General features: G+C 66.6%; 52 protein-coding genes (2 of these 52 only partly in view). 33 read left to right on the top strand and 19 right to left on the bottom strand.

Annotated features, from left to right (window positions below; genetic code table 11):
• The 7 genes from QRM95_RS20830 to ppsA all read left to right on the top strand — a co-directional run.
• Nucleotides 1-385, top strand: partial view of a DUF969 domain-containing protein gene (locus QRM95_RS20830; RefSeq protein WP_018762092.1) — the 3' portion only. It extends 329 nt beyond the left edge of the window; 385 of the gene's 714 nt are visible here — the last part of the coding sequence; the start codon falls outside the window, past its left edge; it ends in the stop codon at nucleotides 383-385.
• Nucleotides 382-1,353, top strand: coding sequence for a DUF979 domain-containing protein (locus QRM95_RS20825; RefSeq protein WP_285249319.1), 972 nt, complete (start codon nucleotides 382-384; stop codon nucleotides 1,351-1,353). Before QRM95_RS20830 ends, QRM95_RS20825 begins: the two co-directional genes overlap by 4 nt.
• Nucleotides 1,354-1,386: 33 nt before the next feature.
• A complete protein-coding gene (locus QRM95_RS20820; RefSeq protein ID WP_285249318.1) occupies nucleotides 1,387-2,484 on the top strand; it encodes a DUF2891 family protein in 1,098 nt (365 codons plus the stop codon).
• 197 nt (nucleotides 2,485-2,681) lie between these two features.
• A complete protein-coding gene (locus QRM95_RS20815; RefSeq protein WP_285249317.1) occupies nucleotides 2,682-2,984 on the top strand; it encodes a hypothetical protein in 303 nt (100 codons plus the stop codon).
• A gap of 165 nt (nucleotides 2,985-3,149) precedes the next feature.
• Nucleotides 3,150-3,959: a slipin family protein gene (locus QRM95_RS20810; protein WP_285249316.1), complete on the top strand. Its 810-nt coding sequence runs from the start codon at nucleotides 3,150-3,152 to the stop codon at nucleotides 3,957-3,959.
• Nucleotides 3,960-4,053: 94 nt separating this feature from the next.
• The gene (locus QRM95_RS20805) at nucleotides 4,054-4,872 is read left to right on the top strand and encodes a pyruvate, water dikinase regulatory protein (RefSeq protein ID WP_285249315.1); all 819 of its coding nucleotides are present in this window, start codon (nucleotides 4,054-4,056) and stop codon (nucleotides 4,870-4,872) included.
• A gap of 142 nt (nucleotides 4,873-5,014) precedes the next feature.
• On the top strand, nucleotides 5,015-7,435 hold the full coding sequence (gene ppsA / locus QRM95_RS20800) for a phosphoenolpyruvate synthase (protein ID WP_285249314.1): 2,421 nt from the start codon (nucleotides 5,015-5,017) through the stop codon (nucleotides 7,433-7,435).
• Between the two features lie 40 nt (nucleotides 7,436-7,475).
• On the opposite strand, the gene QRM95_RS20795 is transcribed toward ppsA, so the two are convergent.
• Nucleotides 7,476-7,982, bottom strand: a complete 507-nt coding sequence (locus QRM95_RS20795; RefSeq protein WP_285249313.1) for a DinB family protein — start codon at nucleotides 7,980-7,982, stop codon at nucleotides 7,476-7,478.
• A gap of 34 nt (nucleotides 7,983-8,016) precedes the next feature.
• The gene (locus tag QRM95_RS20790; protein ID WP_285249328.1) at nucleotides 8,017-9,693 is read right to left on the bottom strand and encodes an FAD-binding dehydrogenase; all 1,677 of its coding nucleotides are present in this window, start codon (nucleotides 9,691-9,693) and stop codon (nucleotides 8,017-8,019) included.
• 124 nt (nucleotides 9,694-9,817) lie between these two features.
• Between QRM95_RS20790 and QRM95_RS20785 the strand changes: the two genes are divergently transcribed.
• Nucleotides 9,818-10,714, top strand: coding sequence for a diacylglycerol/lipid kinase family protein (locus tag QRM95_RS20785; protein WP_285249312.1), 897 nt, complete (start codon nucleotides 9,818-9,820; stop codon nucleotides 10,712-10,714).
• A gap of 66 nt (nucleotides 10,715-10,780) precedes the next feature.
• Here the strand turns inward: QRM95_RS20785 and QRM95_RS20780 are convergent, their stop codons facing one another.
• The 5 genes from QRM95_RS20780 to QRM95_RS20760 all read right to left on the bottom strand — a co-directional run bounded on the left by QRM95_RS20780 (nucleotide 10,781) and on the right by QRM95_RS20760 (nucleotide 14,894).
• Nucleotides 10,781-11,038: a hypothetical protein gene (locus tag QRM95_RS20780; protein WP_285249311.1), complete on the bottom strand. Its 258-nt coding sequence runs from the start codon at nucleotides 11,036-11,038 to the stop codon at nucleotides 10,781-10,783.
• A gap of 98 nt (nucleotides 11,039-11,136) precedes the next feature.
• Nucleotides 11,137-11,361 (bottom strand): hypothetical protein, encoded by a 225-nt coding sequence (locus QRM95_RS20775; protein WP_285249310.1) that lies wholly within the window; start codon nucleotides 11,359-11,361, stop codon nucleotides 11,137-11,139.
• Nucleotides 11,362-11,830: 469 nt separating this feature from the next.
• Entirely contained in the window at nucleotides 11,831-12,352 is a 522-nt protein-coding gene (locus QRM95_RS20770) for a hypothetical protein (RefSeq protein ID WP_285249309.1), read from the bottom strand.
• Between the two features lie 143 nt (nucleotides 12,353-12,495).
• Nucleotides 12,496-13,626, bottom strand: a complete 1,131-nt coding sequence (locus QRM95_RS20765; protein ID WP_285249327.1) for an alkaline phosphatase family protein — start codon at nucleotides 13,624-13,626, stop codon at nucleotides 12,496-12,498.
• Between the two features lie 2 nt (nucleotides 13,627-13,628).
• Entirely contained in the window at nucleotides 13,629-14,894 is a 1,266-nt protein-coding gene (locus QRM95_RS20760) for an alkaline phosphatase family protein (RefSeq protein WP_285249308.1), read from the bottom strand.
• Between the two features lie 337 nt (nucleotides 14,895-15,231).
• On the opposite strand from QRM95_RS20760, the gene QRM95_RS20755 reads away from it, so the two are divergent.
• A complete protein-coding gene (locus tag QRM95_RS20755; protein WP_285249307.1) occupies nucleotides 15,232-16,617 on the top strand; it encodes an OFA family MFS transporter in 1,386 nt (461 codons plus the stop codon).
• 1 nt (nucleotide 16,618) lies between these two features.
• Nucleotides 16,619-16,762, top strand: coding sequence for an MFS transporter small subunit (locus QRM95_RS20750; RefSeq protein WP_285249306.1), 144 nt, complete (start codon nucleotides 16,619-16,621; stop codon nucleotides 16,760-16,762).
• Nucleotides 16,763-16,897: 135 nt separating this feature from the next.
• Here QRM95_RS20750 and QRM95_RS20745 read toward each other — a convergent pair whose 3' ends face one another.
• A complete protein-coding gene (locus QRM95_RS20745) occupies nucleotides 16,898-17,329 on the bottom strand; it encodes a DUF2177 family protein (RefSeq protein ID WP_285249305.1) in 432 nt (143 codons plus the stop codon).
• 225 nt (nucleotides 17,330-17,554) lie between these two features.
• On the opposite strand from QRM95_RS20745, the gene QRM95_RS20740 reads away from it, so the two are divergent.
• From QRM95_RS20740 to QRM95_RS20720, 5 genes are all read left to right on the top strand, one after another.
• Nucleotides 17,555-18,424: a DUF1295 domain-containing protein gene (locus tag QRM95_RS20740; RefSeq protein ID WP_285249304.1), complete on the top strand. Its 870-nt coding sequence runs from the start codon at nucleotides 17,555-17,557 to the stop codon at nucleotides 18,422-18,424.
• A 276-nt stretch (nucleotides 18,425-18,700) separates the two neighbouring features.
• Entirely contained in the window at nucleotides 18,701-20,761 is a 2,061-nt protein-coding gene (locus tag QRM95_RS20735) for a phosphocholine-specific phospholipase C (RefSeq protein WP_285249303.1), read from the top strand.
• A 25-nt stretch (nucleotides 20,762-20,786) separates the two neighbouring features.
• Nucleotides 20,787-21,986, top strand: a complete 1,200-nt coding sequence (locus QRM95_RS20730) for an alkaline phosphatase family protein (protein WP_285249302.1) — start codon at nucleotides 20,787-20,789, stop codon at nucleotides 21,984-21,986.
• A gap of 25 nt (nucleotides 21,987-22,011) precedes the next feature.
• Nucleotides 22,012-22,599 carry a hypothetical protein gene (locus QRM95_RS20725; RefSeq protein ID WP_285249301.1) on the top strand — a complete coding sequence of 196 codons (588 nt, stop codon included), beginning with the start codon at nucleotides 22,012-22,014 and terminating at the stop codon, nucleotides 22,597-22,599.
• A gap of 66 nt (nucleotides 22,600-22,665) precedes the next feature.
• A complete protein-coding gene (locus tag QRM95_RS20720) occupies nucleotides 22,666-23,682 on the top strand; it encodes a squalene cyclase (protein ID WP_285249300.1) in 1,017 nt (338 codons plus the stop codon).
• 27 nt (nucleotides 23,683-23,709) lie between these two features.
• Here the strand turns inward: QRM95_RS20720 and QRM95_RS20715 are convergent, their stop codons facing one another.
• Nucleotides 23,710-24,441, bottom strand: a complete 732-nt coding sequence (locus QRM95_RS20715) for a YoaK family protein (RefSeq protein WP_285249299.1) — start codon at nucleotides 24,439-24,441, stop codon at nucleotides 23,710-23,712.
• A 249-nt stretch (nucleotides 24,442-24,690) separates the two neighbouring features.
• Here QRM95_RS20715 and QRM95_RS20710 point away from each other — a divergent pair, with 249 nt between their 5' ends.
• Entirely contained in the window at nucleotides 24,691-26,739 is a 2,049-nt protein-coding gene (locus tag QRM95_RS20710; RefSeq protein ID WP_285249298.1) for a glycoside hydrolase family 28 protein, read from the top strand.
• A gap of 109 nt (nucleotides 26,740-26,848) precedes the next feature.
• Complete coding sequence (locus tag QRM95_RS20705) at nucleotides 26,849-27,115, top strand: hypothetical protein (RefSeq protein WP_285249297.1); 267 nt, start codon at nucleotides 26,849-26,851, stop codon at nucleotides 27,113-27,115.
• Here the strand turns inward: QRM95_RS20705 and QRM95_RS20700 are convergent, their stop codons facing one another.
• Nucleotides 27,116-28,342: an amidohydrolase gene (locus tag QRM95_RS20700; RefSeq protein WP_285249296.1), complete on the bottom strand. Its 1,227-nt coding sequence runs from the start codon at nucleotides 28,340-28,342 to the stop codon at nucleotides 27,116-27,118. It lies immediately after the preceding gene.
• A gap of 248 nt (nucleotides 28,343-28,590) precedes the next feature.
• On the opposite strand from QRM95_RS20700, the gene QRM95_RS20695 reads away from it, so the two are divergent.
• The 9 genes from QRM95_RS20695 (at nucleotide 28,591) to QRM95_RS20655 (ending at nucleotide 39,094) form a co-directional block, all read left to right on the top strand.
• Nucleotides 28,591-29,814, top strand: coding sequence for a virginiamycin B lyase family protein (locus tag QRM95_RS20695; protein WP_285249295.1), 1,224 nt, complete (start codon nucleotides 28,591-28,593; stop codon nucleotides 29,812-29,814).
• 606 nt (nucleotides 29,815-30,420) lie between these two features.
• Entirely contained in the window at nucleotides 30,421-31,482 is a 1,062-nt protein-coding gene (locus QRM95_RS20690) for a LacI family DNA-binding transcriptional regulator (protein ID WP_285249294.1), read from the top strand.
• A gap of 324 nt (nucleotides 31,483-31,806) precedes the next feature.
• The gene (gene argH, locus QRM95_RS20685) at nucleotides 31,807-33,249 is read left to right on the top strand and encodes an argininosuccinate lyase (RefSeq protein WP_285249293.1); all 1,443 of its coding nucleotides are present in this window, start codon (nucleotides 31,807-31,809) and stop codon (nucleotides 33,247-33,249) included.
• A 66-nt stretch (nucleotides 33,250-33,315) separates the two neighbouring features.
• Entirely contained in the window at nucleotides 33,316-34,233 is a 918-nt protein-coding gene (locus QRM95_RS20680; protein WP_109863622.1) for an amino acid ABC transporter permease, read from the top strand.
• A complete protein-coding gene (locus tag QRM95_RS20675) occupies nucleotides 34,230-34,997 on the top strand; it encodes an amino acid ABC transporter ATP-binding protein (protein ID WP_018762062.1) in 768 nt (255 codons plus the stop codon). The genes QRM95_RS20680 and QRM95_RS20675 overlap by 4 nt, the downstream gene beginning before the upstream one ends.
• 29 nt (nucleotides 34,998-35,026) lie before the next feature.
• Nucleotides 35,027-35,899 carry an ABC transporter substrate-binding protein gene (locus QRM95_RS20670; RefSeq protein WP_285249292.1) on the top strand — a complete coding sequence of 291 codons (873 nt, stop codon included), beginning with the start codon at nucleotides 35,027-35,029 and terminating at the stop codon, nucleotides 35,897-35,899.
• Entirely contained in the window at nucleotides 35,896-36,756 is an 861-nt protein-coding gene (locus tag QRM95_RS20665) for a polysaccharide deacetylase family protein (RefSeq protein ID WP_285249291.1), read from the top strand. Before QRM95_RS20670 ends, QRM95_RS20665 begins: the two co-directional genes overlap by 4 nt.
• On the top strand, nucleotides 36,753-37,661 hold the full coding sequence (locus QRM95_RS20660) for a polysaccharide deacetylase family protein (protein WP_285249290.1): 909 nt from the start codon (nucleotides 36,753-36,755) through the stop codon (nucleotides 37,659-37,661). The genes QRM95_RS20665 and QRM95_RS20660 overlap by 4 nt, the downstream gene beginning before the upstream one ends.
• Nucleotides 37,658-39,094, top strand: coding sequence for an MmgE/PrpD family protein (locus QRM95_RS20655; protein ID WP_285249289.1), 1,437 nt, complete (start codon nucleotides 37,658-37,660; stop codon nucleotides 39,092-39,094). Before QRM95_RS20660 ends, QRM95_RS20655 begins: the two co-directional genes overlap by 4 nt.
• Here QRM95_RS20655 and QRM95_RS20650 read toward each other — a convergent pair.
• Both QRM95_RS20650 and QRM95_RS20645 read right to left on the bottom strand, forming a co-directional pair.
• Nucleotides 39,087-39,569 carry a MarR family winged helix-turn-helix transcriptional regulator gene (locus tag QRM95_RS20650; RefSeq protein WP_285249288.1) on the bottom strand — a complete coding sequence of 161 codons (483 nt, stop codon included), beginning with the start codon at nucleotides 39,567-39,569 and terminating at the stop codon, nucleotides 39,087-39,089. The two genes, QRM95_RS20655 and QRM95_RS20650, sit on opposite strands and share 8 nt — an antisense overlap.
• Nucleotides 39,569-39,985, bottom strand: coding sequence for an SRPBCC family protein (locus QRM95_RS20645; RefSeq protein ID WP_285249287.1), 417 nt, complete (start codon nucleotides 39,983-39,985; stop codon nucleotides 39,569-39,571). Before QRM95_RS20645 ends, QRM95_RS20650 begins: the two co-directional genes overlap by 1 nt.
• Nucleotides 39,986-40,289: 304 nt before the next feature.
• Here QRM95_RS20645 and QRM95_RS20640 point away from each other — a divergent pair, with 304 nt between their 5' ends.
• Nucleotides 40,290-41,417 (top strand): methyltransferase, encoded by a 1,128-nt coding sequence (locus QRM95_RS20640; RefSeq protein WP_502934990.1) that lies wholly within the window; start codon nucleotides 40,290-40,292, stop codon nucleotides 41,415-41,417.
• 54 nt (nucleotides 41,418-41,471) lie between these two features.
• Here the strand turns inward: QRM95_RS20640 and QRM95_RS20635 are convergent, their stop codons facing one another.
• The 6 genes from QRM95_RS20635 to QRM95_RS20610 all read right to left on the bottom strand — a co-directional run bounded on the left by QRM95_RS20635 (nucleotide 41,472) and on the right by QRM95_RS20610 (nucleotide 48,492).
• Nucleotides 41,472-43,013, bottom strand: a complete 1,542-nt coding sequence (locus QRM95_RS20635; protein WP_285249325.1) for an HD domain-containing phosphohydrolase — start codon at nucleotides 43,011-43,013, stop codon at nucleotides 41,472-41,474.
• 60 nt (nucleotides 43,014-43,073) lie between these two features.
• Nucleotides 43,074-43,829: a hypothetical protein gene (locus QRM95_RS20630; RefSeq protein WP_285249286.1), complete on the bottom strand. Its 756-nt coding sequence runs from the start codon at nucleotides 43,827-43,829 to the stop codon at nucleotides 43,074-43,076.
• An 83-nt stretch (nucleotides 43,830-43,912) separates the two neighbouring features.
• Entirely contained in the window at nucleotides 43,913-44,662 is a 750-nt protein-coding gene (locus QRM95_RS20625) for an SDR family oxidoreductase (protein WP_285249285.1), read from the bottom strand.
• 277 nt (nucleotides 44,663-44,939) lie between these two features.
• Nucleotides 44,940-45,560: a DUF4190 domain-containing protein gene (locus tag QRM95_RS20620; RefSeq protein ID WP_285249284.1), complete on the bottom strand. Its 621-nt coding sequence runs from the start codon at nucleotides 45,558-45,560 to the stop codon at nucleotides 44,940-44,942.
• A gap of 653 nt (nucleotides 45,561-46,213) precedes the next feature.
• The gene (locus QRM95_RS20615; RefSeq protein WP_285249283.1) at nucleotides 46,214-47,872 is read right to left on the bottom strand and encodes a thiamine pyrophosphate-binding protein; all 1,659 of its coding nucleotides are present in this window, start codon (nucleotides 47,870-47,872) and stop codon (nucleotides 46,214-46,216) included.
• Nucleotides 47,873-47,988: 116 nt separating this feature from the next.
• The gene (locus QRM95_RS20610; RefSeq protein ID WP_285249282.1) at nucleotides 47,989-48,492 is read right to left on the bottom strand and encodes an Lrp/AsnC family transcriptional regulator; all 504 of its coding nucleotides are present in this window, start codon (nucleotides 48,490-48,492) and stop codon (nucleotides 47,989-47,991) included.
• Between the two features lie 93 nt (nucleotides 48,493-48,585).
• Here QRM95_RS20610 and hisC point away from each other — a divergent pair, with 93 nt between their 5' ends.
• Both hisC and QRM95_RS20600 read left to right on the top strand, forming a co-directional pair.
• Nucleotides 48,586-49,683: a histidinol-phosphate transaminase gene (gene hisC, locus QRM95_RS20605; RefSeq protein WP_285249281.1), complete on the top strand. Its 1,098-nt coding sequence runs from the start codon at nucleotides 48,586-48,588 to the stop codon at nucleotides 49,681-49,683.
• Nucleotides 49,684-49,725: 42 nt separating this feature from the next.
• Nucleotides 49,726-51,138, top strand: coding sequence for an amino acid permease (locus QRM95_RS20600; protein ID WP_285249280.1), 1,413 nt, complete (start codon nucleotides 49,726-49,728; stop codon nucleotides 51,136-51,138).
• A 405-nt stretch (nucleotides 51,139-51,543) separates the two neighbouring features.
• Here the strand turns inward: QRM95_RS20600 and QRM95_RS20595 are convergent, their stop codons facing one another.
• A complete protein-coding gene (locus tag QRM95_RS20595; protein WP_285249279.1) occupies nucleotides 51,544-53,337 on the bottom strand; it encodes an ATP-dependent nuclease in 1,794 nt (597 codons plus the stop codon).
• A 439-nt stretch (nucleotides 53,338-53,776) separates the two neighbouring features.
• Between QRM95_RS20595 and QRM95_RS20590 the strand changes: the two genes are divergently transcribed.
• The 4 genes in view from QRM95_RS20590 to QRM95_RS20575 are tightly spaced (at most 51 nt apart) and all read left to right on the top strand, a layout consistent with a single transcriptional unit that may run on beyond the window.
• Entirely contained in the window at nucleotides 53,777-54,661 is an 885-nt protein-coding gene (locus tag QRM95_RS20590; protein WP_285249278.1) for a hypothetical protein, read from the top strand.
• Between the two features lie 51 nt (nucleotides 54,662-54,712).
• Nucleotides 54,713-55,129, top strand: a complete 417-nt coding sequence (locus QRM95_RS20585; protein WP_285249277.1) for a helicase-related protein — start codon at nucleotides 54,713-54,715, stop codon at nucleotides 55,127-55,129.
• The gene (locus tag QRM95_RS20580) at nucleotides 55,123-55,542 is read left to right on the top strand and encodes a hypothetical protein (protein WP_285249276.1); all 420 of its coding nucleotides are present in this window, start codon (nucleotides 55,123-55,125) and stop codon (nucleotides 55,540-55,542) included. Before QRM95_RS20585 ends, QRM95_RS20580 begins: the two co-directional genes overlap by 7 nt.
• A gap of 36 nt (nucleotides 55,543-55,578) precedes the next feature.
• Nucleotides 55,579-56,167, top strand: partial view of a DUF3427 domain-containing protein gene (locus QRM95_RS20575; protein ID WP_285249275.1) — the 5' portion only. Its footprint extends 80 nt past the window's final position; the window shows 589 of its 669 coding nt (coding positions 1-589); the start codon lies at nucleotides 55,579-55,581; its stop codon lies beyond the right edge, outside the window.

Here is a 56,167-nt window from a genome sequence, read left to right as displayed (position 1 = left end):
CAGCATCGGCGGCCACGCACAGACCGTCCGCCCGCTGGTGTTCCCCATGGCGGAGGGTGCAGCGCTGCGCCGCTACGGCCACGTGCCGGAAAAGATCAGCGAGAAGATCAAGGGGCACGCCGCCGGCGCCGACAACGTTGGTGTGTTCTTCGGCGAGGACGTGTTCGTGGCGGTCGGCTCCATCCTGCTGATCACCACGTTCGTGGACACCACCTACCACCTGCACCTGGAACCGCTCCAGCTGGCGCTCTGGGCCATCCCCACCGCCATCGCCGCCTTCCTTATCCACGGCTTCAGGCTGCTGCGCCTGGACAAGCAACTGGACAAGGAATACCGCGAGTTTGAGCTCACCGCCCAAAAGGAAACCGCAGGAGAAGCCAAATGATCAACGTTGAAGCCGTTTACTGGCTGGTCGGCATTCTGTTCGTCGCATGGGCGTCGCTGATCGCCGCCGACACCAACCACCCCCGCCGCTGGGGCAGCTCGGCCTTCTGGGGCCTGCTGGGCCTGTGCTTCTTCTACAGCACCTGGGTCCAGGCCGGAACCGCACCCGCCTGGATCCTGGGCGTCGCCGTCCTGGTCCTGGTGGTACTGGCATCCACCGGCCTGCTGGGCCACGGCAAGCACCGCACCTCCACCGGGCCCGAGCGCGAGGCGTACGCCAAACGCTTCGGCAACAAGCTCTTTATCCCCGCCCTGACGCTGCCCCTGGTCACCGTGATCCTGGTGCTCGCTGCTCCTGTGCTGGTGATCGGCGGCACCCCGCTGCTGGATCCCAAGAACACCACGCTGGTGGCGCTGGCCATCGGCGCCGTAGCCGCCGTCGTCGTCGCCCTTGTGATCCTTAGGCCCAAGAACCCTGCCACGCCCCTCTTCGAAAGCCGCCGGATCCTCGAATCCATCGGCTGGGCTGCGCTGCTGCCGCAGATGCTCACCACGCTGGGCATCCTCTTCACCAAGGCCGGGGTCGGTACCGCTGTGGGAACCCTGGCGTCCGGGCTGCTGCCCAAGGGCTCACTGATCGCGGGCGTGCTGGTGTACTGCATCGGCATGTTCCTCTTCACCGTGCTGATGGGCAACGGCTTCGCGGCCTTCCCGATCATGACCGCCGCCATCGGCTGGCCCGTCCTGGTGCAGACCTTCCACGGTGACCCCGCCATCATCTTCGCGATCGGCATGCTCGCCGGCTTCTGCGGCACCCTCTGCACGCCCATGGCAGCCAACTTCAACCTGGTGCCGTCCGCGCTGCTGGAGATGAAGAACAAGTACGGCGTCATCACGGCCCAGGTGGGCACGGCCATCCCGCTGCTGGCAGTCAACATCGTGCTGATGTACTTCCTGGCCTTCCACTAAACCTTCGCTCATCCCGGCTTTCAAAGGAGCATGATGGACAACGACCTCCGCGTACAGGCGGCCCCGGACTACGCCGCCGTGGTGTTGGGCAACCTGTCGGAGCCATACCCGCACTCGGCGCACCACACCCAGGCGTCCGCCGACGACCGTCCCACGCCGGAGCAGATCCACCCCGCGTTCTACACCTCCTTCGACTGGCACTCCTGCGTCCACATGCACTGGCTGGGGGCCAGCCTGCTGGGGGCCGCCGCCGGGTCGCCTTTGTCCGGGGCTGCTCAGGAGGGGGCGTCCGACGGCGGGACAGCGGCCTGGGTGGACAGCCCGACTGCCGCGTCGCTGCGGGAAGCCCTGGGCGCCAACCTGACCCCGGCCAAGCTGGCGGTGGAACGCGACTACCTGCTGGCCAACCCGTCCTGGGAACGTCCGTATGGCTGGGCGTGGCTCATGCGGCTTGCGGCCACCTGTTCCGCGTCCTCCGATGCACAGATCCGCGAATGGGGCTCCGCCCTGGAGCCGCTGGTGGATGCGGTGGCGGAGCTCAGCGTCGCGTGGATGGCCAAGGCGCAATACCCCGTCCGGCACGGGCTGCACACCAACGCGGCCTTCGGGGTGGGCTACATGCTGGACGCTTTCCGATCCTTGGGCCGCGAGGACGCCGCGAAGGCGTGCGAGGAGGCGGCCCGCGGCTGGTTCGCGAACGACCGTGGCTGGCCGGGGGACTGGGAGCTCTGTGGCCAGGACTTCCTCTCGGCCGGCCTCAGCGAGGCGGACCTGATGCGCCGTGTCCTTTCCGCCGACGAGTTCGCAGACTGGTTCGGAGCGTTCCTCCCGGGACTCTCCACGGCGTCGCGGATCCTGCAGCCGGTGGGCGTGACGGATGAGACCGACGGCTACCTGGTGCACCTGCACGGACTGAACCTGACCCGGGCCGGCCAGGTGGCCCGCACCATCGCCACCCTCCGCGAATCCTCCAAGCCCGAAGCAACCGCTGCGGCGGCCGTCCTCAGCGAGGCACTCGATCCGCTGTTGAAGGCCGGGCTCTCCGGGCTGGAGAGCGGCGACTTCATGTCCACGCACTGGCTGGCGAGCTTCGCTTGGGACGCACTGGGATCCGTGGCGGCGCTGGACTGAGGCTGCGCTGGCAGGAGCCGCTTTGCCGGTAAGGCCCGTTAGGGGCTGGCCAGTCACACTCCGTCCGAAGCCTGCGGACCATGCATGTTGTGCCATGGCGCGTTAGTCTTGCTGCACCACGCCGTCGTGCGTGACCTGGGAGCAGCGGGCAGGGTTGTAATGAGCTGACTGTCCGCCCGTGAGCCCGGAGGAAACCGATGCGCCAGCACGTCAGCACATGCCTGCCAGACCCTGCAGCGGCAGGGGACACCGCCACCATCAAGCCCCGCCGGAAGCGGACCAGGCACCCTCGGCTTGCGGTGGGGGACCGGGTCAGTTTTGCCGAAGGAACCATGGCCGGCACGGGAGTCGTGGACGCCGTGACGTCAGATTATTCGATCATCTGGGTGTGGACGGATGACGGCCAGGGCCGGCGGATGTTCCTGCAGGGATACGGAAGCATCGTCCTGGCAGCGCAGCAGGAACATGAGCCGGACGTCGACGCCGCAGGCAACGGCTAGGCCGGCTGACCTCAGCCATGCGCCAGTGGCTGCGGATGCGCGCCGGTAGATGGCCCTTTCCCGGAGCTCCCCGACGCCTTTGGTGGGACAATAATTGCAGGGCCCCCTGTCACGGCGCCATCCAGGTGCCGGCACGGCCCGCGCAAAGACCAGGAGGGGATCCTGATGGACCCCACCACCGTGACTGTCATTGTCCTCGTTATCCTGCTTCTCGTTGCTGCGAGGATGTCCATCCGGATCGTCCGCCAATATGAGAAGGGCGTACTGTTCCGGCTTGGCAGGGTGATCGGCGTAAGAGACCCCGGCCTGCGGCTGATCATTCCTGTTATTGACCGGCTGCCGCTGGTCAGCCTCAGGATCGTGACCATGCCCATCCAGTCCCAGGGCATCATCACCCAAGACAACGTCAGCGTGGACGTGTCGGCGGTGGCCTACTACCGGGTGGTGGACGCCGTGAAATCCGTCATCGCCATCGAGAACGTGGCCGCGGCCATCGACCAGATCGCCCAGACCACGTTGCGGAAGGTGGTTGGCCGCCACACCCTGGACCAGACCTTGTCCGAGACCGAACGGATCAACGGCGACATCCGCGAAATCCTCGACGTGCTCACAGTCGAGTGGGGCGTGGAAGTCACCTTGGTGGAGCTCAAGGACATCCAGCTGCCCGAAAGCATGAAGCGAGCCATGGCCCGCCAGGCCGAAGCCGAACGCGAGAAGCGAGCGAAGATCATCGCCGCGGAAGGCGAGGCCATCGCGGCCACAGCGCTGGGCGACGCCTCCGACACCATGATGGCCCACCCGCTGGCGCTGCAGCTCCGCAACCTGCAGTCCCTGGTGGAAATCGGCGTCGACAAGAACACCACGGTGGTCTTCCCAGCCCCGCTCATGAGCACCATCGGTGAACTCTCGGCCTTCCTGGCCCGCGAGAACCAAGCAGCGTCCAGCGGAGGCAAGTCGCCTGTGAAAGCGGCCTGACCGGCGAACTTGCCAGCGTGCAACCAATGCGTCGGCCAAGCCCGCGCCAGTCCCGACTTCGGTGCCGCACCTCGGCGGCCGCTAAAGTCATGCCATGACCAATGCTGCTCTACGCCCTGTCTACTTCCTCTCGGACAGTACGGGCATCACCGCGGAAACGTTGGGCAATACGTTGCTGACCCAGTTCCCGGTGGCCGACTTTGACCGTGTAACCATCCCCTTCATCACCACGGCCGAGCAGGCACGGGCGGTGGTGCGCACCATCGACGGCCTTGCCGCCACCGGGCCTCAGCCCCTGGTCTTCTCCACCGCGGTCAGCAGCGAAATCCGGCAGATCCTGGCCGGCTGCAAGGGCGTGATCGTGGACCTGATCGGCACGCATGTAGGCGTGCTGGAACAGGCACTCGGCGCGGCTGCCAGCGGCGAACCCGGCAGGGCGCACGGCCTGGGGAACGCTGCGCGGTACCAGTCCCGGATGGCGGCGGTGGAGTACGCGATGGAGCACGACGACGGCCAGAGCCTGCGTGCCCTGGAAAAGGCGCAGGTTATCTTGGTGGCCCCGTCCCGGTGCGGCAAGACGCCCACCACCATGTACCTGGCACTCCAGCATGGGATTTTCGCCGCCAACTTTCCGCTCGTCGACGAGGACTTCCAGCGGGACGGCCTGCCGAAGCCGCTGCAGCCCTTCGTATCCAAGTGTTTCGGCCTGTCGTCCAACCCGCTGCGCCTGAGCCAGATCCGCACCGAACGGCGGCCCAGCTCGCCGTACGCATCCTTGCGTCAGTGCGGTTTTGAGTTGCGCAGCGCCGAGCAGCTGTACGTATCCCACCGGATCCCGTACCTGAACTCGGCCACCGTGTCCGTGGAGGAGATGGCGGCCACCATCCTGCAGCGGATGAATCTCAAGCATTAGCAACAATTCACAAACGTGGCGTGGCGCACATCATGTGGAAAGTGCGCGGTAGACCTGCCATTGTTGACAAGGTTTTTCTTCCGGCCGGCACTACCGTGGCGGCCAGCAATGCCTAAGCCACCTCTGCAAAGGAGCAGCAAACATGACCACAGACGTTCTTTGGTTCTCCGAACTCGGACTTAAGGACCTGGACAAGGTGGGCGGCAAGAACGCCTCCCTGGGCGAGATGGTGCAGAACCTGACGTCCGCCGGCGTCCAGGTCCCGGATGGATTCGCCACCACGGCGGACGCGTACCGCCGGTTCCTGTCCGATTCCCGCCTGGACCAGAAGATCGCCGACCGGCTCGTTGGCCTGGACACCGATGACGTGACGGCGCTGGCGGCTGCCGGACAGGAGATTCGGTCCTTGGTCCGCGACACGCCGTTCCTGGCGGATTTCGAGGCGCAGGTGCGCGAGGCGTACCAGCAACTGGTGGACAAGCACGCCGGCTCGCAGGACCTTTCCTGGGCGGTGCGCTCCAGCGCCACGGCAGAAGACCTTCCCGATGCCTCGTTCGCCGGGCAGCAGGAGACCTTCCTCAACGTCCGCGGGATCGAGAACATCCTGCAGGCCATCAAGGACGTCTTTGCCTCGCTCTACAACGACCGCGCCATCGCCTACCGCGTGCACCACAAGTTCGAGCACGCCGAGGTGGCACTCTCGGCGGGCATCCAGCGCATGGTGCGTTCCGACGTCGGCGCCTCCGGGGTCATGTTCACCATGGACACCGAGTCCGGCTTCCAGGACGCCGTGTTCGTCACCTCCTCCTACGGGCTGGGGGAAGCAGTGGTGCAGGGCGCCGTGAACCCTGACGAGTTCTACGTGTACAAACCCGCCCTGGAAGCCGGCCGGCCGGCCATCCTCAAGCGGGGCCTGGGCGAGAAGGCCCTCCAGATGACCTACACCACCAACAGCGAGATCGGCCGCACCATCGACTTCGTGCCGGTGGAGGAGTCCCAGCGCTCGCGCTTCAGCCTCACGGACGACGACGTGGAGCAGCTTGCGCGCCATGCCGTCGCCATTGAGAAGCATTACGGCCGCCCGATGGACATTGAGTGGGGCAAGGACGGCATCGACGGTGGCCTGTACATCCTGCAGGCCCGCCCGGAAACCGTGCAGTCCCGCCGGGCCCCGGGCAGCATGAGCCGGTTCCGCCTGAACGCGACCGGCCCGGTGCTGGTGGAAGGCCGCGCCATCGGCCAGCGGATCGGCGCCGGAAAGGTCCGGATCCTCACCGCGATCGACCAGATGGCCTCGTTCCAGACCGGCGATGTCCTGGTGGCAGACATGACCGACCCCGACTGGGAACCGATCATGAAGCGTGCCTCAGCGATCGTCACCAACCGCGGCGGGCGCACCTGCCACGCGGCCATCATCGCCCGCGAGCTGGGGATTCCCGCCGTCGTGGGCACCGGCAACGCCACTGACTCGCTGGCCGACGGCCAGGAGGTGACCGTCTCTTGCGCCGACGGCGAGACCGGCACCATCTACGAAGGACTGCTGGACTTCAGCGTCGAGGAGACCGGGGTCACCCAGCTGCCCGAGGCGCCGGTAAAGGTCATGATGAACGTGGGCACGCCGGAACAGGCCTTCACTTTTGCGCAGCTGCCCAACCACGGAGTGGGCCTGGCCCGGCTGGAGTTCATCATCAACCGGCAGATCGGCATCCACCCCAAGGCGCTCCTGAACCTGGACAGCCAGCCGGCGGAAGTGGCCGCCGAGATCCGCGGGCGGATTGCCGCATACGACAGCCCCCGCGACTACTACATCAAGCGCCTCGCCGAGGGCGTGGCCACCATCGCCGCCGCCTTTGCGCCTGAACCGGTGATCGTCCGCATGTCCGACTTCAAGTCCAACGAGTACGCCAACCTCATTGGCGGCCCGGCGTACGAACCGCACGAGGAAAACCCGATGATCGGGTTCCGCGGCGCGTCCCGCTACCTGGAACCGTCCTTCCGGGACTGCTTCGACCTCGAGTGTGAGGCCCTGTCCTTCGTCCGCAACGAGATGGGCCTGACCAACGTCAAGCTGATGATCCCGTTCGTGCGCACCCTGGACGAGGCGCGGGGCGTCATCGACCTGCTCGCCGAGAACGGCCTGCGCCGCGGCGAAAACGGCCTCGAGGTCATCATGATGTGCGAACTGCCCTCCAACGCGCTGCTCGCCGACGACTTCCTGGAGTACTTCGACGGCTTCTCCATCGGCTCGAACGACATGACCCAGCTGACCCTGGGCCTGGACCGTGACTCGGCCATCGTGGCCAACAGCTTCGACGAGCGGGACGCGGCCGTGAAAAAGCTGCTCAGCATGGCCATCAAGGCCTGCCGGGCGCACGGCAAGTACGTGGGCATCTGCGGCCAAGGCCCCAGCGACCACCCGGACTTCGCTGAATGGCTGGTGAAGGAAGGCGTCAATTCCGTCTCCCTGAACCCGGACACGGTGGTGGACACGTGGCTGCGGCTCGCGGGCGCGGCAGAAGAGTCGTCCGCCGGCGCGGTGGCTGCGGCCGCCGGCGCAGCCTGACCAGACCGCCGAAAGGTCCAAGGGCGGTTCCGCCGCGGTGTCATTGCCGTGACGGGACCGCCAGGACCTGCTCCCGCAGGATGTCCGCGTGGCCGCAGTGCTGGGCCAGTTCCCGCAGCATGTGCAGGTACACCCAGCGCAGCGGAAGCGGGCCCCGCCGGTTGCCGGTGACCACATCGTCCAGGCCGAGGCCGGCCGCGGCCGCCCGGGAGGCGGCGCACGCCTCCCGGTGGGCTGACCGGACCGAGGCGACCGTGTCGGCGTCGTCAAGCATGAACGATTCGTCCGGGGTGGCCGGGATACCGATCTCACTGCGCGGGCGGCCCGTGAAGGCTTCGTCGAACCAGACCTTCTCCACGAAGGTGGCGTGCTTCACCAGGCCCAGCAGCGTGGTGCGGGACGGAACCAGCCGGCGCCGGGCCTGCTCTTCGGTCAAGCCGTCCAGGCAGTCGTCGAGCGCAGCCCGGTGCTCGTCAAGGAAGAATTCGAACTGGGCACGCAGCGGCTCGGAAATCACGTCGTCCATGGAACGGGGGAGGATGGCCATATGCCGACCCTAGCAAGCCGGCAAGAAGGTGCGGCTACAACGCCCGGGCCAGGGAACGCCCCACCGTCCTGCCGGTGAAGATGCAGCCACCCAGGAAGGTGCCCTCGAGGGCGTTGTATCCGTGGGCGCCACCGCCCCCGAACCCGGCGGCCTCCCCGGCGGCGTACAGCCCAGGAATGGGGATGCCATCCAGCCCGAGCGCCTGTCCGGACAAATTCGTCTGGATGCCGCCGAGCGATTTCCGGGTGACGACGTGGAGCCGCACCGCGATCAGCGGCCCCGCTTTCGGGTCCAGGATCCGGTGGGGCTTCACTGTCCGGAAGAGCCGGTCACCCAGGTAGCGGCGGCTGTTGCGGATGCCCGCCACCTGGGCGTCCTTGGAATAGGCATTACGGATCTCGGCGTCGCGTTCCCCGATCTGCCGCCGCAGCAGCGCACCGTCCAGCAGCGGCTCCGCGGTGAGACCGTTCATGCCGCGGACCAGGTCCGGAAGGTTGTCCGCCACCACAAAGTCCGCGCCCTGCTCCTTGAACGCCTCGATCGGGCCGGAGGCACCGCGGCCCAGCCGCGTCTTCAGCAGCAGCTTGAGGTCCCGGTTGGTGATGTCCGGGTTCTGTTCGGAGCCGGAAAGGGCGAACTCCTTTTCGATGATCCGCTGGTTGAGGATGAACCAGGAATGGTCGTACTGCTGGATGTCCGGGGTGGTCCGCAGCAGGCGGAGGGTGCCCAGCGTGTCGTAGCCGGGCAGGCCGGGGGAGGGCAGCCGCCGGCCCAGCGCATCGAACCACAGCGAGGAGGGGCCGGGCAGGATCCGGATGGCATGGTCCGGCCAGATGGGGTTCCAGTTCTGGATTCCCTCGGTGTAGTGCCACATCCGGTCCCGGTTCACCAGCCGGACCCCGGACGCGTCGGCAATGTCCAGCATCCGCCCGTCCACGTGCTGCGGCACCCCGGTGACCATCCTGCGCGGCGGTGTCCCCAGCCGGTCCGGCCACCAGCGCCGCACCTGCTCATGGTTGCCGCCGATCCCGCCGGAAGCTATCACCACAGCCTGCGCCCGCAACGCAAAGTCCCCAACCACGGCCCGGTTGGAGGACATCCCCCGCGGCGACGCATCAGGTGCCAGCACGGCGCCACGCACCCCGGTGACCGCACCGTCGTCGAACGTTAAACCGTCCACCCGGTGCCGGAAGAAGAACGTGACGCTGCCTGCCGCGGCCGCCTCGCGTGCCTTGTCCGCGAATGGTTCGGACACCCCGGTGCCGGTGCCCCACGGGACGTGGAAGCGGGGGATCGAGTTGCCGTGGCCGCCGGCCCTGCCGTCGCCGCGCTCGGCCCAGCCCACCAGTGGCGTGAACCGGATTCCCTGTTCCTGCAACCAGGAGCGCTTGTCGCCGGCGGCGAACTCCACGTAGGCGCGGCCCCACTGCGCGGCCCATTCGTCCTCCGGGTGCGGTCCGGAAAGCCTGTCCCATTGCGCCGAGCCCTGCCAGTCCTGCCACGCCAGCTCGAAGGAATCCTTCACGCCCAGCCGGCGCTGCATGGGGGTGTCCACCAGAAAGAGGCCGCCCAGCGACCAGAACGCCTGGCCGCCCAGGTTGGCCTGGTTCTCCTGGTCCAGGATGGCCACGCGCTTTCCCGCACGGACCAGCTCGTTGCAGGCCACCAGCCCGGCCAATCCGCCGCCGATGATGATGACGTCCGCATCCATGCGTGCCTGCCCGGCGGGTTGTCCACTCATCGTCCCACTCTGCCATCCGAAAGGGCCTTCGGAAACCAAAGCCGCGGGTTAGGCTGGAGCCACCCGCACCAGGAACCCGGAGAATACGTACGCCATGGCTGATGACGGAGCACCTGCCGCACCTTTCGACCGTGCCGTCCTGATCTTCAATCCCGGCCGGCCTGGAATGGGCCAGCGGATCGAGGCGGTGCAGCGGGACCTGGCCACCGACCTGCCGGGGCTGCCCGTTTACCTGTTGCCAACGGAATTTGCCGGCCACGCCCGTGAACTTGCCGGGGGCGAGGCGCGCCGGGGTGTGCCGCTCATCCTTTCCGTCAGCGGGGACGGCGGGTACAACGAGGTGGTCAACGGCGTGATGGACGTGCCCGGCAGCAAGGCCGTCTGCGCCGTCATTCCCGCCGGAAATGCCAACGACCACTACCGAAGCCTGCCGGTGCGAACCTTCGCGGAAGCGGCGTCGGCCGGTGTGGGCCGGCGCGTCGACCTGCTGCGGATCACGCTCCGGACCGCAATGGGAGAACGGGTCCTGTACGCGCATTCCTACGTGGGGTTCGGGCTGACCTCGTTGATGGCCATAGGCATTGAACAGGGCGGGAAGGGTAAGGTCCTGGAGCTCGTCTCCGTGGCCCGCACGCTCTCGAGGTTGAAGCCCTTCGAGCTTGTCCGGGATGACGGGGCCACCGCCCGGTTCGACAGCCTGATCTTGGCCAACGTTTCGCGCATGGCCAAGTACGGTACCGTCAGCGAGTCGCACTACCCGGACGATGGGCGGTTCGAGGTGGTGACGCTGCCCCACGCCGGCCTGACGAAGATGGCGCTGATGACGCTCCGCGCAGTCACCCTGGGGCTGGGGCATCAACCGAGCGTCAGCCGCTATGCCTTCTCCACCCGCGATACCGTTCCCTGCCAGATCGACGGTGAAGTGGTCTACGTCGAGGCCGGAACCCATGTCCTGGTGGAAAGCGCCAAGGGAGCCCTGGCCACCCTCTGAAATCCCAAGCCGGAGTGGCGCGCCGGCCGGGGTACCGCCGCGGAGCGGCAGTACCCCCGGAACGGCCTACGGCTGCACGGAGTCGAAGAACGTGTGATCAGGATTTGACCCGGCCTCATGGGATTTCATCCGGATGAAGTCCACGTCCTCCTCGGACAGCGTGGTCTCACCGTGGGGATCTCCGTTGGCGCCCTCGCCTGCGGCTGCACTGATCTGGGCGGAAATTGTCCGCGGCAAAATCATGCAGCCGGGGTTCGCCAGCAGCCATTGGGTGACCGCTGCGGGAAGCAGGTTCCACTGGTCGCGAATACTGATGTCAGTCATGGGGTGTGCCTTTCGTAAAGGTGTCAAGGACGCCCCCAGGCCCGGGATGCGCCGGTGCCGGCCGCGGTTTTCGCAGCCGGCACACGAGGAGGAAAGGCTTAATCGAAGTGGATATCTGCGGCCGCCTTGCGCAGCGACTCAAGGCGCTCTTCCTCCGCCAGGCCCAGCGCTTCGAGCTCGTCGTTCCGGTGGGTCCGTTCCTGGGCAGCCTGGGCTGAAATGTCGCGCAGGATCACGCCTACAAGATGGGCCAGGCCCGCTTTGAGGTCCACCAGGTTGGTGTTGGTGATCAGGAGGCGGCGGTCTGAGACCTGGAGTTCCACATCGCTGTACCCGGCGTCGGCCAGGCGCTGTTTCGTAGCTTCCCCGTGCAGCAGCTCGACTTCCCGGGCTCGGGCCGGCGCGAAAAGACAGCCGGCACGGTGTACCGCGTGGGGCCCTGGGCCGTGCCCAGGTCATGCGGCAACGCGGATGCGAGGACTCCGCCGAGCGATAACGCCGAGTCGGCGCGTACAACAGAGTCTTGGATGGTGGTCATGGTGTCTACCAGCGTTCTGAAGGGTGCACTGCCGGAGCCCGGGACGCGGGACGGAGTGGCTGGGGCAGGGGATCCGGGTCCGGATCGGCTGCGGTGGAGGTGAACGGATGCCGTTCCGGCCGGTGTTGTGGTGTGGCCCCTCGTCGTACCGATTCCCTGCTGCGCCGGGGTCGAGGTTACTCGGTACGGCGCGCGCCGGCGGCCGTGGAAGGCCACCGGGAATCGGGCTCATTTTCGGGGCAACGGATGTCCTGTCACGATGTCCCGAGATACTTTGAGTCTACGCTCATCAGCGCCTCTTCCGGGCCGGGATGCGGAACCGGCCCGCCGAAGGTCGGGCGCCTGCCGGAACGGTAGGCGGAATCGATCACGGACGCGAGTTCATCCAGCACGGTGTGGTTTCCGGGGAGCACCACGTGGGCCAGGAATTCCGATTCAAGGCTGGCGATTCCCGCAGTTACGGCTCCGAGTTTGGCGTCGATGGCCAAGGCCAGGGCGTGCCATGATTTGCGGTTGGCGCGTTCGAGGATTTTCGCGTTGGCCTCGTGGACCCTGCTGTCAGCGATGTCCCCGCGAATGGCCAGGGCGCCAGCGGACTGCAGTAATGGCATGACAATCCGGAATTGCCGTCCGGTGCCCCTGAACGCCACTGCGCTCCGGTCCCCTCGCTGGGTGAAGAGGATGTCCGTTGCCCCGTAGTCCGTGAGCGCCTGCCTGATGTGCTTCCGGGAAGCCTCGCTGCTGAAGGAGTCGCCGCGGGTGTAAGGGCTTGTCATGTCCTAACTATGCGCCTCGCCGCCACCCTTTCCTAACGTCGCCATAACGCATCGGCCGCGGAACAGCAATGGACCCGGCAAACGCTGCACTGCAGTCCGTTTGCCGGGTCCATTCGAGGGGAGGCATGCAGCCCCGGCCAGGCTCAGACCCCCGCGTTGTACACGTCCAGGCCGAACCGGTTGAGCCCTGGCGTCCCGGCGTACCCCAGGTACGGCAGCCCGAAGGTGTCCTCGATGCTGGCGAGCAGGCTGTAGTGGTTGTACGGCGTGGTGGACCAGGTTCCGCCCTTCGTGAAGGGGGAGAGGACCAGCGCGCCGACGCGTCCGCCGCCCATGCCCGTGATGCCTGGCAGGGCCGCGTTCGGGCCCGGGCCCTCGCCGCAGCAGGCACTGGCGTCCGACTGGGGCCCGTCGGATTCGTCGAAGGTAATCACCAGGACGCCGTCCTGCTTGAACGCCGGAGAGTTGGTGATGACCGGAACCCATTGCTTGAGCCAGGCGTCAGCGCTGGCCAGGCCGCCGGGCTGCCCATCCACGCAGGGGGAGTCGTGTCCGTCGTGGCAAAGGTTGGGCGTGATCATGGACAGGTTGGGCGTGGTGGCAGCCGAGGCGAGGTCCGTCTGCAAGGCGGAAAGGTCGACGTCGTTCGTGGCGCAGTCCGGTGAGCCGGTGATCCCGGCGAAGTAGACGAACGGGTTGTGGCGGGCGGCGTACTGGTCGCCCACCTTGGCTTTCTGGGTGTCGTCGACGGCGCCCAGGGCCGGGTGCCGGCAGGGGGTGCCCATGTCCTCCATGTACCCCTTCCAGGATTTCCCGGCGTCTTTGAGCTGCCCGGCCACCGTGGGAACGCTGGCCGGGAAAACGCAGCCGTCGCCGACTGCCTGGCCGGGGCTGGCGGTGCCGCTGCCGACGAACGGGGTGTAGGTCTGGCAGTCGGCCTGCATCTGCGGGTTGGGTCCCTGGCCGGAAATCTGCGCCACGTAGTTGGGCTGGGAGTTGTGCGCCGTGCCGAAGTACTGGTTCAGCAGGACGCCTTGGCTGCGCAGGGTCTGGGAAAGATAAGGAGCGGCCGACGCCGGGCCCCAGGTTTCGTCGTAGCCCTTGTTTTCGAGGTTGATGACGAAGACGTGGTTGGCGCCGGGCAGGTAGCTGGAAGCCGCCGGCGCGTTGGCGGGAGCGGGGGCGGCGGCGGCCGGCTGGGACGGCGTTGCCGCCCCGCCGACGATGGCGGCGGCGAACACGGCGATGGCCGCTGCGGCGGCACGGAGTTTCATTGTCACGGGAGTTTCCATCCGTCGGCGAGTGCTTTCTGTTTCAGTCCTGACCATTCCTCTTCCGGCGGCGGACCCACCGGGGAGCAGGCGGGGCCGGCCACGAATGGCGGAACGAGGTATTTCGGGGCGGCCAGGTTGGCCGGGGTGCCGAAGTCCAGGACCTCTGCAATATTGCGGGCGGCCTGGTCACGCTGGGTGAGGGGCGCCAGGTTCCAGCGCCACTCGATCGCTTTCAGGACCGAGGTGTGGTCGTAGACGTCGTGGGCGACGTAGCGGCGCCGTGCCCTGGGCGAGACCACCAGGGACGGCACCCGGAAGCCCCGCAGGGCGGTGTCCGGGCTGGTATCCGGGGCGGTGGCCGGGGGCACATGGTCGTAGAAGCCGCCCCATTCGTCGTAGTTGACCACCAAAAGGGTGTTGGCCCAGCCCGGCCCTGACGTCACGGCGTTGTAGACCTCGGCCAGGAACGTTTCTCCGGAGCGGATATCGGCGTGCGGGTGGTCATCCCCGGAGGTCCCGGAGCCTTCGTCGGTGAACCGCGGATCCACGAAGGACACCGCCGGCAGGGCCCCGGCGGAGCAGTCGGCGAGGAACTCCGCATAGGGGTGGGAAATGCCCTGGTACTTGGCTCCCCAGAGCGCCGTGAAGGGGATGTCGCCGTAGTAGTACTTTCCGGCCACGCCCGCGGCGGCCAGCCGGTCCCAGATGGTGGGGAGCGTGGAGGTCACGGTGGAGTTGTGGATCCGGTCGGTGGCGGCGGCGTGCTGGTAGAACCGGTTGGGGTAGGTCTCGGCCATCGTCGCGGCGAAGTAGCGGTCGCAGACAGTCCAGTCGGGGCCGGCCTGGCGCCAGAAGTCCAGGTCTTCGGCACCGTAGTAGCCCACGGCGAACTCGTCGTTTTCGCCGGCCCGGAGCCAACCGTCGTTCTTGCCGTTGTTGTACTGGATCCGGCCGCCCTCGTAGGAGTGGTCAGGATCCGGGTGGCCGCAGCCCTGGAAGTCGGTCAGGTGGTAGGTGGAGTGCGGGATGCCGTAGCGGTCCCGGAAGGTCAGTCCGGACTGTGTGCCGTCGGACCCGGGCAGCCAACCGAGGAAGTGATCGAAGGAGCGGTTTTCCATCATCACCACGACGATGTGCTCGATGCCGGAGTCACCGGGAGCCGGGAGGGCCGGCGGGGCCGCGGCGGCTGCTCGCAGCGTGCTGCCGGCGGCCAGGGTGGTGGCAGCCGCGGTGCCCGCTGCGAAGAAGCGGCGTCTGGAAAGATTCACGTCAGATTCCTTGTCCGTCATGGAGGACGGCGAAGCGGGCACGCCCCCCACGATGGGCCGATCGCCGGACCGTAAGTTACTGGTCGGTATATTTCGCGTTCACCAGTAGATCACGGCGAGGTTACGGCCCGGGCCCAAAACGGGGTCCGTTCATGCAGAGTTCACCGGACGTTCGGCGGCTTGTGGCGCGTCCCGTGGTGCCGCTCGGCGTAAATCCACTACCGGTCGGCGCGCCAACAGTACGTTTGCTGATGATCTGGATGATGATTGCCGGAGGCAACGGGCCGGGCCCTTCGCCTCTGGACACCGACGTCTTCCACCGAGCAAGGGAATCATCATGGGCTTCCTGGACCGTGACCGAACCATCGCCCCGCCGGGCTTCAACCGCTGGCTTGTTCCGCCGGCCGCGCTCGCCGTCCATCTCTGTATCGGCCAGGCTTATGCCACCAGCGTGTACAAGACGGCGCTGGTTAAGCATTTCGGCGCCAGCTTGACCGAGATCGGGGTGATCTTTTCCATCGCCATCGTGATGCTGGGCCTCTCCGCCGCGGTCATGGGTACGTGGGTGGACCGGAACGGTCCGCGGAAGGCGATGTTCACCTCGGCCATGTTCTGGGTGGGCGGCTTCCTGGTGGGCTCCGTGGGCATCTTCACGCACCAGCTGTGGCTGGTCTACCTGGGCTACGGGGTGGTGGGCGGCATCGGGCTTGGCATTGGCTACATCTCGCCGGTGTCCACGCTCATCAAGTGGTTCCCGGACCGCCCCGGCCTGGCCACCGGCATGGCGATCATGGGCTTCGGCGGCGGCGCGCTGATCGCCAGCCCCGTGTCCCAGGCCCTGCTCAAGGCCTACGATCCCAACTCCGGCGCGCAGGGCTGGGTGGCCAGCGGCGATGCCGTGGGGAAGCTCTTCCTGACGCTCGCCGTCGTCTATCTGGCCTACATGCTGTTCGGCGCCTTCACCATCAAAGTCCCGGCTGACGGCTGGCGGCCGGCCGGGTTCGACCCCGCCAAGGTCAAGGCCGCCAAGCTGGTCACCACGGAGAACGTCTCCGCGAAGAACGCCATCAAGACCCGGCAGTTCTGGCTGGTATGGGTGGCGTTGTTCTGCAACGTCACCGCCGGCATCGGCATCCTGGAGCAGGCGGCACCCATGATCCAGGACTTCTTCCGGAGGGCCGACGGCGGCTCCCTGGTCAGCGCCGGCGTCGCCGCGGGCTTCGTGGGGCTGCTGTCCATCGGCAACATGGCGGGCCGGTTCGCCTGGTCTGCCACCTCGGATATCACGGGCCGCAAGCGGATCTACATGGTGTACCTGGGCGTCGGCGCGGTCCTGTACACCGTGCTGGCGCTGGCCGGTGCCACGGCCACGTTCCTCTATGTGGTGCTGGCGTTCCTGATCATCTCGTTCTACGGCGGCGGTTTTGCCACCGCCCCGGCGTACCTGCGGGACCTGTTCGGGACGTTCCAGGTGGGCGCCATCCACGGCCGGCTGCTGACGGCATGGTCAGCGGCCGGTGTGGCCGGTCCGCTGATCGTCAACGGCATCCTGGACGCGCAGGGGAAACCGGGCCAGCTGACCGGCGCGTCCTACCAGCCGGCGCTGCTGACCATGGTGGCCCTGCTGGTGGTGGGCTTCGTGGCCAACCTGCTGGTCACCCCCGTCGACGCCCGATTCCACGAACCCCGCTCCGCGCGGCACGAACCAGCCATGGAGGCCTGAGATGACCACAGCACACACCCACAACGTGCAGGAACCGGTGCGGAGGTCCACCGGCAGGCTGGTCCTGGGCTGGATCCTGGTGGGCATCCCGCTGGCGTACGGGGTGTTCCAGACGCTGACCCAGGTGGCGGCGCTCTTCGGCTAGCCCCGGGCCCGGTCTCGCGTCACGTGGAGCAGATTTTTACTCGAACGGACGACGGCGGGTCCCGGCTTTCCGCGGTTCCGTCGCCGTTCCCGGGCTTAAAGCGTGCCGTGCGTGACGCGGGGGCGCCGCGCGGATTCAGGCCACAACGGGCTTCTTGAGCCGGCGGCGCAGCAAGGTTGCGGTGGCCCAGGTGACGAGGCTGCAGGCCGCGGCTCCCCACAGAATGTCCGTGACGGCCACCAGGGCGGGGAAATCCTTCAGCACGGACCACCCGGTCAGCGCCCACGTGGCGTAGGTGAAGAACCCGAACAAGGCTGCTCCCGAGACGCGCTGGCGCACCGTGGCGTCCGGGCTGTTGGGGCGCACGCCGTAATGCACCATCCCGGCCACGAAGATGACGTAGAACAGGACCGCGGCAGCCAGGTTGGCCTTGGGGGCCAGCAGGTGGCCGATCTGGCTTTGATACTGCGGATTGGCCACCAGCAGGATCCACGCCACGTCCAGGACGGCGAAGATCACGGCACTGACAATGTAGGCGGTCAGCCAGTTCTTGGTGCGGGGGCTCATGCTGGGCTCCTGGGATCGGGGACGGCTGCGCCGGTGGTTCGTTTCCGGTGGCCTGCGCGGACGGGTCCAGCCGTGGATTTCCAGGGGCCGGGCCCATACACCGCAGTTCCTGCTCCGAAGACTAAGTGGACGGCGCAGCTGCGTTGTTAGATGGATGTGTGCCTGCACGTGCACATGGGGGATCCCCGCTGCTGGACCGGACGGGCGGTGAAAGGACCGGATTGCATGAATAAAGACAGCCGCAAGGCGCTCATCAGTACAGTGATCGCCGTGGTGGTGGCCGTGCTCATTGCCCTCGCCGGCAGCCAGGGCGGCTCCCGGGTGGGCGGCCTGCCCGTGTTTGCGCTGGGGGTCGCGGCCGCGTTCGTCATCCAGTGGCTGGTGTTCATCCCCAGCTTCAAGGCCCAGACCGAGAAGTTCTACGACCTCACCGGCGCCCTGACCTACATCTCCATCACCGTGTTCCTGGTGCTGGCGTCCCCGGGCATCGATGCGCGCGGCATGGTGCTCGCGGCCATGGTGGTGCTGTGGGCCGCACGGCTGGGCAGCTTCCTGTTCCTCCGCATCAGCAAGCACGGAAAGGATGACCGGTTCGACGAGCTCAAGCCGGACTTTTTCCGCTTCCTGAACACCTGGACCATCCAGGGCCTGTGGGTGGTCCTCACCGCGGCGCTGGCATGGGTGGCCATCACCTCGGACAAGAAGGTTGGACTGGACGGGTTCTTCTGGGTGGGCCTGCTGGTGTGGGCCGCGGGCATCACCGTGGAGACCCTGGCGGACATCGAGAAGAACCGGTTCAAGGCGGATCCTGCCAACAAGGGCCGCTTCATCAACACGGGCTTGTGGTCCAAGTCCCGCCACCCGAACTACTTCGGTGAGATCACCCTGTGGGTGGGGGTGGCCATCATTGCGCTGCCGGTGCTGCAGGGCTGGCAGTGGGCGGCACTGATCTCCCCGGTATTCGTGGCCCTGCTGCTCATCAAGGGTAGTGGCGTCCCGCCGCTGGAGAAGAAAGCGGACAAGAAGTGGGGCGGGCAACCGGACTATGAGGCGTACAAGAAGAACACGCCGGTGCTGGTGCCAAAACTTAAGTAGCGTCCCGGAAGGACGTACGACGACGGTACCCGTCCCGGGTGCCGACGTGCAGGGGTCGGGGCGCAGACGATGCGCCCCGACCCCTTGTTGCCTGCGGTCACCGCCACCGACCAGGGGAGTTGCCGTCCGGACGGCGGTCCCGGAGCCGGCCGAAGTGTGGCCGGCGGTACGCGTCCAGGCCGCGCGATGTTCAGCCCGTGTACACGGCGGCGTAACCAAACACTGGAACAGTTCCGGCGGGGGACATCAAAAGCCAACGCATTTAGGAGCGTCCTCATGGCAGGCATGGACCGTCGTCGTTTTCTTCAACTCTCGGCCGCTGGCGCGGCTACAACAGCTTTGTCCCAGATGATGGGGCAAAGCATCGCCCGGGCGGCGGAGATCCCCGCCAACAGGGCCACCGGTTCCATCAAGGACGTGGAGCACGTGGTGATCTTCATGCAGGAGAACCGGGCATTCGACCACTACTTCGGCACCCTGAAGGGCGTGCGCGGGTTCGCGGACCCGCACCCGGCGCTCCTGCCCTCAGGAAAGGACAGCTTCCACCAGGCGAACGCCACCCGGGAAGTGACGCCGTTCCACCCGGACGCGCCGAACCTTGGCATGCAGTTCATGGAGGACCTGGACCACTCCTGGAAACTCACGCACGAGGCCTTCAACAACGGGAAGTACGACAAATGGTTGCCGCAGAAGACGGATGCAACCATGGCGTTCTACGGCCGCCAGGACATTCCGTTCCACTTCTCGCTGGCCGACGCGTTCACGGTCTGCGACCAGTACCACTGCTCGGTCCTTGGCCCCACAGACCCGAACCGCTACTTCATGTTCGCCGGCGGAGACGACCCCGACCGGAAGGGCGGCGGCCCGGACCTCTGGAACGGCGAGAAGGGCTACTGGTGGAGCACCTACCCGGAGGAACTGGAGAAGGCCGGGGTGAGCTGGAAGGTTTACCAGGACATCGGTGAAGGCCTTGATCCGGCGCACTATGAGGGCTGGACTGACGATGCCTATATCGGAAATTACGGCGACAACTCACTCCTGTACTTCAAGCAGTACCAGGACGCGAAGCCCGGAAGCCCGCTGTACGACAAAGCCCGGACCGGCACCAATGCCAAAGCCGGCGATGACCTTTTCAGCATCCTCCGCAAGGACGTAGCGTCGGGCACGCTGCCGCAGGTCTCCTACATCGTGGCGCCCGAAGCATACTCTGAGCACTCGAACTGGCCGCCGAACTTCGGCGCCTGGTACGCCGCCAACATCCTGGACATCCTCACGTCCAGCCCCGATGTGTGGAGCAAGACGGCTGTCCTGTTCATGTACGACGAGAACGACGGCTTCTTCGACCACATTGTCCCGCCGCACCCGAACACCCCGCAGATTCCCGGCGCCTCCACGGTCTCCACGGCCGGTGAATGGTACGACGGCTCCCCGACGTACTACGGCGACAAGGACGTCCCCGGGCACTTCGGCCTGGGCGTGCGCGTGCCCATGATTGTGGCCTCCCCGTGGAGCATGGGCGGCTGGGCCTGTTCCGAGACGTTCGACCACACCTCGATCGTCCGGTTCCTTGAAGCCCGTTTCGGCGTGGCCTCACCGAACATCACGCCGTGGCGCCGCGCCGTCAGCGGGGACCTCACCAGTGCCTTCGACTTCTCCAGGGCGGGTGGCGCCGCGCCGGCCCTGCCGGACACATCCGCTTACAAGCCGGCCGACCACAAACGGCACCCCAGCTACGTGCCGGTGCCCCCGGCGTCGAACTCAATGCCCGGCCAGGAAAAAGGCACCCGCCCGTCCCGCCCCCTTGGCTACGCCCTGGACGTCGAGGCGACCGTCCAGGCCGGAAAGCTCGCGGCCCGGTGGGCCAACCGTGGAACCCTGGGCGCGCACGTCCAGGTCCGCTCCAACCTGCTCCCGGCCGGACCGTACTCCTACACCATCGGGGCAGGAGCGTCGCTGGATGCCTCGTGGGCGCTCGGGGCAGAGTACGACGTGCAGATGCACGGCCCGGCCGGCTGGTACCGGCGCCTGGCAGGTACGACGACGGCCGCGGACATCCGCGTGGGCGTCACCGGAGACGGCAAGTCCCGGCACGCGCAGTTCCGGATCGACAACCCGGGCACCGCGGCCGTCACCCTGACCCTTACGGACGCCTACGGGGCCGGGTCCCAGACCCTGACGCTCAACCCGGGACAGGGCAAAACGATCGTCATCCCCACCCAGGGGGGCTGGTACGACCTCACCGTCACATCCGCCGGCGACCCCAAGCTCGTCCGCGTCCTGGCCGGCCGCATCGAAAACGGCGGCCCGCTCACCAGCGATCCCCAACTGGGCCGCTGACCCACGTCATCGAAAGGATTGTTCAATGATCAACGTACTGAAGAACCGTAAGGCGGGGGCCGCGGCGCTAGCTGCCGCCGTCGCGTTCACTGGCCTCGCCGCCGCCGGCGCGGCAGTCCCCGCCGCCGCGCAACCGTCGTCGGACGCTGCCGCGCAAGCCGGTGGACAGGGCCAAAACGGACCGGACCATGTCTTCGTCATCATGATGGAGAACCACGGATACGACCAGGTCATCGGCAACACTGCCGACGCGCCTTACATCAACAGCCTCGCCCAGCGCTACAACACGGCGACGAACTACCACGGCGTGACCCACCCCAGCATGCCCAACTACCTGGCGGCCATTTCGGGAAGCTCGCAGGGCGTCTGGGACGACTGCAAGGCCGGCGCGGACGTCACGTGCGCCCCGGAGGAATTCGTCCCCGGTACCAGCGACCCCGGTGCCGCCGGACTGCTCACTCCGGCGCAGGTGTCCAGCGCGTCCGCCACCCCGCACATGTTTTCGGGGAAGAACATCGTTGACCAGCTCGAGGGCAAGGGCCTGAGCTGGAAGGCGTACATGGAGAGCCTGCCAAGCACCGGCTCACAGGTCGAGTACGCACCGACCATCGGCTCCACCACGGTCAAGCTGTACGCGCAGAAGCACAACCCGTTCATGTACTTCTCGGACATCAACTACCCGGGCAGCCCGCGGCTGCAGAACATCGTGCCCCAGGAGAACAACCTGAAGAGCGACCTTTCCAGCGGCAACGTTCCGAACTTCACCTGGATCAGCCCCAACCAGTGCCATGACATGCACGGGGTGACCCCTTCCGGTGCCGCCCTCGTCGGAATGCCCCAGTGCGGTTACCCGGACTCCGGCCTGGACCACGGAGCCATCCGGCTCGGCGACAACTACGTCAAGGAAACGGTCCAGCAGATCATGGACTCCCCGACGTGGAAAACCACCAAGTCCAGCATTGTCCTGGCCTGGGATGAGAACGACTACTCCGGATCCGACGGCGGCCCGGGAAGCCCGGTGGGCCAGAACGGCGCTGTCCTTGGCGGCGGCCACGCGCCGGCCATCGTGATCAACTCGGCCGGCGGGCCACACAAGACCACCAACCAGCTGTCCGACCACTACACCCTGCTCTCCACGATTGAGCACATGTGGCACCTGGGCTGCCTGGAGAACACGTGCTCACCCACCACGTCGGGCACGTTTGAGGAACTCTTCCGCCCTTAACTGCCACGCCGCCTATGCTGTGGTCATGGAGATAACACCCTCAGGTTCCGCGTCCCCGATGAAGTCCTTGCTCTACTGGCGCAAGAGCATGATCAACGGAGCCAAGACAGTACCTGTCATCGTGGCCATGGACGGCGCGGGCATGATCAGCATGCACGACGCTGCCGGGGTGCCGGTATTTTCCGTGCCGGCACCCCAGGCTGCTGTCCGGTTCACGAGCATGGGGACGATGGTGGTCACGGCGAACGGCCGGAAGTACGACATCCTGGGCGTGGGCGCGTCCTTGTCGCCCAGCCCGTCCCCCTGGCAGCTCGCGGAGATGGCCGCCGGCGCCGATGGCCACACGGACCCTACCGGCTTGAGCCGTGCAGGTTCCGCCGGAGCCGCCATGAGCGGCGCGGGCGGCCTGGGGGCCGTGGCCGGCGCGGCCGGTGGCGCTGCCATGATGTTCGCCTACTACCAGGGCCTGGACGCCATCAAAGCGTGGCAGGAAGCGCTCCCCAACGCTGGTGCCACGGTGCAGAAGAGTTCTATGAAGGCCGGACTCTACATCTCGCTGGGGGTCGTGGCCGCCGTGGTCATCGGCCTGGTGGTGGCGCTGAGCCTCAAGTAGTCCACACCCCGGCCGCGGCGCTGGACTTCAAACAGCCCAGTCCCGGGCCGTGGTAGTCTCCCCGCTATGGCCGTGGACCCTGAATTGCTGGACTGGCTGCTCGACTCCGATCCCGCCCTGCGATGGCAGGTGCAAAGGGACCTGGGAGGCGCCCCGCCGTCCAACTGGGAAGCCACCCGGGCCAAAGTCCGGACGGAGGGGTTCGGGGCCAGGCTCTTGGCGCTGCAAGACCCGGACGGGCAGTGGGCCGGTGGCGCCTACTTCCCGGCGGACTTTGACTTCGAAGGCCCGGAGGCCTCGGCCGACGCCGGCCAGCCCTACACCGCCACCACCTGGTCCTTGAACATGCTGCGTGAGTGGGGGCTGGAGGCGGACGCACTCCGCGGTACCGCCGAAAAGCTTGCCGCCAACAGCCGGTGGGAATACGAGAACCTGCCGTACTGGGACGGCGAAGTGGATTGCTGCATCAACGCATTCACCCTGGCCAACGGCGCGTGGCTGGGTGCGGACGTGGCCGGGCTTGCCGAGTGGTTCCTGGAGCATCAGCAGGACGACGGCGGCTGGAACTGCGAGTGGGTGGAAGGGTCAACACGGTCCTCGTTCCATTCAACTATCAATTCCCTCAAAGGCCTGTTGTCCTACGAGGCAGCCATTGGCGGGTCAAGGGAGCTCCGGGCCGCCAGGAACCGCGGCCAGGAGTATCTGCTGGAGCGGCGGTTGCTGTACCGGAAAACCACGGGCGAGCCTGTGGCGACCTGGGCGTCGCGGTTCGTCTATCCGTTTCGCTGGTTTTACAGCGCGTTGAATGCGCTGGACTATTTCCGCGCCGCCGCGTTGCACGACGCCGCGGCGCCCGATCCGCGGCTGGCGGAGGCCGTTTCGCTGGTCAGGTCCGCCCGGCAAGCTGACGGCACGTGGGTCCAGGAGCGCCGCCACCCCGGCCGGGTCTGGTTCGAAACGGACGTTCCACCGGGCCGGCCGTCCAAGTGGCTGACATTCACCGCAGTGAGGGTGCTGGATTGGTGGGACCAGGGCGGCGCCGTGGCTCCGGCCGTCACTGCCCCCGCCCCAGACCGGCGGTAGGTCAGGCGGGGTTCGTTGGGCCAGGGCTCACGACGGCGGGACCCGGGTGGGTGCCGGTGCCGCCAGTTCGTGACCGTGCTTGGGGACGGTGGTGCGTCCGAACAGCGCGACGCCGAGCGTGAGCAGCGCTGTCAGCAGGACCCCGAGGCCCAGGTGGAGATGCACGCAGCCCGCGCCGACCGCCGCTCCGGCCATGATCAGGCCGACGGCGGCAAGGCGGCGGCCCCAGAAGGGGTGCGTGCGGGCGCCGAGGTGTGAATCGGCTGCCAGTCCGGTGATGGTGGACGTGACCACCACGGTGGGGACGTCCTTGACGTTGAGTTGCCGGGCGGTGGCGGCCTGCACTCCCATGGCCACGGCCAGGGTGGCGGTGATGGCGACGGTGGCGGTTTCGCTGCTTCGGGGGTTTGCACCGCTGAGCAGCAGGATGGCCACGATGGCCATGACGGTGCTGACCCCCGCCAGCAGGACGGTGGTGCGGTGGTTCCACCCGGACTTGGTGGGCCGCAGTGCCCGTCCCGCGACGAGGGCGCCGGTCATGAACCCGGCCAGTGCCCCGATGGGGCCCAGGATCGGGAGGTTGTCCGCGCCCAGCAGGGCCATGCCCAGGATCACCACGTTGCCGGTCATGTTCGCCGTGAACACGCGGTCCAGGCCCAGGTAGCCGACGGCGTCGAGCACCCCGGTGGAGAACGTCAGGACCAGCATGAGCACCAGGTGCAGCTTGGCCGGATTGGCGGGGGAGGTGCTGGCGGGCATGCGGGTGCCTTTCGTGGTCCGGGTCCGGAGGGGATGACCGCGTGGTGGGGGCGGCTATTCCAGTATGCGCCGGACCGTCGCCGCCCGCGGAACCGGGGGACACATTGTCCTTGACTGAGGGGGCCGGGCAACATAGCCTCGACTGAGAAAGCGTTTTCTTGAGCGCGGGACGCTGCGCCATTTTCGCGAAGGTCTCACCGGATACCTCCATTACTGCGGGGCTCATTGACGTGCCCCGGAAAGGATGCCATGCAGGTTGCCAGAACCCCACGCAAGCGCCGCCGCCTTATGGGCGCCGCCGCCACGGCCATGATCGTCTTGACGTCCCTGACGGCGGTGGCCGGGCCCGGCTCGGCAGCACCGCCGGGCTCCACCGGTTCACCGGTGTGCTCCAGTTCCAGCGTGCACCTGGAACCGGGCACCGGACGGGCACCGCAGAACCTCTGTGTCCCGGCCGCCGCGACGGATGACACCAGCACCCTGTTGGTCTGGAACAAACCGGACCTCTATGAGGACGTCGTCGACTACCGCGTCTACAACAACGGTGCTCCGATCGGCACCGCGGAGCAAAACGCCCGGCAAAACTCACCAGCCCAGGAATACGTTGATGCGTTCAGGGCCGCGGACAAGGACGGATTCCATGCCAGGACGGTGGCCCACAACTACACGGTGACCGGCCTGTCCCCACGTACCACCTACACCTTCACTGTGGCAGGCATCCGTGCGGACGGCACCGAGACCCCGGCGAGTGGAACCGTCACCGTCACCACCGCCCCCAAGCGGCAGACCGTCGTCGTCACTGCTCCCGCCTACAAAGCCAAGGGCGACGGCACCACCCTGGACACGGCTGCCCTCCAGAAAGCTATAGGTACCTGCCGCGCCCCGGGCTGCACCGTCGTCGTACCCAAGGGCACCTTCCGGACGGGCGCGCTGTTCCTGCACTCCAACATGACGCTGGAACTGCAGGAAGGCGCGCGGCTGCTGGGCTCGGACCGGCCGGAGGACTACCCGCTCGAGAAGGGCTACTACCTCTACCCCGTGCCGGACCCGCTGCCCACGGAGGCCGAGTACCGGAACTACCTGCGGCCGCCGTCGCTCCTTAACGTCCTCCCCGAAGACAACGGCCGGTCCAAGGAAGGCCGCGAACCGGGGGCGGTGGCCAGCAACGTCCGGATCACCGGCAAGGGCGTCGTGGATGGCAACGGCTGGAAGCGCACCGGCGCCGGAACAGTTACAGACGAGGCAGGCAACGAGCTTCCGCAGTACGTGGCCAGCAGCGCCGGCAAGGTCCTGGACGACGGCGTGCTGGCGGCCAACCAGTTCCGCAACGCCAAGGACCACCAGGACTCCCTGACCGGCATCGTCAACAAGCCGGACACCCTGGAGGACTCCGTGATCTACGGCCAGTACCGCTCCAGCCTGATGACCTTCATGGGGGTGGAAAACCTCTACCTGGAGGGCGTGACGGCGGACAACCCGGCCTTTCACGGCGTGATGGTCCTGGACAGCCAAAACGCCACCGTGAACGCGATGCGGCACACCACCTACAACACCAATAACGGCGACGGCCTCGAATTCGGCGGGACCGGCAACGGGATCGTGGTCAACAACTTCTTCGACACCGGGGACGACCAGGTCAATTTCGCCGCCGGCCAGGGGAAATACGGTGCCCAGGGAAGGCCCAGCGAGGACGTCTGGATCTTCAACAACTACATGCGGATGGGCCACGGCGGCATCGCGGTGGGCTCCAATACCGCGGCGTGGGTCCAGCGGGTCCTGGCCGAGGACAACGTCATGTACAAGGTGGAGACGGGTGGCCTGCGGATGAAGAGTACCTCGGACATGGGCGGCGGCGGCCGGAATTTCCTGTTCCGGGATACCGCCATGGCCTGCATGGGCAGCAGCGCATTCATTATGACCCTCAGCTACAACCAGTCGCCGAGCGGGTACGTCGCAGCTGATTCGGCCACCTTCAAGGATGTGGCCGTCCGCAACGTGTCCGTGGACGGCAACAACTCGCCCACCTGCGGGATGGCGGTCTCGGACAGCAAACCGGTGATCGACATCCAGGCCGGGCCCGCCCTGGGTGAAGGGACGGCCACGCTCAGCAACTTCACCTTCCAGGATGTGGTGTTCCGCAACGTCAATCCCGCCAACATCAAAGGGCTGACCGGTTCAACCTTCAGCGGCGTCACGTTCCAGAGCGTCCGGAACAACGCCAACCCCTGGCGCTTGGACCAATACTCCACGGGCAATACGTTCAGCAACGTGGTGCCTGCCCCGGCAGGGCAGGGATAACCGGGAGGAACGCACGACGGCGGCACCACGGAGAGTCCGGGTGCCGCCGTCCGGCGTTGCGGAGGGATGGCAGACTTGAGGCTGATCCCACGACCGAAAGCAGCCACCCTTGATTACCTTGCACCAGGACGCCGAAGGCTTCATCCGGATGAGCCGGCACTACCCGGCCGGTGTCCGCATCCGCATTACTTTCACCGATGGCAGCACCGGTGAATTCTCCGGCCGGACCCTCAACAACGCCTACGATGCTGCGCTCGCGGAATTCCGGGCCAAGAACGGGCTCGACGCTCGGGGGTTCAACCGGACCCCCGCCGGCCGGACCAACTCCGGCAACGCCGTGGACTTCGTTCCGGTGCACCCGGGCATGGGGGAGTAGCTAGGCCGGCTGCAGCCCGTCCGCCACCACGGTTCCGCGGTGGATCACGGTGCGGCCGGGGAGCCTGTCCATCACGGCGGCGGTGACGGTGTCGCCCTCCAGCAGCACCAGCTCAGCGGGGTCGCCCACTGCCAGGCCGGGCCGGTCCGCCACGGAACCAAGCCGCTGTGCCGTGGGGTCGATGACGCTGGCGCTGCCGATGGTGGCCACGGCCGCACAGTGCTCGATCAGCTCATCCGCCCGGAACCTGTTGGTGAACGCCAGCTGCCATGTCCGGTCCAGCATGTCCGCGTTGCCGTAGGGGGACCAGTAGTCGCGCTGGCCATCCTCGCCCAGGCCCACCCGGATGCCGGCGGCGGTGAGCCGTTCCAGCGGCAGCGGGGACGCGGGCGCAACCGTTGCCACGGAGACGTCCAGCTCGGCCATGTCCGCCAGGAGCTCGTCGAGTTGGGCGTCCGGCAGTTCCCCGAGGCAGAAGGCATGCGAGATGGTCACCAGCCCCTGCATGCCCAGCGCCTTGGTGCGGTCCAGGATCAGCTGGGTACTGAACAGGCCCAGCTGGCCCGGCTCGTGCAGGTGGATGTCCACGGGCTTGCCGTACTTTTCGGCCAGGCCAAAGACGATGTCCAGGTGCCGGACCGGGTCGCGGTCCAGTGCGCAGGGGTCGATCCCGCCCACCACGTCCGCGCCGAGCTTCAGCGCCTCCTCCAGTACCTCGGCGCTTCCCGGCTCCCGAAGCAGCCCGGCCTGCGGGAACGCGATCACCGCGACGTCCGCCCGGCTGCGGTGCGTTTCCCGGGCGGCGAGGACCGCCTCAAAGCGTTCCAGCCCGGCGTCGGCGTCCACCTGCGCGTAGCTGCGCACCCGGGTGGTGCCGCGCCCGATCATCGCGCCCAGGGTGTGCGTGGCCCGCTCAGTGATGGACGCCTCGGCGTCGCGCCAGTTGTTCCGGTCGTTGAGCATCATGTTCCACACCCCGGGCGTTCCGGTGTGCTGGCGGAACGGCAGCCCCAGCCGGGTGGAGTCGAGGTGGACGTGGACGTCGGAAAAGGACGGCAGCAGGATCCGGCCGCGCCCGTCCACGGTGGCGGCGGGCTTGGAGCCCGGGTCCCCTGGAGCAGCCCCTTCCACGGCAACGGGGCCGACGGCGGTGATCACCCCGCCGTCGAGCGTCACGTCGGCGGCGTCCCCGCCCCAGGGGCGGACGTTGTGGAGGACGAGGGTCATGGGCGTGGTCCTGTCATGGGAAAGTCGGCGGCAGGGTTCGGACTTCAGTTTAGGGCCGGCGGCGGAGGGTACGACGACGGGCCCCACCCGGGTGCCAGGAGCCGCCTGGTGCCGCCTGGTGCCGTGCCCCGGCCGGTCCGGGCGGCAAGGCTTCCTGATGGCGGTGCGGCCCGCCACTGGGTCTGCTGCGCCGTGTAGGTAGGATCGGAGGACTGCCGCGGGGGTCGGCAGGAATATGGGGGAATATCGTGATCCATCAGCCGCTTCGCCGTGCCGCCGGCGCGGTCTCTTCTGCCGGGATGGCACTGCTGGCCGGCGCCACGCTGGTCCTGGCCTCCGCCGTCGTGCCTCCGCCTGCCGCCGCCGACGACGCCAAGTCGCTTGACGCCGTCGGCCAGCCCCTGGGCATCGCCACCGGGCCGGACGGCACCCTGTACGTCAGCGACGACGCCTATGCCGGGGTTGTCAACGCCTACGCGCCCGGGGAGACCGCACCGTCCCGCACCATCAAGACCGGGCGTGGCCCTACCTCGCTGGCGGTGACCGCCGACGGGACCCTGTACGTGTCCCAAAGCGAGGGCGCCCAGTCCCAGATCGGCGTCGTTGCCCCGGGCGCCGGCGAGGTTTCCCTGGTGATGAAGGTGTCTTCCGGAACCCACTGGCTGACCGTGGGCCCGGAGGGATCCCTGTACGTGGTGAATCCAGACGAGCACTCGGTGTCGGTCGTCAAGCCGGGCGACGCGTGGGTCCAGCGGACCATCCAGGCCGGCCCGAGTCCGGTGAGGCTGGCGGTGGCCCAGGACGGGACAGCCTATGCCGCTAACGAAGCCGCAGGCACCGTGACCGTGATTGCGGCCGGTGCGCCGTGGCCGTCGCACACCATCGACGTGCAAGTCGGGGCCCACCCGCACGGGATTGCCGTCGCGCCGGATGGGACCGTCTACGTTGCCAACATCATGACCGCCGATGTGGCGGTGATCGAGCCGGGCGGAACCACGGTGGCGCGGCGGATCCCCGTAGGCCAGGCGCCGCAGGAGGTCCTGGCCGCCGCGGACGGGACCGTGTACGTGACCAACAGCATGGACGATACTGTGTCCGTCATCCCGGCCGGTGCTGCCGCCGCGCATACGGTTGCCGCCGGCGATGATCCGGGCCGCATGGCCCAGCGGGCTGCCGGGTCCGTGGTGGTGGTCAACAGGCGGAGCAGATCGCTGACAGTGCTCGACGCCGGACCGGCCGGCGCCGTTGCGGCCCCCGCCACGGGTGGGGACGAGCCAGCGGAAGCAACGGCCGACGGCGGCGTGTCAGACGGTGCAGTTGTTGCCAAGGCTTCCTTCGACGTGCGCGTTGCGGCAGTTGCCGCTGTGGCGGGTGTTGGGCTCCTCGCCAGTGCTGCGCTCCTTGTGGTGGTGCTCAGGCGGCGCAGGAGAATCAGCGGGGCCGACGCCGCCGAGGCCTGGGCGCTGGACTAAGCCGGGCTTCCCGTCGGGGGTGCCGGGCTGACCCTTGCCTGGTTCCTGATTGGTGGAAACTACTGCGGACACTGCCTTGACGCGAGGGCGGCGAGATCGTGGATCAGGCGCCTTACTTCATGCTCCCGGTTCCTGGCCCGGGAAGGCTGGCCCTGGATGGGCGTGAGCTTGGTGCGTGGGGGAGCGGGGACAGGCCGCCGGTGGGTTGCCGGTGCCGTTGGCAGCCGTTCCTGGGACACAGCTGGTTTGGCTGTGCCTGCGTGCTCTGCCGCATCCGATGCGTTGCAGCTTGTGCCTGAAGATTCATCCGTGAATTTCAAGAGGGACCCCCTTGGGCGAGCTTGTCTGAACACCATAGGGACCTGTGCTGCGGCGGGGAAGGGGATTTATCCATGACGGGGATTAATTGCGCGAATCTTGAGATCGCCCAGGACGTGCCGGGCCTCAGCCGGCTCCGAGCGTGGGCGGCCGGGGCTGGGCGGCGACCCGGCGTGAGGCCATCGCTTCCAGGAGGACACCCTGCAACTGCTGCGCAACAAATCAATGAAACCGGTGTCAATAGACCCGCTTTCCATCAGGCCGGAAATTCTGGGGTAAATTTCTTGAATGGAATCTCGACGGTATGGCAGCGCCACTTTGCTGGATGTCGCGCGCATGGCCGGCGTCTCCCGGTCCACGGCGGCCAGGGCGCTCGGCGGCTACGGCTCGGTAAGCCATGAGCTGCAGTCGATGGTGGCGGCGGCTGCCGAAGCGTTGGGTTACCGGGGGAACGCCCTGGCCCGGAGCGTGAGCTCCGGACGCTCGCACACCATCGGGGTGGTCATCAGCGACATCGAGAATCCCCACTTCGCCAAAGCCGTCCGGGGCATGACCGATGCCGCGAAGGCAGCCGGGTTCGACGTCATCCTGGCCAATACGGACGAGAACCTGGATGCGGAACGGGCAGCCGTCCAGGTGTTCCTGGACAAGCGGGTGGATGGGCTGATCGTAGCCTCCACGAGCCGAAGCGATTCCGCGCATTTGCTGGACGTGGTGCGGATGGGCCGGCCGCTGGTCCTTTTCGACCGGCGCCCGGACAACGTGGAAGCCGACTGGGTGGGGACTGACTGCTATGCCGACGCCACCGCGGTTATGGAGTACCTCATCGGCTGCGGCCACACGAACATCGTGTTCCTTTCCGCCACCACAAAGACGCCGGAGGAGCTGGAATCCGGGCATCCGTTGCCCATTTCAACCATTGCGGACAGGGTGCGCGCCGTTCGCACGGCGGCCCGGGCCGCGGGGATCCGATATGAGTTCATCTCCGATGCCATGTCCCCGGAGCGGGCCCACGAGATTGTTGCCTCCCTCCTCCGCCGCCCTGACCGGCCCAGCGCTGTCATTGCTTCCTACAGCCGCCTGGCGCTGCCGGCGTTCCAAGCCATCCGGGAGGCGGGCATGGAGGTTCCCCGGGACATTTCCCTGGTCTGCCTGGACGACGCCGAGTGGATGACGGTCAGCAGCCCCGAGGTGACGGCCGTTGCCTTGCCCGCTTATGAGTTGGGGCTGAAGGCGGCGGAGGTCCTGGTTGGCCGGATCGAGCACTCGGGTCCGGACCAGAGGGACCATCTGCTGCCGGCCACGTTCACGGAGCGAGGCTCCGTAGCGAAAATTCCCGCACACGGGTAACGGCAGGGCAACTCCTCCGGGGGCTCCTGCACCGCACGGCGTCCAGTTCCTTCAGCGTGCCCGGGTGCTTCGTCGCGCCTTCCGGACCCGTAACAAACACCAGGTTCTCCGGTCACTTGGATCGATGGAGTAGTCAGGATACCGGTGTCTCAGCAACAATGATTTATCTCCTGAAACCGGTGTCAAAAAACACGCGTCATCAAATTAATAGCCGCGAAACAAAGCGGAAATCATTGACAGTTAGGGTTTACCCCAGAAATACTTTCGTTGCACGAAGTGATACGGATCACTTCCCGGGCAGTCTTTCCAAGGAGCTAGACGCATATGCAAGAACAGACAAAGCTGTGGGGCGGCCGGTTTGCTGGTGCCTCCAGTCCTGAACTCTCCCGCTTCTCACGGTCCGATCCGCGCTACTTCCGGATGGCCCCCTACGACCTGCATGGTTCCCGGGCCCACGTGCGCGAACTCAACCGGTCGGGCCTCATTGATGACGCCGAACTCGCGCTGTTCCTCGACACGATCGATCTCCTGGCCAGGGACATTGAAGCGGACCTGGTCCACCCGCAGGAAGCGGACGAGGACGTCCACACCTTCCTGGAGCGGCTGCTGATCGAACGCATGGGTCCGGTGGGCGGAAAGATCCGTGCCGGCCGCTCCCGCAATGACCAGGCCGCCAACGACCTCCGGCTCTACATGCGGGACAAGGTCCGGCTGATCGCCGACCTCTTGGTGGAACTGGCCGAGGCGCTGGGCTCGCAGGCAGACCGGCACCTCCACACTCCGGTCCCGGGATTCACCCACCTGCAGTCGGCGCAGCCCGTTGTGTTCGCGCACCAGCTGCTGGCCCACGCCCAACCCCTGGTCCGGGACCTGGACCGGTTCCGGGACTGGGACCGCAGGGCAGCCGTCTCGCCCCTGGGTGCGGCGGCGCTGGCCGGATCCACCTTCGCCCTGTCTCCGGAACTCGCAGCCCTGGACCAGGGCTACGATTCGAGCGCGGAAAACTCGATCGATGCCGTGGGAAGCCGCGATGCCGCCATCGAGTTCCTGTTCGTCTGCTCCCTGACGCTCATCGATATCTCCCGGCTCTGCGAGGAGATCATCTCCTGGGCGTCCCAGCAGTTCCGGTGGATCACCATGGACGATGCCTACTGCACCGGCAGCTCGATCATGCCGCAGAAGAAGAATCCGGACATCGCCGAACTCGCCAGGGGCAAGGCCGGCCGGGTCCTGGGGGACCTCATGGGGCTGATGGCTTCGGTCAAGTCGCTGCCGCTCGCCTACAACCGGGACCTCGCCGAGGACAAGAACGCGGTCATCGACGCGGTCGAGACCATCGAGGTCGCCCTGCCCGCGCTGTCCGGCCTGGTGCGGACGTTCTCGGTCAACGTCGAGGAGGTCCGCCGGCAGGCAACGGCCGGCTACACCTTGGCCACCGAGGTTGCCGACTGGCTGGCGCGGCAGGGAATTCCGTTCAGCGAGGCACACGAGATTTCCGGAGCGCTGGTGCGGTTCTGTGAGTCACACGGCCTGGACTACGACGACCTCACTGATGACCAGCTCGCCGCCGTGGATTCGCGGCTGACGCCGGATATCAGGGAGGTCCTCACCCTTGAAGCTGCCCTCGCGGCCCACTCCGGGTTTGGCGGTACCGCCCCGGAACGAGTGGCCGAACAACTGACGCGGCTCCGGGCGAAGCTGGACCAGGCACGAAGCTGGGCGGCCGACTACCAGGGGCTTCGCGTCCCGTCCGGCGCAGCGGGCTGACCCGTGGCGCCCACCAACGCCGGTCCCCGCGGCGACCTTGAAACCCTCCACGATCAGGAAAGCGCCATGAAGACTCAACCAGCGCCCAGCATCACAGGCACTGCAGCGGCAGATCTGAAAATCGTCCCGCGCCGGCACATTGGGAGGTGGATTGGTGCCGCGGCCGTGGTGCTGCTCCTGGTCTGGCTGGCCGTCTCCTTCTCGCGGGCCAAGATCAACTGGCCCACAGTCCAGGAGTACCTGGCCGTTCCCGTGCTGATCCAGGGAATCGGAGTTGCCCTGATCCTCACCGCCGTTGCCATGGCGATCGGCCTGGTCCTCGGCGTGGTCACCGCCGTGATGCGCCTGTCGAAGAACCCGGTGGTCTCGGGCGTTGCGTGGCTCTACATCTGGGTCTTCCGCGGCACCCCCGTGTACCTGCAGCTGTTGATGTGGTTCAACCTGGCCCTCATTTTCCCGGTGATCGGCATCCCGGGGCTCTATTCGGGCCGCATGATCGACATCCTGACCCCCTTCGTCGCCGCCTCCATCGGCCTGGGGCTGAACCAGGGCGCCTACACCTCCGAGGTGGTCCGCGGCGGCATCCTTTCCGTCGACGAGGGGCAAACGGAGGCCGCGCAGGCCGTGGGCATGACGCGGCTGCAGGCCATGCGGCGGATCGTCCTGCCGCAGGCCATGCGGGTCATCATCCCGCCCGTGGGCAACGAGGTCATCGGGATGCTGAAGACCACATCGCTGGCCTCCGCGATCGGCGTGAGCGAGATCCTTTCCGAGGCCCAGCACATCTACTACGTCAACAACCGGATCATGGAGCTCCTGATCGTCTGCGCCGTCTGGTACCTGGGCGCCGTGTCCATCCTGAGCATCGGGCAGTTCTACCTGGAGCGGTTCTTCGCCAAGGGATCCTCAAGCCGGCAGCTGCCTATGACGCCCCTCCAGCGGCTGTCGAGCATTTTCGGTACCAACAGGAAGGCACAGTCATGACCACCAACGTTCTGGTCCGCGCCGAAAACGTCCACAAGAGTTTTGGCCTCAACGAGGTCCTCAAGGGCATCAACCTCGAGGTCAACAGCGGCGAGGTGGTCTGCCTGCTCGGTGCCTCGGGGTCCGGAAAGAGCACCTTCCTGCGCTGCATCAACCACCTGGAAACGCTCTCCAACGGGCGGATCTGGGTGGGGGACAAGGTGGTGGGTTACCGCCAGGACGGGAACCGCCTCTTTGAGCTCTCCGACAAGGAAGCCGCCCGCCAGCGCCGGTCCATCGGCATGGTGTTCCAGCGGTTCAATCTCTTCCCCCACATGACCGTGCTGGAAAACATCATCGAAGGCCCGGTCCTCGTCAACAAGGTCAAACCGGCCGAGGCCAAACGGCACGCGTCCGAACTGCTGGCCCGGGTGGGCCTGGAAGGACGCGAAGGGTCCTACCCGCGGCAGCTCTCCGGCGGCCAGCAGCAGCGCGTGGCGATCGCCAGGGCCCTGGCCATGAAACCCGAGCTGATCCTCTTTGACGAACCGACGTCGGCACTGGACCCCGAACTGGTGGGCGAAGTGCTGGACGTCATGAAGGACCTCGCAAAATCCGGCCTCACCATGATCGTGGTGACCCACGAGATTGGCTTCGCCAAGGAAGTGGCCGACCGCGTGGCGTTCATGCACGGCGGCGAAATCGTCGAAATCGGTCCTCCGGCCGAGGTCCTGGGCAACCCGCAGCACGAGCGGACCAAGGCCTTCCTTTCCCGCGTCTTCTAAACATCACCCCAACCCCTTTGGAGCCATCCATGAAGAAGTTCACCACGGCCGCCCGCGTTGCGGCCATCACCGCAGTTGCAGCGTTCGGCCTCACCGGCTGCGTCGGCGGCGCCGAAACCACCGCGGACACCAGTGCCGGCACCACCGGCCTGCCCCAGGCCATCAAGGACGCCGGGAAGATCAGGATCGGCCTGTCCCCGGACTTCCCGCCCATGGAGTTCCGCGACTCCGACAAGAAGCTGGCCGGCGTGGACATCGAGCTGCAGCAAAAGCTGGGCGAGGCGCTCGGGGTTCAGGTCGAAGTGGTGGAATCGCCCTTTGACCAGCTGATCAACTCCGTCCAGACCGGCCGCGTGGACCTGGTCATGTCCGGCATCTCGGACACGGTGGAACGGCAGAAGACGGCCGACTTCGTGGACTACTTCAAGTCCCAGGGCCGCCTCTACACTTCGGGCACCCGGGCAGGTGAGTTCAAGCAGGAGAGCGATCTCTGCGGCAAGACCCTCGCGGTGAGCGGCAAGACCGATTACTTCGAACAGGTGAAGACCCTGAGCAAGACCATCTGCACGGAGAAGGGCCTTCCGGAACTGAGCATCCTGCCCACGGACTCCGGTGCGGCCGCGCGGCTGCAGATCGACCAGGGCCGCGTGGACCTGGCCGCCCAGGGCGCCGAGAACCTCGCCTACTTCGACAAGACCGATCCCGGAAAGTACGCGGCCGTGCTCGATCCGCTGCCGGCCAAGCCGTTTGGCATCCTGATGCAGAAGGACAACACCCAGCTGGCCAACGCCGTCAAGGACGCCCTGACCAAGGTCACGGACAGCGGTGACTACCAGAAGATCCTGGACAAGTGGGGCATCGGCTACGGCGCCATGAAGCCCGAGATCAACGGGGTTAAGTGAACCAGCAGTCCATGGAGGCGGGGGCGGCGGTGCGGTGGCCGGAAGGCAACCGCAGCGCCGTCACCCTGGCCTTCGATCTCGACGGGCCCACCGGCGATGCCATGCTGAAAGGCACCATCTGGACCCGGCCGGAGTACTTCAGCCAAGGTGCCTACGGACCGTGGCGGGCCCTGGACCGGATCCTCCGGCTCCTGGACGCCCACCAGGTCCCGGCAACCTTCTTTACCCCCGCCTGGGTGGTGGAAACCTGGCCCGAACAGTGCCGGCGGATCGTGGAGCACGGCCACGAAGTAGCACACCATGGCTATAAACACGAAAAGTACTGGGACCTCAGCACGGGCGAACAGCGGCAGGTGATCGAGACCAGCCAGCGGATCTTCCAGGACGTCCTGGGCACTACGGCCGTCGGTTTCCGCACCCCGTCCGGTGACTGGCGTCCCGAGACCCCGGCACTGCTGGCGGAGATGGGCTTCCTTTACTCCAGCTCCATGCGGGGCGATGACCGGCCGTACCTCCATGCCGGCGGGAAGCTCATCGAGATCCCGGCCAGGTCCGATATGGACGATTACGCCTCCCTGGCGTACACCACCAACCCGGACTGGCCCTCCGGCGGGGACCGGATCGCCGGCTACGAGCCCACCCTGGACAACTGGACCAGGGAATTTGACGGGTACCACGCCGAGGGGCTGTGCCTTTCCACCATCTTCCACCCGAAGGTGGTGGGGAAGCCCGGCCGGGCAGCGCTCCTGGACCGCTGGGTCCAGCACATGAAGGAGGCCGACGGCGTGTGGTTCGGCACGTGCGCGGAGATCGCCACCTGGTGGCAGCAACAGCACGGAACGGAGCAGGCAGCATGAGGTTCACGCAGGAACCGCCGGCGGGCCGCTGGCCCTGGGCGAATCGGTGCGCCTTCGTGGTCACCGTGGGATTCGAAGCGGAACTGTCGGTGCTCGCGGCGGCGCCGGACGCCGTCGACCGCGCCAAAAGCCTGTCCGTTGGCCAGTACGGCGCCACCCGCGGCGTGGACCGGCTCCTGGCTGAACTCGGGCGCACGGGCACCACGGCGAGCTGGTTCATTCCCGGGGCCAACCTCGGCACCTACCCGCGCCAGGTTGAAGCCGTGGCGGCGGCCGGGCATGAACTTGCCAACATGGGCTGGGCGCTGGAGGACATGGGGCTGCAGACGCTGCCGGAACAACTGGACAGCATCGGCCGGGCCCAGGACGCTTTCGAGGCGCTCCTTGGCGTGCGGCCGCAGGGCTTCCGGGCGGCCCGCGGATCAATGGCGCACGGCCTGCCCGCTGAACTGCTGGACCTGGGGTTCACCTGGTCCTCCTCGTGGCACGGCGACGACTTGCCCCATTTCCATGCCGGCAGCGCTGCAGGACTGGTGGAGGTGCCACGGCACCATGAACTGGACGACTTCCCTTATTTCGTCTTCAACCTTGACCCGCCCATCCCCAAGGGCAGCCCGCGGATCGCGTCCAGCCGGGAGGTGCTGCGCAACTGGATCCTGGAATTCGAGGCCTACCGCGCCGAAGGGCTTTGTTTCGTCCTGACCCTGCATCCGGAGATCATCGCCACTCCCGGGCGGATCGGGATGCTCCGGGAGTTCCTGGACCACGTCCACGGGTACGGCGACGTCTGGCACGCTACCGGCGGGGACGTGGCCCGGTGGTGGTGGGACACCGCGGCGCCCAACAGCCCTTCCCACCCGGCAGAAATCTTCCATTCCCTCACCCATGAAGGCACCCCGGCATGAGCCCAGAGCTGACAGCATCGGAACGCATAGCGGACTTTCTTACGGCATTGCGGCCGGCGGACATCCCTCCCGAGGTCCTGCACCGGGCGAAACTCCACCTGCTGGACACCCTGGGCGCAGGCATTGCCGGGGCGGCGTCGCGGGAAGTCCACCTCAGCAGGTCGGCGCTCGCCGCAGCACACGGAACCCCCTCGCCCGGAACGGGCTCGCCGGTGTGGGGCACGCCCGCCGGGCTGCCGCCGCTGGCGGCCGCCTTCGTCAACGGCGTGGCGTGCCATGCCTTTGAGCTGGACGATTCCGGCGGGTGCGACCATTCCGGGGCCGTGGTGGTTCCGGCTGCGCTCGCCGCCCTGGCCGTCCGGGCCGGCGGTTCCGCGGGGGGAGCGGACGACGGCGGCACGGGAGTTGACGGCGGAAGGCTCCTTCACGCCGTCGTCAGCGGGTATGAGGTGGGCCGCCGGGTGCAGGACGCCCTGGGCGGCTACGACCCGGTAAACAACCAGGGCTGGCACTCCACGGGGGTGACCGGCACGTTCGCGGCCGCGGTGGCGGCGGGCGTGGTCCTGGGGATGGATGCGCCGCAACTGGTGTCCGCCATCGGCCTGGCCGGCTCCTTCACCGGTGGAACCTGGGCGTTCATCGGGGACGGGGCCATGTCCAAGCGCATGCATGTGGGGCGCGCGGCCGAAGCCGGTCTGAACAGTGCGCTGCTGGCCAAGGCCGGATTCACGGGGCCGCGGGATCTGTTCTCCGCTCCGTGGGGCAGCTTCCTCAAGCTCTACGGCCAGCCGGGCGACGTCCAGGAGTCGCGGCTCTTTGACACGCTGGGGGAGGACTGGCAGGTCCAGCGCGCGTCGATCAAGCCGTACGCCACCTGCCGGAGCACCCACTCGGCCATTGACGCGATCCTGGAGCTCCGTGACCGGGGTATCACCGCGGAGGCAACGCAGAAAATCACGGTGCGGACCAGCGCCCTCATCGCGGATATGTGCGGCACCGCCGATGTCCGTTCCCTCGTCTCGACCCAGCTGAGCATGCAGTTCGCCCTCGCAGCGGCGCTGATGCACGGCACCGTGGGACTGGACCAGGTGGCGGAACAGGGCCGGAACGATCCCCGGCTGAGGGAGCTGATGGGCCGCATCCACGTGGAAGTGGACCCGGAGCAGCACGGCGGATCGGCCGAACCCTTCCTCACCGTACAGACGGACACGGACTCGTTCGGGGTGCAGGCGGTCAAGGCAAAGGGGGCCGCCACCAACCGGCTCAGCGACCAGGAGACCATCGGCAAGTTCGAGGGGCTGGCCGGCACCAGGCTGCCTGGCGACCGCGTCAAAGCCATCAGCCGGCTGGTGCTGGGCCTGGAGTCCGCGGCCGACGCCGGTCTGCTCCTGGGGCTGCTCGCGGCAGATTCGGAGCCCGCCGTCCTTACGTAGCCCGAGCCTCGGGTTCCGTGCGGTCACCGCCGGCCGCTGCCGGTGTGTCCGGCCCGGGCCGGGCCAGGCGCTGGAGCAGGGACACGGCATCGTCCACGGGCACCGGCTCGAAGAATTTGGCGTCTGCGAGTTCGACGGCGGCGATGGCCAGGGGTGCCAGCTCGGCTCCGGCGCTGGTGACGCGCAGCCGTTTGGCCCGGGTGTCCGCCGGATCGACTTCCCGTTCGATGAGTCCCTTGCCCTCCAGGGCGCGCAGGACTTGGGAGGCCATCTTGACGTCGGTGCCCGCCTGCCTGGCGAGGGCCAGCTGGTTCGGGTGCTCGCCCTGGTTGTTGAGCCACCAAGCGCAGGCGAGCAGCACAAACTGCACATGGGTGAGATCGAGCGGGGCGAGAGCTGCGGCGATGTCCCGCTGCCAGCGCAGGGTGGCGTGCCAGAGCAGGAACCCGGGGCTCTCGCCGGGGTTGAGCGGCATCAGCCGCCTGCCATCTTGACCAGCGCGGCCATGGTTTCCGGCCAGTCCGCGGTGATGCCGGGCCCAAGCTGCGGTCCGGCTTCGTCGGCGCCGTCGCCCGTGATCTCCATCCGGTACACCACCCGGATCCGGCCCTCGCCGGCTGGATCGATGCGGTGGGTGGTGCGCAGGAGCAGGCCGCCGAAGCGGGCCTCGTCCACGAAGCGTTCGTTTTCGACCGCCTCGGCGATGACCAAGGGGATTGGGTCGTCGCCCGGAGGCGTCATCAGGATCTGGGTGCCTTCGGCGAAGGGGCCGTTGATCTCGATCGTCTCGATCTCCCCGTTCCAGGCGCCCCAGTTCTCGACGTCGGACCAGAGCCGCCAGATGGCCTCTGGCGTGGCGTTGGTGTCGATGCTGTGCTCGTATTCCCACATGGTGTCCTCCGTGGAAGATGATCTATACAAAGATTATCTATGCACAGACTATTTCTTGTCTAGAGGAAACCCGCAGGTTTACCTGTACCCTGACACAGTAGGTTCAAGGGCTTCGGCGCCCCATCGACCAAGCCCGCGTTTGCTGCTGGCGGACGGTCTGGACTCCTGGCAGCGTCCCCTTCGACGTCGTCGAACCCCCGCTGCAATCGGCCCGAATCCGGTCGCTCCCAACATCTTGGAATGGAACTTCATCCCTACTGGCACCCCAGCTCCGGCGGAAGTCCCGCCCTTTGACCCCGCTTTTTTGAACACAGCAGCGGCAGCCGGGCATGTGACTTGGATGGACGCCGGCACCGGGATGTCCGCGCGGTGGCGGTCGGCCAACGGCAGGCCTGCGCCCGGGCGGGTGGAGGTGGTGGACGACGCCCTCACGGCCGACGATGCGTACCGCATGGCATCACAGGGGATCGCGATGCTCTGGCACGGAGATTTCCACAACGCGCGGCAGATTCTCAACGCCCTGGACCGCCGGATAGGCGCCGGAAAGAAGGCCAGCGGAACCCCTGCCGAGCAGTTCTATCGGCACCGGCAGGCCGCCTCGCACCGGGCACGCATCCTGGGCCTGCTGCTGATTCCCCTTGATCCGGGTCCGGTGGTGCCACTGCGCCGCGCACCGGACATCCGCGAAGCCGCCGCGGCAGCGTACGGAGACATTGCAGAGTCTTCCGTGGTGTCCCTGCACGAGCTTGTCGGGGCCATCGGCGCCCACGAGTGGCGGCGGACCGGCGTCTACGTCGATGCCCTGCAGGACCGTATTCACCCGCATTACGGTACGTTCTTTCCCACCCGCAGCGAGTATATGGATCTCGTGGCAGCGGCCGCGCTGCCCGCGGACACGCTCGCGTTCGACGTCGGAACGGGCACCGGAGTGCTCGCCGCCGTCCTCGCCCGTCGCGGCGTCCGCCGCGTGGTGGCGACGGACAATGAACCGCGTGCCATCGCCTGCTCTGCTGAGAACTTCCGCAACCTCGGAGTCGAGGACCGCGCCGAGGCGGTGCTGACCGACATGTTCCCGCCCGGACGGGCACCGCTGATCGTCTGCAACCCACCCTGGATTCCGGCCACGCCGCATTCCAGCCTGGACAGCGCTGTCTACGACCCCGGGAGCAGGATGCTGTTCCGCTTCCTGGCAGAACTCCCCGGCCACCTGGAGCCGGGCGGTGAGGGCTGGCTTGTCCTGTCCGACCTCGCCGAGCACCTGGGCCTGCGGTCGCGGGCGGACCTGCTGGCCGCCGTCGAAGCGGCCGGACTGACGGTGGTGGAACGGCTGGACACCAAGCCAACGCATCCTAAGGCTTCGGACCGCGACGATCCCTTGTTCGCGGCGCGCTCGGCCGAAGTCACGTCACTGTGGCGGCTGGTCAGCCAATAGTCACAAGGGATGTGTCCCGGGCCAGCGCGGGCTGCACCAGCGGGCCGCGGGCCGCTACTCGGTCAGGCCGTTCCTGATCGCGAACAAGGTGGCCCCCACCCGGTTGGTGGCGCCGATCTTGGTGTAGATGTGCTCCACATGGTTGCGGACGGTCTTCCGGGAGAGGAAAAGACTGGCTGCTATCTCGGCAGGAGCCATTCCGCGGCACAGCAGGCCGAGGATCTCCAGTTCCCGCGGGGTGAGCCCGCCTGCGGCGGCATGCGAACGCCGGGGCTGCTGGCCGGCCGCCACCAGCACGGCCTCCACCGCTCCGGCGACGAGCCTCCCGGCCGAAGCTTCCTGCCGCAGTCGGGCGGCCGCATCAGCTGGCGTGAGCGCGGGCCGGTGCGGGCGCGGCTCCACGGAGGCATGGTAGGAGTCCGCAGCCGCCAGGATCCGCTGCTTGATCCCCAGCTCTGATCCGCCTATCCCACGTGGATAGCCGGACCCGTCGAGCCGCTCGTGGTGTGAGCCGGTGAGGGCCGCCTCGCCCTTCAGCCCGGGAACGCGGCTGAGGATCCGCTCGCCCAGGAACGGGTGCATGCGGATACGTTCCAGCTCCAGCGCGGAGAGGGGCTCTTTCTTGTCCCATACCTGGTTGGACACCCCCAACCGGCCCAGGTCGTGCACCCATCCCGCACGGCGGAGCTCCCTGACGTCTTCCGCGGGCAGCCCGTGCTCCTCGCCTGCCGCGGCCGCCAGCGCCGCCACCGCGCGGGAGTGCCCGGCCGTGTAGGGGGATTTGAGGTCCGCGAAGTCGCCGATCGCGCGCAGCACCGTATCGAGCTGACTGCCGGACAGGGGAGCGTCGGTAGGAGCCAGGTCCAGGGCCGCCTGCCAGCAGTCGACGTCGAGGAGTCCTTCGGTGAGTGCCTCGGCCTGGTCGATGAACAGGCCGGCCAGTGCCGGATCGAACTGGCTGCCGCGGCGTGCCCGCACCATGGCCACCGCGCCGGACACGCCTTCCGTCCGCAGGAACACCTCGGCCGTATCCGCCAGGTGCATGATCCGCATTTCCAGCGGGATGTCCGGCCCCGCAACTCCCTCCGGCAGGCCCTTGCCGTCCCACCGCTCAAAGGTGTGGGTGAGCAGTCCTGCCACGCCGTCGTCGAGCCCTACACTGCTGGCCAGCACCCCGGCGGAGACGCAGTGCGAGGCAATCATGGTGCGTACCGCTCCGCTGCCGGTGGCGGCGAAACGCGTCCAACGGGCGAGGCGGGGGAGCGGCGGGAGGCCGGCGCCGGCGTGGCTGAACATGCCGGCGTACATGGGCAGGCCGTGCTGGTCGCGACGGTAATAGTCGGCGCGGAAGCCAATATCGTCCGTGAACAGCGCGGCCAGTTCAAAGGAATCCGCGTGGCAGCCGATCCACGCCAGCTGGTTGGCGTAGTAGATCCTGCCCTGGCCCGTCGCGTCCACGCCTGCGGCGCCGGCGATCCGCAGCGCCAGCAGGGACGCACGCAGCATGTGCTCCATCGGCTGCCCCAGCCCCAGGTCGATGGCGAGCGACAGCGCGGCCAGGACTTCGCTGCGGCGGGGCGCAGCCGGTGACTGCATCACACCTGCCATTCTAGGAAGCCGCCGGCCGCGGCAGTAGGGACCTTGCGCCGTCGGCCGTTATGCCGCCTGGCTTCTCCCGGTCCGTCCCTGGACGGCGCCTGGTCCGGCGGGATGGGCGGTGGAGGGGAACCTGACGCCCACCTGGGCGCCGAACAGTCCACGCTGCGGAAGCCAGAAGTCCGCCAGGTGGTCCTGGACCTTGAGCGGGCCGGGCCGTCCGGCGCCCTCACCCAGGACCGTTGCCCTGGAATCGGTGACCAGCCACAGCTGCCGGGGCTGGGCCTGGAACGTCTGGCCGTTGGGTACACGGCCGGACATTTTCATCCGGCCGGCGCCGAGCAGCGGACCGGCGAACGCCCCCATGGCCCTGAGGACGGGCTCGCTGCGCCACAACCTTTCGGGCATCCGCGCGGCCATGGCGGTCAGCATCTTCGTGGCCGCGGAGGTGCCTAGCTGCAGGTCCCAGTCGAGGACTCCCGGGACCGTGATCACGGCGCTGGACGGGCCGCTCCAGGTGATGTCGACGTCGGTTTCCACAATGCGGTGGAACGCCAGGCCGAAGTAGCGGGCGCAGCTGAATTGCGGCGGGACGTTGGCGTAGAGGGTCCATTCGCCGCCGGGCGTGCGGTGCCAGACGGAGCGGTAGCCGGGGCCGACGGAGCTCACCGGGAAATCCCGGAATGCCAGGTAGTGGCCGCTGGCGAAGGGCAGCCCAAAGACGGCGCTGCCGGCGAAGTGCTCGGCAGAGTCCTCGGGAAGGTCGGCAAGTTTGGGTGTTGCCTGTGCTGATGACTGCGGCTGGTGGATGGTCATGGCCGCCTCCTTTTCTCCATGCCTTGAGACTAGGAGCGGGCCGCGGCAGGGGCATGGGGCAGTTGCCCCATTTAGCGACGGTTTTACGCGGCACCGATGGCGTCGAGCCACTCCTGGAACGTTTGGCGTCCGACGGCGGAGCCCGGCGCCGGGATCAGCGCGCCGGTGCGCATGGCCGTGCCCATGGGGCCGGGGAGGCGGAGCGGAATGATCCGTTTCTTCTGCTGCGTCTTGGCCAGGTAGGCCGTGACCAGGCTATTCAGCTGTTCGGTCCGTGGGCCGCCGAGGTCCGGGAGCCGTCCCTTCGGCCCGGCCTCGGCCGCGTCCACCAGGGCCGCTGCCACCTCCTTCGCCGCCACAGGCTGCGTGACCATGGTGGGCACGAAGGCCAGCGGGCCCACGGAGGCGGCCTTGATGGACATCGGCACGAACTCGTGGAACTGGGTGGACCGGAGGATGGTCCAGGGCACGCCGCCGTGCCTGACTTCGTCCTCCTGAATCAGCTTGCCCGCGTACAGTCCTGAGTTGGCTTGGTCGATGCCCACAATGGACAGCACCACGTGGTGCTTTACGCCGGTCTTCTTCCCGGCCGCCAGCAGGTTCTGGGTGGCGTTGGTGAAGAAATCCACTGGCTTCTTGGTGGACAGGACCTGGATGCCGGAGACGTCGATGACGGTGTCGACGCCCTGTAGCGCCTGGTCGAGACCATGCCCGGTGATCAGGTCCACCCCTTCCGCGCGGCTGAGGCTGACCACGTTGTGCCCGCGCTCCCTGGCGATGGCCACCACGTGGCGGCCCACTGTCCCTGTTCCCCCTGCAACGGCGATTCTCATGGTTGGAATCCTATGCGGCGGCTACGACAAAAGGCCGTGCTTTGCGGGCCCTGCCGTGTGGCGGCAGCAACCAGCGGGGGCGTGTGCCTGGCGCCGCCGCTGCCTGCAGTAGTCAACCGGCAACACCATGACTGACGTGGTGCCTGCCTCGGTGGGGTAGGGGTACTTTCAGCGGAAGGAACGACGGCGGCACCCGGGCCTTGGGTGCCGCCGTTTCGTGTAGTGCAGTTCGCGGTTATTCTTGCGCGTCCTCAGTCGTTGCGCCCATTCGGCAAGATTACTTCTGCCAAGTATTTCCCGAGCAGGAAGCATGCGCGCCGGAGCCGCTGCCCGTGTTCTTGCCTGCACTCTTGCCGTCAATCAGGATCTCACACGAGACAGCACCGGAAGCGTCAGAATAGCTTCCCGTGACAGAAATGCTTGTGATGTTGAAGTCCGTGGATGTGATGGATTTCTTCCAGTCAGCCTTGATGTCTTCCGTCGAGGTTCCGCCCGGGGACCAGTAAGAAATGTGGGCAGGGCCGGAGGTGGTGACGACATACTCTACCGTGTGCTCTGCATTTACTTTTTCGTCGATCGATTTTGCCGCGGCGCTGATACCAGCCGTCACCATTCCGGCGGTGATCAGGCTGACGATACCGAGGATAAGTCCGGCGACCGCCATTCCCTTCTTCCGATTTCTAAGGCAGAGAGCAATGATGCCCAGGATGATGGCGACCGGTCCGAGGAAGAAGGCAATCATTCCCACTAAGGGAATGATACTGAATACCGCGGCGACAATACCTACGACCAAAGCTGCGACGCCCAGGCCGTTTTTGCGCTTTTCCTCAAGCACCCGGACATGGTGAACAGGTTGCTCCGGCACTACCGGATATGAGGCGTCATTCTTGATGGACATAATTTTCCCCTTTTATGGATGCAGGTGAGACCGGCTTGTTCGCGGCGATGCTTTGCCCGAGCAGCCAGTTGTCAAGCGCGGCTTGCGGATAGCTGGAGCTATCGAGCTATTTATCGTGGGCTGCAACCGCATCCTTAGCGATTGCTCCTCGTTCGCATTGACTGTGCCCTGAGACTTGGGCTGTTTGCCAGCTAGATCGTTAACCGGGTATCGAGCTTCTAGCGGATCTTCGTGAGGCCGAAGTAGGTGCTCGAAGCTTGAAGCGATCAACCTCTTAAGCATTACGCAATTCCATCCCCCGTGGACAGGCGTTGTAGTTGACGTCAAAAGACACATCCCCTTGACACGTCCATTGTGGTCCAAGAAAGACGGTAAAAGCGTCGGAATTCTAATTCCTCAGAAAATGCTTCGGAAACCTTGAGCAGGACCTGAGGCGAGTACACGGCGGCGGCGAGCATTTGCGGGTCACGACCGAGATGTGGCTCAGCGGCCGGTCGACTTTGGCCCCACTAAGACGGGGCGGATATTAATGAAGCCGTCATGAAGACCGCGCCCCGGGCCTGGGACGGCAGGGAGAGCGGGGCCCAGACCAGCGGGCCGGCGTCATGGAGTACGACGGCGACCCGACGGCTTGTGGCGACTGGGTCTGTTGACTACCCCGCCACCGCAGCCTTCGCTGCCCGCGTCGCGTTCATCCACTCGGTCAGCCAGGGCGCTCGGACAGTGGAGGTGATCCGGCAGTCCGCCACAAACGTGCCTCGAGCGCCGGCGTCGATCCAGTCCTGCAGCGCGGAGAGGTCGGACAGGGAGCGGATCACGGCGGACTCGGCCCCCAAAGCCCGGGCAACTCCGCTGAAGTCCACCTCCGGAATCAGCATCGGCTTCTCGGTCAGGCCCTGCGAGCCGTACTGGTGGATCTCGGCACCGTAGGCGGCGTCGTTGTAGATCACCACGATCGCGCTGCGGGCGGTGCCGATCAGTGATTCGAGGTCGGACAGGCCCATCAGGAACCCGCCGTCGCCGGATGCCAGCACCAGGGTGCGGCCATCCTCCACAGCGCGGGCGGCCCCGACGGCGCTGGCCAGGCCCAGCCCGATCGACTGGAAAGCGGTGCCCACCATCACCAGGTCCTGCGGCCGCGGGATGTTCCAGTACATGGGTGCCCAGCCGATGAAGTGGCCGCCGTCCTGGACCACGGTGCGGCGCTCCGGCAGCACGGCGTCGAGGGCGGTGGCGAGGGCGCGCGGGTCCAGCCGACCGTCCACAGTTTCGGCCGAACCCAAGTCATGTCCCGGCCCCGCAGCCAGGCGCTTCGAGGCTTCCGCGCGCCAGCCGGCAACAGCAGCCTCGCCATCAATCAAAGACAACAGGCGCGTAGCAGCAGCCTTCGCATCCGCTTGAACGAATAGGTCCACCCGCGGGTTGGTCGGCTGCAGGGCGGTGTCGATCTGGATGACGGTGCTGTCGGGGCCCAGCAGGTGCCCGAACCGCATGGTGAACGGGCTCAGGCTGGCCCCGGCCACCAGGACCACGTCGGCCTCGCCCATGAGCCCCGCCGCGGTGTCGGTGCCGAAACCGCCAGCCACGCCCAGGTACCCCTCGCCATTGAGGAGGTTGATGGCAAGGGCGGTTCCGGCGGTCAGTGCGCCGAGCCGGTCGGCGAGTTCGCGGAGTTCCGGGCCGGCGCCGGCAATGTGGGCGCCCCGGCCGGCCAGGATCAGCGGCCGCCTGGCACTGGCCAGCAGGCGGGCAACCTGCCCAAGGCCGCCGTCGACGTCGTCCGTCACCTTTGGTGCCGCCGGTTCCGGAAGGTCCTCATCCGAAGCCTCGAGTGCGGCGAGGTCGTAGGGGATGGCGAGGACGACGGCGGTGCGCCGGGTGAGTGCGTATTCAACCGCCTGCCGGGTGGTGGCGCCCGCGGCGTCGCGGGTGACGGTGAAGGTTGCCGCGCCGAGGCCGGCGGCGATGGCCGCCTGGTCCACGTCCCAGGGCCGGGCGCCGGTGGTGGGGGCGTCGCCGGTGACCAGCACCACGGGGATCTGCGCCTGGACCGCCTCGGCAAGGGCGGTGAGCGCGTTGGTGTAGCCGGGGCCGTAGGTGGTGGTGCCCGCGGCCAGCCGTCCCGAGGCCCGGTAGTAAGCGTCGGCCGCGGCAATGGCGGCGCCCTCATGCCGGACGGGGGAGAAGCGGAGGCCCTGCTGCTCGGCGGCGTCCAGGAAGTAGACGTTGCCGTTGCCCATGACGCCGAAGACGTCGCTGACATAGCTGCTGAGAACCTGCGCCACGCGGCCGGAGACGGTGAGAGTAGTCATGCAGGCATCGTGTGGTCTGCATCTCACGTTTGCAATACCCCGTGATGCACCTGGGACTTTTGGCAGCAGGAGGAGCTTGCAGTGACAATTTGCGCACCTGTGGTGCGCGTCACCTGTTACTCCGAGGGGCGGGATTCCTGCTCCGACAGCCGGCTGATCAGCCCGTCATACCGGGGCGGCATGAGCTCCAGGATGGAGATGGCCGTGCTGGTCCGCTCGATCCCGTCGATCTCCAGGATCTCGTTGGTGATGCGGTAGAGGTCTGCCGTGCCGCGGGCCACCACCTTGGCCATGAGGTCCGCGTCCCCGGTGGTGGCGTGCACCTCGATGACCTCCGGGATGGCGGCGAGCCCGTTCTCCACCGAGCCGGTCCGCGTCTGGCTGATGGACAGCGAGAGGAAGGCCATCAGTTCGTAGCCCAGCGCGGCGGGGTCCAGCCTGCGGCTGAAGGAGCGGAGCGCGCCGCTGCGCTCCAGCCGTGCCAGCCGGGCGTGGACGGTGTTGCGTGCGACGCCGAGTGTCCGGGAGAGTGCCAAGGCACTGGCTTCGGGGTCCTTGTCCAGGGCAAGGATGATCCGGCCGTCGAGTGAATCGAGGGTGCGAGAGTTCGCGATGGTCATATTTTCACCACAAGTACTAGAAGTTGAGCAGAAGTCCCAAGCACCGGAGCCTACCTTGCATTGTGGTCCGGGTCACTTCCATGATCGGATTTCATGACCAGTGATCAGCTTGTTGCCGCTCCCAAAACTGCGTTGCCTACCTTGCGTGGCGCGGTGGCGGGCCTTCCGTCCTACGTCCCGGGCCGCCGCAGCCTCGGCGCGGACATCGCGGCCCTTGCCAGCAACGAAAGCCATTACGAACCCTTGCCCGCCGCCGTTGTTGCGGTGGCCGAGGCGGTGGGGAGGATGAACCGCTACCCGGACATGGCCGCCGTCGAACTCCGCGAACGGATCGCCCGGCACCTGGGTGTCACCGCCGCGGAGGTGGCGGTGGGTCCCGGCAGCGTGGGCGTCCTGCAGCAGATCATCACCGGACTGTGCGACGCCGGGGACGAGGTGGTCTTCGCGTGGCGCTCCTTCGAGGCCTACCCCATCCTGGTGGAGCTGGCCGGCGCCCGGCCGGTCCGCGTCCCGCTGGACGACGCCGAGGGCCACGACCTCGACGCCATGGCCGCCGCCGTCACCGACCGCACCAAGGTCATCCTGCTCTGTACCCCCAACAACCCCACCGGCGTGCCGATCAGCCACGACCGCCTGGAGGCCTTCCTGCAGTCCGTCCGCTCCGACGTCCTGGTGGTGATCGACGAAGCCTACGTCGAATACGCCGACGCGGGCAGCGGCCCCGATTCCCTGGCGCTCTACCACCAGTTTCCGAACGTCTGCATCCTGCGTACCTTCTCCAAGGCCTACGGGCTCGCCGGACTGCGGGTCGGGTATGCCATTGCGACGGCGGCAATCGCCGAAGGCTTGCGCCGCACCGCTCTGCCGTTCGCCGTAAGCGCGCTGGCCCAGAAGGCGGCGATCGCGTCGCTGGACGCAGGGGAGGAGATGGAAGCGCGGGTTGCGGCGGTGAAGCTGGAGCGCGCCCGGATGACCGCGGAGCTGGCAGCCCAGGGCTGGAAGCTGCAGCCGAGCCAGGGCAATTTCCTGTGGATCCGTGCCCATGACCAGCTGCTGGCGCGGCTGGTGGACGCATTCGACCGCGCGGGCATCCTGGTCCGGGCCTACCAGGGGGATGGCGTGCGGATCACCGTTGCCGACCCCGCCTCCAACAACCGCGTGCTCAGGCTTCTCGAAGCCCACGCGGTCTGAAGTTTTCTCCCCAACAGTTACCAACAACTAAGAGGAATCCCCATGGAACAACAGACAATGACGTCTGCGCGCCCCCTCGGCGCAGCCCTCAAACCTCGCCAGCTCACCATGATGGGGCTGGGCAGCGCCATCGGCGCGGGCCTCTTCATCGGCTCCGGCGCGGGCATCCAGGCCGCGGGCCCCGCCGTGCTGATCTCCTACCTCGTGGCCGGCACGCTCATCATCCTGGTGATGTGGGCGCTCGGCGAAATGGCAGCCGCCAACCCGGACAGCGGCGCCTTCTCCGTCTACACCGCCAAGGCGTACGGGCCGGTGGCGGGCGCCACCGTGGGCTGGCTCTGGTGGATCCAGCTGGTGGTGGTCATCGCCGCCGAGGCGCTCGGCGCGGCGGGCCTGCTGGCCACCATCTTCCCGGCCCTGCCGGTGTGGCTGATGGCCTTCGTGTTCATCGTGGTGCTCACCGCCGTGAACCTGACCAGTGTGAAGAACTTCGGTGAGTTCGAGTTCTGGTTCGCTCTGCTCAAGGTGGCGGCTATTGTCGGGTTCCTTCTGGTGGGCTTCGCGCTGCTCTTCGGCTTGGTGCCGGGAGTCCAGTCGCCGGGCGTGGGCAACTTCATGGGTGAGGGCTTCGCGGTCAACGGCTTCGGCGGGATTGCCACGGCGCTGTTCGTGGTGGCGTTCGCGTTCGGCGGTACCGAGATCGTGTCCGTGGCTGCAGCCGAGACAGCTGAGCCGGCCCCCAGCGTGAAGAAAGCCGTCCGGACTGTGCTGTGGCGCATCCTCGTGTTCTACATCGGCGCCATCTTCGTTATCGCGGCCGTGGTTCCCGTGGGTTCGGCTGGGCTGAAGAGCCCGTTCGCCGCTGTGCTGGACGCAGCTGGAATGCCCGGCGCGGCAACCGCTATCACGCTGGTGGCCGTCGCGGCGCTGCTCTCCGCGCTGAATGCCAACCTCTACGGTGCCTCCCGGATGGCGTACTCCCTGGCCGAGCGGGGCGAGGCACCGCGTTGGCTCGCGTCGGTGTCAAAGGCCCGGGTGCCCGTTGTCGCCGTGCTGGCCAGCGTCGCCTTCGGCGTTGTGACGGTGGTGCTGGAGCTGGCGTTCCCGGAGAAAGTCCTTCCGGTCCTGCTGAACATTGTGGGTTCGACCTGCCTGCTGGTGTGGACGTCCGCGCTCCTGGCCCAGCTCGCGCTGCGCCTCCGCGCCGATCGCGACGGGATGGCGCTTCCCCTGCGGATGCCGGGCTTCCCGTGGCTCACTTCCCTTGGCCTCCTGATCCTGGCGGCGATCTTCACAGTGGGCTTCATCGGCGAGGATTCCCGTCCCCAGCTGCTGAGCACGTTCGGTCTTGTGGGGGTTCTGGCGGTGGGGTGCTGTTTGAGTCAGCGGTCTACAAAGGGTGCGCCCGTGACCGAGGCGTCGGACCGTGACAAGCAGCCGGTACTCGTCGACTGACCAAGATGCTGTGAACCTGTTCGTGGAGGGTTCAGGGAAAACGAAGGGCGCGTGCGGCTTTGGCTGGACGCGCCTCTCTGCCTTGAGAATGTCCAGTTAGACCACTACCCGGATCAAAGCGCCCTGAGGGAAAGCTACCAAGCTCTTGTCTGACTCGAATCGGGCCAAGATCCATCTTGTATGCGGCAAGAATCGGAGGGTCGTCGACTTCAGCGGCATGACAAGCGGGCGACCCTCAACGTGGAACAACGAACGACCGACCTAGGAATTGAACGGCGAGTACGCCAGCGTCGGCACGAAGCGGGAACCTCGCGCAACGCATTTTTCGGGAGCGTCCGCTGGAGGATCCTTCTGCGGGACTTCGTCGCGGCCAACAGAGAGCATCCCCTTATCTCAAGGCCACTTTCACTCGATCCCTAGGACCGTCGCACTCGCATCCAGAAGCCGTTGGAGATGCTTTTGGGTGCGCTCGTTGCCTGGTGCCTCTACCGAGAGCGCCTCTTGAAGCCAGCCCGGACCTTTCCTCGCCGCGACCTCGGGGGCTAGTCGCTCCAGTTCTCCTTCTCGCACCAGAACGATGCCAAGGGATTCGAGGCGCGCCAACAACTCGAGGAGCGCCGCCCGCGCCTCCCCCCGAAACGCCTCGACGCCATAGGTCTTGACCTCTGCCCAGGGAGATTCACGACTGCGAGCCTGCGCAAAGAGTTCTTCACGAGTTGCCGCAGAAAACGGCTCGTCGCGGCGGTCATCAAATAGCGCTGTAATGGCGTCGAGAACGTGGCCGACGTTGACAGATTCTCGCGGGGCTCGCTGTGCAGCAGTCGCCCGATTCCATAGGACCTTGTAGGCCTCGTCCCATTCCCCGCCCATTGCGGTGACCAGGCGGCTCAGCGTTGCCTCGTTGTTTACCATGTCCAGATCGGGCGCTGCCACAACCGGAACAGCCACCGCACGCAGAGTGTTGGCAACCTTCCACATTGCATCCTTGCCGCCCGTTGGGACGAAAAGCACTTCGTTTCGAGGCAAGCCGTCCGCAGTCTGTTGAAGATGATCGAGGCTGGCGTTGAGGTAGGCGCAGTCACCTTCCGCTTCCGCCAGCATGACGACGCGATGGAACAATCCATCGAGCACGTTTGTGTACTTCAAGACGGGGTCGTGCCAGAGCTCCTGTAGGCGGTCCGAGTCCAGCTGATGAGCGTGTGTATGGCCCTCACCTCTACTTGCCCGAACGACCGACACTTGTACACCGGAATCAAGCAAGCCAGTTAGAAGACTGCGATCATGAGTGGCAATGAGAATTTGCACACCTCGCTCAACTGCGAGTGCGCCGAGTTCGGCGCCAAGAGCATGCGCCTGGGGCGGATGTAGGAAAGCTTCCGGCTCATCGAGGATGATGACGGGGTATGTAGCGGCGATGACGGGTAGTACTTGACCGAAAAACCCGCGCATCCCGTCGCCTTGTTCATCGAGCGGACTCAGCGCAGCCATTGCTGCGCGGTATGCAGGCGGAATGTCATCAATCGGGGGCGCGGGAGAGTCAACTTCTCCTACGCGCAGTCGCACGGTTCGCCCAAGCGTGTCGAGGGTGAGGGGCTTTCCAAACACCGATAGGGAAGTCCCATTGATCCGGTCGCGCAGCTCGCGAGAATCTTGCAGGGTGTGGATGGGGTGGACCGCGGGGTCATCGCCCGCTTCACGCATCTCCGCGGATCCCCCGACCGAGAACCTCCCGGCAGCATTGCCGTAGAACGTGAAGAAGGAGGCGAGCTCCCCAACACCATGTTGGGGTTGGCTCCACAAATAGGCCAGGGTATTAGGGTCATGGAGGCCACCGTTACGCGAGAAACCCATGCTCGTGCCGTTAGTGACGAAGGGAGTGCCGGAGCCAATCCACGCAATCATGTCAGCGTCGTTGCCCTGCGCGGTCAGACAGACAGAATCCACGGAAATCATCGGGGGGCGAGGCTGTGAAGGGTGGTGTCCAATCCATTGATGAAGCTCGCGCAAGATAGTCGACTTACCGGCGTTGTTCGAGCCAACGATGACTGTGACCCCGGAGGCCTGCGGCCGAATGACATCGCCGCCTTTAAGTGTGATCTGCTCGATTCCAAAACGGAACTGGCTCGCAGTTCCTGTCGCCCATCCGGGATGATTAGTTGCATAAAGAGCCGCGATGCTCTCGGTATCCACGCGCTGCATTGCAAAATCATCTCAGACCGGCGGGCTGAGAGTTCGCCAACCGAAGAGGGTCACCGGGCGTTCCTTACTTAAGTTTGGCGCTTTGATGTTCTGCGACCCCCAGCACGACTGCCGCAGTAGTTTGAAAGCGTCTCCGTTGGCCGACCCCTCACAAGCCTGTTTCAGACCACGATCTCTGGATAAGGCCAGTCTGTGTGGATGACTATCAGCTTCTGGTCCTCGGCTAGTATTGCACGCACGTTTTCCAGTGCTTTCTCATAGTTATCGCCATCCGCGCGAGGAATTCGCAGCCGCCTCCAGCCATGGCAACGGTGCCTGTAATGATCACAGCGCGAGTCAAGTAGTCCCTTCGGCGTCCGCTCCGACCGCCCTCGCTGATGGGCATCAAAACAGCAGCCCTACCCGCTGTAGTCTCCTAGGTACTGGAGGAATCAAAGGGGTGGCTGAAGTGCACGACGCAATAGATCGAAACGAAGTGACTGTGGAAGCGTCTGACGTTTTCAAGGGCTACGAAGCGAATGGCTCGGCCTGGCTGGATCAGCGAAGGGCTGAGGGCTTCTGGTGCGGATCTTGCCTCACCCCGGTCTATTTTGTGCGCGGTGCCTTGGGGGCTCAGGGTCGTGCAGCGCACTTTAAAATCAGCAAAAAGACGCCCCACACCGAGGATGCTTGCGGGACGGCGGCAGGATCGAGCAGCAACATCAAAAACACCGGCAACGTTCAGCAGCAACCAGGAGTCATGAATACGGGCGAGGTTCTAGCGATCACTTATGCACTACCTCGGCCGCTTGGTTATGCGGGCACTGCTTCGGCTGCCCCCGGTAGCGGGGCGCCCTCGGGCAATACGGCCACCCAGTACGTTCCTGGCGGTGGGCCTGCCAACAATCAGGCCAGTACAGGGCTGCGCGCCAGCCTTAGTAGTTTGCGCAGCGTGCCTAGCTTCCCTGACCCAAACCTATGGCTGCAGGTTACCGGCCGTGGCAGAGTGCCGGCCACGGACTATTTTCGCCATTTCAGCGCAGCTACCCATGCTGATGCCGCCAATCTCCAGGGAGAGCAGCATTCGGCACTCAGGGCCTACTGGGGCACGATTCAGTATGCGCAGGAGTCCGGGAGTCTTTTCCTTACCGGCGCCGGAATGTCGGTCATGGTCCTGCCCAAGGACATCGAACCGCTTAGAGCGGCCTTCAAGATCACTGACTGGATGGAATTGAAGGATTGGGACGTGCTTGCTGAGGGCCGCCTAACTACCAGTGTGCAGAACTCGCTCTATGTGAGGGTGGCAGAGCTGAACAAGTTAGTGCTGCTGCCGCCCAAAAAATAGCGCCCATGATCCGGGCTTAATAAGCGTGTTCAACGTAGACCTAGGATTGAAGTGGAAGCGCGGCAATACGACGCCGCCCAGCTGAGCTCTCTCTATACGGTTAACGACGCCTGCTCCGCCAAGATAATCCGCAAACTCAGTGACAAGGTCACCAGCACCGACCAGATGCGGGCCATCGGCTTCCGCGTCTCCGTCCAGCACGCCCTCTACATGGCCGAGGTGTTCAACCGAGCCGGCATCGCGTCCGTCGCAGTCGACGGCACCGCTGACAATGCTGACCGCGAGGTAGCCCTCCGGCGCTTGGGGCAACGGGAGATCAATTGCATCTTCGCCGTCGACCTTTTCAATGAAGGCCTGGACCTGCCGCAGGTGGACACCATCCTGCTGCTCCGGCCCACGCAGAGTGCCACCGTCTTCCTCCAGCAGCTCGGTCGCGGGCTCCGGCGGGCCGAGGCAAAGCGGTGCTGACGGTCCTGGACTTCATCGGCCAGCAGCGCCGTGAGTTCCGCTTTGATCTGCGCTACCGCGCGCTGACCGGCTACGGCCGAAAGGAGCTGGAGAAGGCTGTCGAGGACGAGTTCCCTTATCTGCCGTCCGGTTCGCAGATCGTTCTGGACCGGGTGGCGCAGAAGGTGGTGCTGGACAACATCAAGGCACAGCTGCGATTCAATCGGGCACGGCTGGTCCGGGACATCGCCTCGTACGCCGAGACCGAGCTGGAGGCCTATCTGGAGCGGTCGGGGAATGAGGTGAAGACGATCTACCGCTCCACCAAGGACTCGTGGACCGGCTACCTCCGGCAGGCAGGGCTGATCGAGGGGCTCTCACCCCTGGAGACCGTGCTTCGCGGAAAGATCGAGGAGCTGTCGGATGCGGAGTAAAAGAAGCTGCTGGGCCGCATAGCCGCACTGATTCATGTGGACGATCCGGAACGTGCCGCTGCCTATTCGATGCTGGTTGCTCCCGACGCGCCCCGCTACGCGGAGCTCGGCATGCGCGAGCAGGCTTTTGCACGCATGCTGTTTTACACGCTGTGGGACGACGGCGGCGGATTCAGAACGTACGACGACGGGCTGGACCACCTGCGCGGCTACCAGTTTGTGTGCCGCGAGATCCGCCAGGTGGTGAAGCTGGGAGTGGCGGCATCGAAACATGCAGCGAAGAGCCTTGGCGCAGGTTTGCAGCACATTCCGCTGTTCTCACATGCCACGTACCGGCGCGAGGAAGTACTGGCGGCACCGCAGTACGGCTCGCTGGAACAGGGCAAGAACGTCCAGCACCGGGAAGGCGTTGCCTGGTGCCCGGCGACGTCCACAGACGCCTTCTTCGTCTCACTCAACAAGGATGACAAGAAGCACTCGGCGACCACGATGTACAAGGACTACGCCATCAGTCCTGAACTGTTCCACTGGGAATCGCAGAACGCTACCTCGCCTGGCAGCCCGACGGGGGCGCCGATATCTGGACCCGACATCGCATGGGTCAAAGATTCTGATCTTCGCGAGG

This window comes from Pseudarthrobacter sp. efr-133-R2A-89, from assembly GCF_030209315.1.
GTDB lineage: Bacteria > Actinomycetota > Actinomycetes > Actinomycetales > Micrococcaceae > Arthrobacter.
Note: the sequence above shows the minus strand (reverse complement) of the source record. Positions and strands in the feature narration are given on the sequence as shown.

Excerpts from the sequence above, each read along its gene's own strand:
- QRM95_RS20825 (WP_285249319.1), top strand. The coding sequence starts at position 382 with ATGATCAACGTTGAAGCCGTTTACTGGCTGGTCGGCATTCTGTTCGTC.
- QRM95_RS20820 (WP_285249318.1), top strand. The coding sequence starts at position 1,387 with ATGGACAACGACCTCCGCGTACAGGCGGCCCCGGACTACGCCGCCGTG.
- QRM95_RS20815 (WP_285249317.1), top strand. The coding sequence starts at position 2,682 with ATGCGCCAGCACGTCAGCACATGCCTGCCAGACCCTGCAGCGGCAGGG.
- QRM95_RS20810 (WP_285249316.1), top strand. The coding sequence starts at position 3,150 with ATGGACCCCACCACCGTGACTGTCATTGTCCTCGTTATCCTGCTTCTC.
- QRM95_RS20805 (WP_285249315.1), top strand. The coding sequence starts at position 4,054 with ATGACCAATGCTGCTCTACGCCCTGTCTACTTCCTCTCGGACAGTACG.
- ppsA (WP_285249314.1), top strand. The coding sequence starts at position 5,015 with ATGACCACAGACGTTCTTTGGTTCTCCGAACTCGGACTTAAGGACCTG.
- QRM95_RS20795 (WP_285249313.1), bottom strand. The coding sequence starts at position 7,982 with ATGGCCATCCTCCCCCGTTCCATGGACGACGTGATTTCCGAGCCGCTG.
- QRM95_RS20790 (WP_285249328.1), bottom strand. The coding sequence starts at position 9,693 with ATGGATGCGGACGTCATCATCATCGGCGGCGGATTGGCCGGGCTGGTG.
- QRM95_RS20785 (WP_285249312.1), top strand. The coding sequence starts at position 9,818 with ATGGCTGATGACGGAGCACCTGCCGCACCTTTCGACCGTGCCGTCCTG.
- QRM95_RS20780 (WP_285249311.1), bottom strand. The coding sequence starts at position 11,038 with ATGACTGACATCAGTATTCGCGACCAGTGGAACCTGCTTCCCGCAGCG.
- QRM95_RS20770 (WP_285249309.1), bottom strand. The coding sequence starts at position 12,352 with ATGACAAGCCCTTACACCCGCGGCGACTCCTTCAGCAGCGAGGCTTCC.
- QRM95_RS20765 (WP_285249327.1), bottom strand. The coding sequence starts at position 13,626 with ATGAAACTCCGTGCCGCCGCAGCGGCCATCGCCGTGTTCGCCGCCGCC.
- QRM95_RS20755 (WP_285249307.1), top strand. The coding sequence starts at position 15,232 with ATGGGCTTCCTGGACCGTGACCGAACCATCGCCCCGCCGGGCTTCAAC.
- QRM95_RS20750 (WP_285249306.1), top strand. The coding sequence starts at position 16,619 with ATGACCACAGCACACACCCACAACGTGCAGGAACCGGTGCGGAGGTCC.
- QRM95_RS20745 (WP_285249305.1), bottom strand. The coding sequence starts at position 17,329 with ATGAGCCCCCGCACCAAGAACTGGCTGACCGCCTACATTGTCAGTGCC.
- QRM95_RS20740 (WP_285249304.1), top strand. The coding sequence starts at position 17,555 with ATGAATAAAGACAGCCGCAAGGCGCTCATCAGTACAGTGATCGCCGTG.
- QRM95_RS20735 (WP_285249303.1), top strand. The coding sequence starts at position 18,701 with ATGGCAGGCATGGACCGTCGTCGTTTTCTTCAACTCTCGGCCGCTGGC.
- QRM95_RS20730 (WP_285249302.1), top strand. The coding sequence starts at position 20,787 with ATGATCAACGTACTGAAGAACCGTAAGGCGGGGGCCGCGGCGCTAGCT.
- QRM95_RS20725 (WP_285249301.1), top strand. The coding sequence starts at position 22,012 with ATGGAGATAACACCCTCAGGTTCCGCGTCCCCGATGAAGTCCTTGCTC.
- QRM95_RS20720 (WP_285249300.1), top strand. The coding sequence starts at position 22,666 with ATGGCCGTGGACCCTGAATTGCTGGACTGGCTGCTCGACTCCGATCCC.
- QRM95_RS20715 (WP_285249299.1), bottom strand. The coding sequence starts at position 24,441 with ATGCCCGCCAGCACCTCCCCCGCCAATCCGGCCAAGCTGCACCTGGTG.
- QRM95_RS20710 (WP_285249298.1), top strand. The coding sequence starts at position 24,691 with ATGCAGGTTGCCAGAACCCCACGCAAGCGCCGCCGCCTTATGGGCGCC.
- QRM95_RS20700 (WP_285249296.1), bottom strand. The coding sequence starts at position 28,342 with ATGACCCTCGTCCTCCACAACGTCCGCCCCTGGGGCGGGGACGCCGCC.
- QRM95_RS20690 (WP_285249294.1), top strand. The coding sequence starts at position 30,421 with ATGGAATCTCGACGGTATGGCAGCGCCACTTTGCTGGATGTCGCGCGC.
- argH (WP_285249293.1), top strand. The coding sequence starts at position 31,807 with ATGCAAGAACAGACAAAGCTGTGGGGCGGCCGGTTTGCTGGTGCCTCC.
- QRM95_RS20680 (WP_109863622.1), top strand. The coding sequence starts at position 33,316 with ATGAAGACTCAACCAGCGCCCAGCATCACAGGCACTGCAGCGGCAGAT.
- QRM95_RS20675 (WP_018762062.1), top strand. The coding sequence starts at position 34,230 with ATGACCACCAACGTTCTGGTCCGCGCCGAAAACGTCCACAAGAGTTTT.
- QRM95_RS20670 (WP_285249292.1), top strand. The coding sequence starts at position 35,027 with ATGAAGAAGTTCACCACGGCCGCCCGCGTTGCGGCCATCACCGCAGTT.
- QRM95_RS20660 (WP_285249290.1), top strand. The coding sequence starts at position 36,753 with ATGAGGTTCACGCAGGAACCGCCGGCGGGCCGCTGGCCCTGGGCGAAT.
- QRM95_RS20655 (WP_285249289.1), top strand. The coding sequence starts at position 37,658 with ATGAGCCCAGAGCTGACAGCATCGGAACGCATAGCGGACTTTCTTACG.
- QRM95_RS20650 (WP_285249288.1), bottom strand. The coding sequence starts at position 39,569 with ATGCCGCTCAACCCCGGCGAGAGCCCCGGGTTCCTGCTCTGGCACGCC.
- QRM95_RS20645 (WP_285249287.1), bottom strand. The coding sequence starts at position 39,985 with ATGTGGGAATACGAGCACAGCATCGACACCAACGCCACGCCAGAGGCC.
- QRM95_RS20635 (WP_285249325.1), bottom strand. The coding sequence starts at position 43,013 with ATGCAGTCACCGGCTGCGCCCCGCCGCAGCGAAGTCCTGGCCGCGCTG.
- QRM95_RS20630 (WP_285249286.1), bottom strand. The coding sequence starts at position 43,829 with ATGACCATCCACCAGCCGCAGTCATCAGCACAGGCAACACCCAAACTT.
- QRM95_RS20625 (WP_285249285.1), bottom strand. The coding sequence starts at position 44,662 with ATGAGAATCGCCGTTGCAGGGGGAACAGGGACAGTGGGCCGCCACGTG.
- QRM95_RS20620 (WP_285249284.1), bottom strand. The coding sequence starts at position 45,560 with ATGTCCATCAAGAATGACGCCTCATATCCGGTAGTGCCGGAGCAACCT.
- QRM95_RS20615 (WP_285249283.1), bottom strand. The coding sequence starts at position 47,872 with ATGACTACTCTCACCGTCTCCGGCCGCGTGGCGCAGGTTCTCAGCAGC.
- QRM95_RS20610 (WP_285249282.1), bottom strand. The coding sequence starts at position 48,492 with ATGACCATCGCGAACTCTCGCACCCTCGATTCACTCGACGGCCGGATC.
- hisC (WP_285249281.1), top strand. The coding sequence starts at position 48,586 with ATGACCAGTGATCAGCTTGTTGCCGCTCCCAAAACTGCGTTGCCTACC.
- QRM95_RS20600 (WP_285249280.1), top strand. The coding sequence starts at position 49,726 with ATGGAACAACAGACAATGACGTCTGCGCGCCCCCTCGGCGCAGCCCTC.
- QRM95_RS20595 (WP_285249279.1), bottom strand. The coding sequence starts at position 53,337 with ATGCAGCGCGTGGATACCGAGAGCATCGCGGCTCTTTATGCAACTAAT.